Raw genomic sequence first — 57340 nt, forward strand, 5'->3', positions numbered from 1 at the left:
CGATGGCGTCGACGCGGTCCAGCGTCTGCTGTGCCTTCTGGCCGAAGGCATTGTAGGTGTCGGCGGTCTGCTTGAAGGCAGCCACGGTCGCCTTCAGATCGGTCGTCGCATCCGCCACGTTGGCGGTGATCTTGTTGGCGTTGTTGACGACCTCATTGATCTTGTTGGCGTCGACCGCACGCACCAGTTTCTCGACGGCTTCCAGCGTCGAGTCGATACGAGTCGAGACATTCTTGAAGGTGTCGGAAAGCTGCCCCATGCTGGCGAGGAACTTGTCGATATTGTCGGAATTGTCCGACAAGGCCTTGGAGAACGTCTGCGCGTTGCGCACCGTATCGGTCAGCGGCGCGCGGGAATCCGAGACGAATCCCTGGATATCGCCGATCGTGTCGTTTGCGCGGTTCAGGATCTTGTCGGCGGTATTGAGCAGGTTCGTGACGCTTGATTGATCGGCGAGCAGCACGGCGCGCTTGCCGGTATCGACTGAGCGCTTGAGGATGTTCTCGTCACCGTTGCGGCCGCCGGAAAGCTCGATATAGGCAGCGCCCGTCAGACCCTGGATCTCCAGAATCGCCTTGGTGGACGTATAGACCGGCGCGTCTGCCCGCACTTCGGTAAAGGCAAGCGAATAGTTCGGATCGTCGGCGTCAATCGAAAGCCCCTGCACGGAGCCGACCTGAATGCCGTTGAAGCGGACGGGCGAGCCGACGCTCAGGCCGTTTGCCGAGCCCGGAATGCGAACGACCAGTTCGACCATCGGGCCGCCCCGGCCATATTCGGCCATCCAATAGACGAAGCCGAACGCGGCCGCGATGACCAGCAATGTAAAGAACCCGACGATCGTATAGTTGGCTTTGGTTTCCATTGTTCCAATTACTTCTCGCGGCTGTGGGCGCCAGCGCCGTTGTCGTCGTTGCGGTCTCCAACCCTTCCCGTCGGCACGATCGAACGCGCGCGTTTACCACGGAAATAGGACTGCACCCAGGGGTCGTCGCAGGCGAGCATGTCCTCAACCGTTCCTTCCACCAATACCCGTTTCTGCCCGAGAACGGCAATACGATCGCAGACGGAAAACAGGCTGTCGAGGTCGTGAGTCACCATATAGACGGTCAGGCCGAGCGTGTCTCGCAGCTTGGCGATCAGCTCGTCGAATTCCGCGGCACCGATCGGGTCGAGGCCAGAGGTCGGCTCGTCCAGGAAAACAAGGTCGGGGTCGAGCGCCAGGGCTCGCGCCAGTGCCGCACGCTTGATCATGCCGCCGGAAAGCTCTGACGGGTATTTGTCGGCGGCATCGGCGGCAAGGCCGACCATGCGGATCTTCAGATGCGCGAGCTCGTCCATCAGGGCTTTCGGCAGGTCGAGATATTCCCGCATCGGCACCTGGATGTTCTCCTTCACCGTCAGCGAGGAGAATAGCGCACCCTGCTGGAAGAGCACGCCGAGGCGCATGTCGAGCCTGTTGCGCTCCGGCTCGGAGAGCTTGTCATAGTCTTCGCCAAGGATCTCGATCTTGCCCGAACGGCGCGGCAGCAACCGCAGCACCGTGCGCAGCAGCACCGACTTGCCAGCGCCGGAAGCACCGACGAAGCCCAGGATTTCGCCGCGATAGATATTGAGGTTCAATTTATCGAGCACGACTTTCGATCCGAAAGCAACGGTAACATCCCGTGCCGACAGCACGATGTCCCTGCCATGCTCATCTTTTTCCAGGGAGATTTCCGAGTGAAGCGCGCTCATCGTTGATATCCCTCAGAAATCGATCGCGGCATAGAACATGGCGAACAGCCCGTCCATCAGGATCACCACGAAAATCGACTTCACCACCGAGGCAGTCACATGCTGCCCGAGCGATTCGGCGCTGCCGCCGACCTTCAATCCCTCGACCGCCGCGACAATGCCGATCACCAGCGCCATGAACGGCGCCTTGATCATGCCCGAGATGACAGTTGAAAGGCTGATCGCCTCATGCAGGCGCGCAATGAAGGTAGCGAAAGTGATACCGGAATAGGCCCAGGTTACCGTCGCCGCGCCGAAGAGTGAGGCAAAATTGGCAAGGATCGTCAGCAGCGGCAGCGCCACGGTCAACGCCACCAGTCGCGGGAAGATCAGCACGCCGATCGGGTTCAGACCCATCACCTTCAGCGCATCGACCTCTTCGCGCATCTTCATCGAGCCGATTTCGGCGGTGATCGCGCTGCCCGAGCGCCCGGCGATCATGATGGCGGTCAGAAGCACACCGATCTCGCGCAATTGCAGGATGCCGACGAGATCGACAACGAAGACCTCGGCGCCGAAATAGCGCAGCTGAAATGCCCCCTGCTGCGCGATGATCGCGCCGATCAGATAGGACATCAATAGGATGATCGGGACGGCGCGCACGCCCATATGGTCGATCTGGTTGACGATCGAGGCCGGCGAAACGCCGCTGCCGCGCCCGAACTTCAGCTGCGCGCCGCGCACCGCCGAGCCGAGAATATACATGGCCGCAACAAGATTGCCCCAGACCTCGTAGACGGTTTCGCCGATCGGCGCAAAGATGCGCTCCGTCCAGGATTTATTTTGCCGGGGTTCCGGCTTCTCGGCATCCGGGTCTTCGGTAAAGGCCGTCAGCAGCTCGTCGATATGCGGATTGGAGCCCTCGATGCTGACGCTGGCGCCATGCGCTTCCTGGCTCTCCTTTAGGCGGCGGATCAGCAGCGCTCCGGCGGTGTCGACATCGGAGAGATCGGAAAGATCGATCACTACCCGGCCGCCAGCGCTCCGCGTCGTCAGCTCATCGATGCGCCGCAGCACGCCATGGACATTGGCGCTGCGCCAATTACCTTCCAGCCGATAGCGATGCCCGTTGCCATCGGGCTCGTCGTCGATCCTCGGTGCATCGGCTTTCTGTACGGCTGCTTTCAAACTCATACATCTTTCAAGTCTTGCGGCACACTCGCCGACTCGGGAATCCCCCGCGCGACGCTAATCGTTAATACACCGAGTTCATAGGCGATTTCTATGCCGCGCAAGCGCCAAAGATATGGCATGGCATTTTGATATCTAAATGAAACCACTTTGCACGACTTATGAAGCCTCGCTCGCTCTTCCCCCGACCGAGGAACTCCGAGGTTGAAGACTACGCGCGAAAACCACCATGGCAAGACCGAAGGCCGCAACACCGGACATGATGTAGTAGCTGGAAAGACCGAGCCAAGCATAGAGATAGCCGGACGCCAGGGTCATAAGCCCGAGAAACATGCCGTTATAGAAAAAATAGGTGCCTTGGGCCGAAGCTTCCTGCGTTTCCTGTACCGAAGCGACGATGCGCCGCTGGATGCCGGTATGCACGCAGGCAAAGGTGCAGGCATGGAAACATTGCAGCATGAAATAGCCGGCGAAACCGAGATTGATCGGGAATAGGATCCAGCGGACGACGCACACGGCCGAGCCGAAAAAGATCAGTGTCCAGGCGCTGAACCGCCGGCCGAGCATCCTCGACATGAAAAACACCATGACCTCCGCCGCCACCCCGATGCACCAGAGGACGGCGATCTGCGTGCCCGAAAAACCGAGCTCGCGCCAATAGATCGACGCGAACGTATACATCATGGCGTGGCTCGACTGCTGCACCGATACACCGATCATGGTGACCAGCAATTGCGGAGACCGCAGCGAGCTGCCTGTTGGCGCCTGCAAATCGATCGGTTGATGATGGCGCCGTCGCGTTGGCCCTATGCGCGGACAGAAGAAGGCCATCAGCGTTGTCAGGACGAAGCCCGCGACCATGGCGGGGAGAACCGTCGTACCGCCCCATTTGCCGATCATTTGACCGCCGATAAGGGTCGAGACGATGAAAGCGATCGATCCCCAGACGCGCATCGAGCCGTAATCGAAACCCCAACGCCGTACGCCGGAAACGGCAATCGATTCAACGATGGGCACGTAAGGCGCATATGTCGCCCCCTGGATACCGTAGACCAAAAGCACCGGCCAGAAATCGCTCGTCCAGTAAAGCGCAATCGCCGTCAACAACGACAACGCACCCGACCAGAACAGCACAGTGGCGCGTTCCTGCACACGATCGGCAAGCATGCCGACAATAGGCACGACAAGAACCCGCACCACCATCGGCACGGCGAGGATCAGACCAATCTCGCGATCGCTGAAATTCAACCCGGCGAGCCAGACCGGAAAAAACGGCAAGGCAATCCCATTGACGATCAACGGAGCACAATAGGACAAGGCTGTGCGCAACCGAAAATACGGTGGCGCGGCCTCGCCCTGCAAAGATTTTGTCGCGGGAATCATGACAGACCTGAAGGGAACTGATGTGTTCCTAGCACCCTATCGTGATTACGACTATGGCGAGAAATGGCCTTGCTGCAACGTTTCAGCCCAAAATGGCGAAAGCAGCGGGATCCCGGCGATCAATAATTGTGACGGGTCGTTATTGGGCCCGTGAGGCGACGAAATATTACGCCGCCTGCGCTCCAAGCGTTTCCGGCAATTCATCACCAGCAACGCCAACCGGTTGGGTTTCGGCAATCGACTGCCAAGTGATCAGCTCGAACGTGCCGTCGTCATGCTCGGCGATCGCCGTGCAGCTTTCGACCCAATCGCCGGTATTGATGTAGCGGATGCCATCGAAATCCTCGATGACGGCATGGTGGATGTGGCCGCAGATGACGCCATCGGCATCGCTGCGCTTCGCCTCTTCCACGACGACGCGCTGGAACTCGCCAATGAAGTTGACGGCGTGCTTGACCTGAAGCTTCGCCCAGGCCGAGAAAGACCAATAGGGCATGTTCAGGCGGCGGCGAACCGCGGCAAGGCCGATATTGATCAGGATCGCCATGTCATAGGCCCAATCGCCGAGATAGGCGAGCAGACGGGCATTGCGGACGACGACGTCGAATTCGTCGCCATGCAGAACGAGATACTTCTTGCCGTCGGCGGTCTCGTGGATCGCGCGCTGGGCCACCTCGATGCCGCCGAAATGCGTGCCGGGGAAGTCGCGGAGGAACTCGTCGTGATTGCCGGGGATATAGACGATGCGCGTGCCCTTGCGCGCCTTGCGCAACAGCTTCTGCACGACGTCGTTGCAATCCTGCGGCCAGTACCAATTGCGCTTCAGCCGCCAGCCATCGATGATGTCGCCGACCAGATAGATGGTGTCGGCGTCGTGAAGTCGCAGAAAATCGAGAAGGAAGTCCGCCTTGGCCGCTTTAGAGCCGAGGTGCACGTCAGAAATGAACAGCGTTCGATATCGCCGGGTGTCCATGTTTTCATTCACGAACATTTGTCCGTGCCCTATCCTACGTTGGCTAATCCAAAATCAGACTCGTGTTTCAGGAAGATGACAAATGCTGTGCGGAGCGCTCCCGGTGAGAAATTGCCCGCGTTTTGCAGCTATGGCGAGCTCCAGCCGATCGGTCATGAAACTCGCGGCCCTGAGCGGGACCATCGGTCCTTGCACCTCACAATGTCTGGTCCGCAATGCCGGGGTTTCCGCAAAAGAAAATTTATGCCTTTGCCGCGACAAAAAACCCTTCAGCAGCGTCAAATCCATACTGTGCACTCCCGGCGATTGATGTATGGAGGGGATTTGAGGCGCACGCGCGCAAGCAGGAATGGAGAAGCGGGATGGATACGCACGACACATCGAAGGCAGCCAAGAACATGGCGAGTGGCAATCTCGACGAACAGGCGCTCTTCTTTCATCGCTATCCCCGCCCCGGCAAGCTGGAAATCCAGGCGACCAAGCCGCTCGGCAACCAGCGCGACCTGGCGCTTGCCTATTCTCCCGGCGTCGCCGCACCCTGCCTTGCCATCCGCGACAATCCGGAAACGGCCTTCGACTACACCTCGCGTGGCAATCTCGTCGCAGTCATCTCCAACGGCACCGCGGTGCTTGGCCTTGGCAATATCGGCCCGCTGGCCTCCAAGCCGGTGATGGAAGGCAAGGCGGTCCTCTTCAAGAAATTCGCCGGTATCGATGTGTTCGATATCGAAATCGAAGCCCCAACTGTCGATGAGATGGTCGCTACGATTTCCGCACTCGAGCCCACATTCGGCGGCATCAACCTTGAAGACATCAAGGCGCCGGAATGCTTCGACGTCGAGCGTCGTCTGCGCGAGAAGATGGACATTCCGGTCTTCCACGACGACCAGCATGGCACCGCCATCATCGTCGCCGCCGCCATTCTCAACGGCTTGGAACTGGCCGGCAAGAAGATCGAGGACGTCAAGATCGTCGCCTCCGGCGCCGGTGCCGCGGCGCTTGCCTGCCTCAACCTTCTGGTCATTCTCGGTGCCAAGCGCGAAAACATCTGGGTCCACGACATCGAGGGCCTCGTCTATGAAGACCGCAACGTGCTGATGGACGAATGGAAATCGGTCTATGCCCAGAAGAGCGACAAGCGCGAGCTTGCCGAGTCGATCGGCGGCGCCGATGTCTTCCTTGGCCTGTCAGCCGCCGGCGTATTGAAGCCCGAGCTGCTGGAACAGATGGCGGAAAAGCCGTTGATCATGGCGCTGGCCAACCCGACGCCGGAAATCATGCCTGATCTCGCCCGCGCCGCCCGTCCCGACGCGATGATCTGCACCGGCCGCTCGGATTTCCCGAACCAGGTCAACAACGTTCTCTGCTTCCCCTATATCTTCCGCGGCGCGCTCGATTGCGGCGCCAAGACGATCAATGAGGAAATGAAGATGGCGGCGGTACGCGCCATCGCGTCGCTTGCCCGCGAAGAGCCTTCGGACGTGGCCGCCCGCGCCTATACGGGCGAGACGCCGGTCTTTGGACCGGACTATCTCATCCCCTCGCCCTTCGACCCGCGCCTGATCCTGCGCATCGCGCCGGCTGTGGCGAGAGCCGCTGCCGAAAGTGGCGTGGCACTGCGCCCGATCGCCGATTTCGACGCCTACATGGACGAACTCAACCGCTTCGTCTTCCGCTCCGGCTTCGTCATGAAGCCGATTTTCGCCGCCGCGAAGATCGCCGAGCGCAAGCGCGTGGTCTTCTCCGAAGGCGAAGACGAGCGCGTTCTGCGTGCCGCCCAGGTCCTCCTGGAAGAAGGCACCGCCGTGCCGATCCTGATCGGCCGCCCCAACGTCATTGAAACCCGCCTGAAGCGCTACGGCCTGAAGATCCGGCCGCATACCGATTTCGCCGTCATCAACCCGAATGACGATCCGCGCTTCCGGGAATATGTCGAGCTTTATTTCTCGCTCGTCGGCCGCAGCGGCGTCATTCCGGAAGCAGCCAGAACGATCGTTCGTACCAACACCACGGTCATTGGCGCCCTGGCGCTGAAGCGCGGCGATGCCGACGCATTGATCTGCGGTCTCGAAGGCCGTTACGAACGCCATCTGCGCATCGTCCGCCAGATCATCGGCAAGCGCCCGGATGTCGGCGACTTCTCCGCTCTCAGCCTGTTGATCTCACAGCGCGGCGCGACGTTCTACACCGACACCTATGTCACCTTTAACCCGAATGCAGCGGAGATCGCCCAGTCGGCGGTGCTGGCGGCCGAGGAAATCAAGCGCTTCGGCATCTCGCCGCGCGTCGCCCTCGTCTCGCATTCGAACTTCGGATCGCGGGAATCGGAAAGCGCCACCAAGATGCGCGATGCTCTGGCACTCGTGCGCGAAGCGGCGCCGGAGCTGGAAGTCGACGGCGAAATGCACGGCGACAGCGCCATTTCCGAAAGCCTGCGCCGCCACGTCATGCCGGACAGCACGCTTTCCGGCGAGGCGAACCTGCTCGTCTTCCCCAATCTGGATGCCGCCAACATCACCCTCGGCGTCGTCAAGACCATGACCGATGGCCTGCATGTAGGCCCGATCCTGCTCGGCACGGCGCTTCCGGCCCACATCCTGTCACCCTCCGTCACCTCGCGTGGCGTCGTCAACATGGCGGCTCTGGCCGTGGTTGAAGCATCACAGCCGAATTGATCTGAGATTCACCGCGGGCGGCCGTCTCCAAAGGCGGCCGTCACGACACAGACGGCGGGTTATTAGCCGGATACATCATCACATTTAATGCTCTTATTTTCGTCGGTTGTTCCCCGTTTTGTGGCCTCACGCCGCCGAGAAGGCGCAAGCCAAGTTTGTTTTCCGATCTAACCGCAAAAAATCTTTCACAATCAGCATGTTTTGATGGGTACGTTGTTAAGCAACACGGTATATTCTCCGTGGAGATCAAACCGCTTTTCGAAGAGCACAACGTGAACCGCGGCAAAAAATTCTACTCCTCTCTCTTGCTATCCCTGCTGGCGGCGACGCCGGCCCTTGCCCAGGCGAATGCCATCTGCGACGAATTACACGTCCGATATGCCGACACGACGGAGATTGTCGGCGCCAATGCGGAGACGCGTCAGCTTTCGCGATCCATCGTCCAGCAGAACATGGCAATACGGCGCCTGAAGAGCGACATGCGCAATCAAGGCTGTACGTCCGACAGCAGCTTGACCATCCTCGGCTCCGACAACGAGGCTGCCTGCGATGACATGCACGATGCGATGGAGCGGATGCGCGATGACCTTGCATCGCTGATGGACGAGCGTGAAACGAGCGTGTCCCGCATCGACGATGCAGGCTTGGAGAGGCGGCGATTGCTGGATGACATGCAGCGGAACGGTTGCAGCACTCCGATGTCGGCCACGCCGGACACCGTCATCGACACCCGCGTGAAACCCGAGGGTTATGCACCCCAGCAACAATCGCTGGCGCAGCCGGAAAGCTCGATCACGACGATAGAGACGCAAAAGCCCAAGACGGACGACGCCGCTCTGCCGCAGCAGAAGACTGCGGTGATAGCCCCTCCGGAAATTACTCCGGTTCAGCCGAAACAACTGCAACCTGATCGACCCTACGATCCCGCGACCAACAAGGTGCGCCAGGTCGGCCCACAATTTCTTGCGACCGACCAGGGCACGCTCGACCTCAAGCATCCGAAAGAGGTTGGCCCGCAGCCGTCGCAATAGGCTGCCGCAACAACGCGATGACGGCCTCGTCGCCCATCTCTCTCGCGAGATCGGGATAGGATCGGCCGGACGCATCTCTCACAGAACGATCGGCGCCACGTTCCAGCAGGAAGCGCACCGCATCAACGCGACGATTGAGAATGGCAAAGCCAAGCGGCGTCATCCAGTCACGGTCCACACTTGCCTCCCCATGCGGACGAAACTCACCGAAGCGAATGTTCATCAGCTCCGGATGGGCACCCAGATGCACGGCCAGTTGGTCGATCTGGCCATAGGCAGCGGCCGCAAAGATATCGAGCGGCTGCGTTTTCAGGAACTCCACCATCTCTGCTCTGCCATTATACTCCGCCCAGCCGATCGGCGGCGCATAGTAGTAGCGGTCGCGCACAGTGGTATCCGCACCATGCTCGATCAGCAGTTTCGCCATCGCGATATGGCCATGCAAAGCAGCTTCGTGCAGCGGTGTGCGGCTGGTCATGGCGCTGACGTCGAAGCCCAACGCCAGCATAAGGCGAACAGCCCGCAAATCATTATCGCCGGCGGCCTCATGCAACATGGCAGGGTGAGCCCGGCGCATCGCTTCGGGAATATCGAGGTCACCCGCTACTCTTCTCTTGATGTAATCGACAAGTATCGCCGGATCGGCCGTTGCATCCCGGGGCTTCTGCCGAATGAGAATATAGACCCAATCCTCTTGCTTTATACGAACAGCTATAGCTCCCTGCTGAACGAGATACAGCGCCAGATCCTTGTCATTTCCTAGCCGCGCCCATTCATAAGGCGTTCGGCCATTGACCACCTTATTGACATCGGCCCCATGCTCGATCAGCAGCCTGACACGCTCGCCCATGCGCTTCTCGCAAGCCCAGGCGAGCTGATAGTCGAACACCGTCTGTGCATTCGCCACCAGCATGCCATCCTCGCGCACCAGCCAGTTGTTGCTGTCTTTAGCGGAGAGCCCGTATTCCAGCAGCAGCTCAAGGCAGGAATTATCGGGCTCGAACATCCGGTTATAAAGTGCCTGGCTGTCGTTCGCCGCCGCACCCGCATCGAGCAGCAAACGCGCGAAAGCCTCGCATTCCGGATGTTGCGGCTGTCCGATCTTGCCAGCCTCGCCCTCGCCGAAAACGCCGGTCAGCGCCGTAAAGCGATATTGGCCATGGTCAAGAAAGAAGGCATTGGGATCGGCGCCGCGCTCAATCAGAACCCTTGCCGCCGGCAGGCTGGATCGGCCGGGCACGCGGGCATAGGCGGCATAGAGCAGCGGCGGCCAATCATAGGGACCGCCTTTGCGCTCGAGAAGCTGCGGTTGGCGATCGAGCCAACGCGCGACGCCGTCAGCGTCACCGAGAGCAGCGGCAATATGGATGCTATCCCCGGCAATGTCGGAATTGGCCTCCAGCAGTTGCAATGCCTCGTCGAAGCGCGCCGGATCGGCAGCAATATGGGAAAAATAGGACACCGTCGCCAGCGACAGGAATTGATTGGCAAGCTGATCCAGCGGAACCTGTCCGCGATTGGCGCTTTCCAGATGCGCCTTGAGTTTCGCCCAGCTCGAGAAGCCATGTTCGCGGGCAAGGACAAGCTGGATGTCCTGAAGCCCGATATCGGTGACATCGGCAAAGTAAGGCGTGACACGGCTTCGGGCCGATGCGTCACCCGACTGAGCGGCTTTCAGAAAAGCCTTGGCCTGCTTTTTGAGAGAATCGAGAGTGGCGTTACCCGCCAGAGAGCGCGTGGTCACAAAGACCTCCTTTCATTCACGTCCGGTATCCGCGCCCACAGACTGAAAAGAGGTGTGGCAGTCTTTAAGTTCTATGCATCAGGTGGGCCTTGCCCTTCCCGCGGATCGGATGCGCCCTGAGAACGTCCAAAGATTTATAACGGAGCGTACGCCCTGTCCAGAGCGATCACGCCGGCTCGTAGCGGACATAGGCGAACTCATCGCCATCGGGCGACCAGTTCGGCACATTGATACTTCCCTGCCCGCCGAAAAGCTCGAACAGCGTCGTGAGGTTACCACCATCCATGTCCATCAACCGCATACGAACATTCAGATCGCGCGGATGATCGAAGACATCGGGATCGTAGGAAATCAGCAGGACTTTGTCATTCCTGGGCGATGGATGAGCGAACCAGTTGCCGTAATTGTCGCTTGTCACCTGCTGGAGACCTGTGCCGTCAGGATGAATGCGCCAGATCTGCATCAGGCCGGTGCGGCTGGAGTTAAAATAGATCCATTGCCCGTCGGCGGAATAGTCCGGCCCGTCATTACGGCCTTCGCCATGCGTCAGCCGCGTCTCCTCGCCGCCATCGACCGAAATCGTGTAGATGTCGAAGACGTTGTTGCGGATACCGCAATAGGAAAAGTGTTTTCCATCAGGCGACCAGCCGTGCCAGTAGGACGGCAGATTGGTCGTCACCTGCCGTGGTGTCCCGCCTTCGGCCGGCAGGACATAGATGCAGGACTTGCCATGCTGGGTCTTGTCGGAGATAGCAATCAGCGAGCCATCCGGTGAAATGCCGTGGTCGTTGTTGCAGAGCGTTGCAAAGCCGGTATCGACCTGAACGGGCTCGGCTTTACCATCAAGGGCGAGCCGATAGAGCAGCCCATCGCCGTTCAATAGCAGATAGCGCCCGTCGGGCGAGAAATTCGGCGCTTCGATCAACGTCTCCGTCTGCCAGACGATTCGGTTTTCACCGGTGCGGATATTGTAGATTTCGACCGAACTGCGCATTGCTTCTCCACTCGCCGGATGGCGTCGCGATCAACGATCGCGGAATCGGTTGGTGATAGGATAGCGCCGATCGCGACCGAAATTCTTGGTGGTGATCCTCACGCCCGGCGCCGACTGGCGGCGCTTGTACTCGGCAAGATAAAGCAGATGCTCGATCCGATGGACCGTCGCGACATCATGCCCCCGCGCCACGATCTCGTCGACCGCCATTTCCTTTTCCACCAGGCACTCCAGAATGTCGTCCAGCGCCGGATAGGGCGGCAGCGAATCCTGGTCGGTCTGGTTCGGCCTGAGTTCGGCCGACGGCGCCTTGTCGATGATGTTGTAAGGGATCACCTCGCCCGATGGGCCAAGCGCCCCCGGCGGCACATGAAGATTGCGCCAGCGCGACAGCGCATAGACCTGCATCTTGTAGAGATCCTTGATCGGGTTAAAGCCGCCGTTCATGTCACCATAGAGCGTGGCATAGCCGACCGACATTTCCGACTTATTGCCGGTGGTGACAACCATCGAGCCGAACTTGTTGGAGATCGCCATCAGGATGGTCCCGCGCGCGCGGCTCTGCAGGTTTTCCTCGGTGATGCCGCTTTCGGTGCCTTCGAACAGATCCGCCAATGCCGAGGTAAAGCCCGTCACCGGCTCCTCAATCGGCACAATATCGTAGCGGCAGCCTAGCGCCTTGGCGCAATCGGCCGCATCCTTCAGCGAATCCTCCGACGTATAGCGGTAAGGCATCATGACGGTACGCACCCGCTCCTCGCCGAGCGCATCCACCGCAATCGCCGCACAGATGGCCGAATCGATGCCACCAGACAGGCCGAGCACGACCGATTTGAAGCCATTCTTGTTCACATAATCGCGGAAGCCCAACAGGCAGGCACGATAATCAGCCTCCTCGCCTTCCGGAATATGCGCCATCGGGCCTTCGCTGCAATGCCAGCCATCGCCGTTCTTCTTCCAGGTCGTCACCGCCAGTGCGGTTTCGAACTGACTCATCTGGAAAGCCAGTGTTTTGTCGGCGTTGAAAGCAAAGCTCGCACCGTCGAAAACATACTCGTCCTGGCCGCCGACCTGAGCTGCAAAGACGAGCGGCAAGCCCGACTCGATCACCTGACGGAGCACGACCTGATAACGAACATCGACCTTGCCGCGATAGTAAGGTGAACCGTTCGGAACCAGAAGAATTTCCGCGCCGCTTTCAGCCAGCGTTTCGCAGATGCCGAGATCGTTCCAGATCTCTTCGCAAATGGGAATGCCGATCCGCACGCCCCGAAAATTGACCGGCCCGGCAATCGTCCCTTCGTCAAAGACCCGCTTCTCATCAAACTCGCCATAATTCGGCAGATCGACCTTATCCCTGACGAAGATGATCTTACCGTCGTCAAGCACGGCAACAGAATTGTAGCGCCCCGTCTCGTCCTGGCGTGGAAAGCCGATGATGACGCCCGGTCCGCCATCGGCGGTATCGGCGGCAAGGCTTTCCACAGCCTTCTGGCAGGCGCGGATGAAGGCCGGTTTCAGCACCAGATCTTCCGGCGGATAGCCGGAAATAAACAGCTCCGTAAACAAGACAAGCTGCGCGCCCTCGCGCGCCGCCTCGGCCCGGGCTTCACGCGCCTTCGCAAGGTTGCCGGAGACATCGCCGACCGTCGGATTGAGTTGCGCGACAGCGATGCGGATGGTCTGGGTGATGGGGCTTTGCTGTGTCATGCCATATATTTAACGACGGCGCCCCCGTTCCGCAACAACCTTTGGCGGCCTTCGCGTGCGAAAGATGGCGGCGCTCGCATGAGCGGTATTTTGTCACCGGAAAATACTAAGTCAGCCTTGCGGTTCATCCGGCATTCATGACAAAGGAGTGACACTTCTGTGAAACCTTAGTAACATACGGAGAGATCGGTGATCGCCCCGGTATCCAGTCCCGCATTGGCAGGCAAGCCCGCCATTCTTCAAAAGCTTGGCACGGCGAGACAGCAATCGGCGGTTCTGCGCCAGCTTCTCAGCCTTTTGCTGACCTTCCTGTCCTCGCTGCTGATCGTCATCGCGGTCGAGTGGGTCGCGCGCGGCGAACTGACGGATGTCCCGGCCTATTTGTTTTCCGCCAATCAGCCTGCCTTCACCACCGTCGGCATCGTCATGCTGCTAATGCTCGTGCTCGACGCGCTATTCGGCCGCGCGCATCAGTCGATATTGGTGGTCGCACCCCTGGTCCTCATCCCGGCCTTCCTCTCCAACCAGAAACAGCATTATCTCTCCGATCCCCTCTATCCCTCGGATTTCCTGTTTGCGCGCCAGATCATGGAGCTCATGCCGGTGATGGTGCGCGAGCGGCCATGGACCGCCGTCGCGCTTGCTTTCGGCATCATCGCCCTGGTCGCCGCCCTCGCCCTTCTCTGGTGCTATGCCTGGCGGCATGCCGCGACGCTTTCGCGCAAGGCGAGGGTCATGCGGCTCTCCGTCTGCCTGCCTCTGGCAGCCCTCTTCGTCTCGCAGATGGACGCGACGCAATATTCGTTCATCCGCGAGAAATTGCGCATCATCCCCATCGTCTGGGATCAGAAGGAAAATTACAGCTACAACGGCTTCATCATCGCCTTCTCGCTGAACCTGCCGATGGCAGATGTCAAAGTGCCGGCGGGTTATGGGCCGGATGCGATGGACGCCATTCCCGCCCGCAATTACGGCTATCTCTCCGGTCCGCGCCGAAAGCCCGACGTCATCATGCTGATGAGCGAATCCTTCTGGGATCCGACCCGGCTTTCCAACCTGACCTTCACGCCGGACCCGATGCCGACGATCCGCGCGGCGCAATCCGGCCATGTCTTCTCGCCGGAATTCGGCGGCATGACCGCCAATGTCGAGTTCGAGGCCCTGACCGGCTTCTCCAACGCCTTCCTGCCCTATGGCAGCATTCCCTACCAGCAATATGTCCGCAAGCCGATGCCATCGCTTGCCACCTTCTTCCGGGGTCAAGGCTATGCAGCGCGCGCGCTCCATCCGTTCAGCGGCTGGTTCTGGAACCGCAACGAAGTCTACAAGGCCTTCGGCTTTGAGGAATTCCACACCGAAGACACCATGCCGCCGATGGAAAAGCGCGGCATTTTCGCCTCCGACGACTCACTGATGAAAGAAATCATGCACGAGGGCGACGAGATGGACCGGCCGTTCTTCTTCTTCGCCGTCACCCTGCAGGGCCATGGCCCCTACGAACCGAACCGCTATGCCGAAAACACCGTCGATATCAAGGGAGACCTGACGGATGCCGACCGCGATACGCTCGCGACCTATGCGCAAGGTGTTCACGAATCCGATCAAAGCCTGAAGATGCTGATGGACTGGGCCGCCAAGCGCGACCGCGAGACGATCATCGTTCTCTGGGGCGATCATCTGCCGCCGCTCGGCAGCGTCTATCCGAACACCGGCTACATGCCCGAACAGGTGGCATCTAGAAAAGCGCCGCTCGACATCATGAAGCGGGAGCACGAAACGCCGCTGGTCATCTGGTCGAGCAAGAAGGGCGTGCGCAAGGATGTCGGCACGATCAGCCCGTCGCAGCTACCCTATCATATCCTCAAGACCGCTGGCTACGAGCATCCGTTCTACACCGGCTTTCTCGGCCGGGTGCAGAAGAAGTACAGCATCGTCGATCGCTATCAGCTCGCGACGCGCGACAACCAGACCTTTCCGGATTGGTCCCGCAACGAGCAGAACCTCGACCCCATGATGCGCGACTACCGCTATTTGCAGCATGACATGATGTTCGGACGGGAATACGGCCTCGACCGCTTCTTCCCGTCGCATGCCTGGCTGGTCAACCAGGGCAGCTAGGCTGCGACCCTTTTCACGTTGCATTTCCATCGGGCAGTCGAATACTTGGCACTCAAAGGCGATCGAGTCCTTGGAGTGTTCCCATGTATAATCTGCCCAATTTCGTTCATCAGCATTTCGACAAGACAGCCGAGGAGTTGGGCGAGGTCGAAAAGCGCGTGCTGAAGAAGGCACATGAACGCAAGATCGTTTCCACCGACATCAATGCTGCCTTCTCCGCCAAAGCCTCTTATGGCGAACGCCTCGCGGACGGCATCGCCCGCGTCGGCGGTTCCTGGTCCTTCATCATCTGTTTCCTGCTGTTCCTGGTCGTCTGGTGCATCGTCAACACCATCGTTCTTCTCACCCGCGCCTTCGACCCCTACCCCTTCATCTTCCTCAACCTCGTCCTCTCCATGATCGCCGCCATCCAGGCCCCGATCATCATGATGTCACAGAACCGCCAGACCGAGCGTGACCGCTTCGAGGCCGCCAAGGATTACGAGGTCAATCTCAAGGCCGAACTCGAAGTCCTGTCGTTGCACCAGAAGATCGACCTGCAGGTACTGACAGAACTCGTGGCGGTGCGGGAAGAAGTCGCGAAGTTGAGCAAGCTTGTGGCGGAGAAGAATGGGAACTGACAAGGAAGCCGTTGCCTCGTCCTCAAAAATTGACTTTCAGCGCATCCCCTGTATTTTGTAATACAGAAGGAGATAAAGTTGATGAAAAATCAAAGTGGACTTTCGGATCCTATTACTCTCCGAGTTCCCGTTGACATCCTGGCCGAGATCGAAGAGATCGCCGATGTCTGCGAGCGGACGCGTAGCTGGGTCTTTGTGCGGGCGCTCAAATCCTATCTGGCGGCCGAGGGTCGCGAGGTACTGGAAATTGCAAAGGCTCGCCGCGATATGGTAAACGGCGAAGCATATGATCTTGACGATGTCATCAGCGAAGTAGCGAAGGTCGTCAAAGGGGTCGCCGCTTGAAAAGAGTTCGCCTTTCGGCTGGCGCCAGAGCCTATATCAAGTCGGAAGCGTAATACCTGAAAGATAGAAGTCCTGCCGCGGCTCTCCGCTTCCTCGACGATCTGAACAGACTCAAGACAAATTTGATTCTTTTTCCTCAGATGGGTTTTCGAAGCGACGAACTGCCAATCCCCGGGGTTTTGCGATTTACGATGGGAGATTATCTCATCGACTACGAAATTGCCGATGATCTGATAGAGATCAGAGCCATTCACCACGGTCACCAAAGACCTCCGGGTCTCCCGATCGATGATGATTTCGACTACGAAAATGGCGATTCAGAATAGCTCAAAAACTTGACGGCACCGTGCTTGATCAGTCAGACGGCCCCGCAGTCAGCAGCCCCGGTCGTCCTTGCCGATATTGCGGCAGCCCATCGTCGATCTCGTAGAAATCACCCTTGTCGGCGCAATAGATGTGGTAGGCGAGTTTCAGCTCGCTCGGCTGATCGAACAGCCCGGCCATGATCGAGATATTGTCGGAACTGTCCGCCAACCAGAAAAGCGCCGAACCGCAGACGCGGCAGAAACCTCGGCGCGCGAAGGAGCTGGCGCGATACCAGGTGATCGCCTCTTCTCCTTCAATGGTGATGTTGCCGCGAGGCACGTCGGTTGCGGCGTAATAGAGCCCGGTCTGCTTGCGGCATTGCGAGCAATGGCAGGCAACAACCTCCCGTAATGCGCCGTGTGTCTTGAAACGTACGGCTCCGCAAAGGCAGGCGCCGGTGTGTTCGTCATTCATGCTGATCCCCTTCGTTTCCCCGCAATCTTGACGAGGACGCCACCAGCGTCAAACGCAAAGAAATGAAACAATCTTCAGCCGGATTGATTGCGAAAGCACAAAAGCAAACGGGCCGGTTTTGAGCCGGCCCGTGACAGTAACGATCTGATTATCCAGGATCAGCCGTGCGCTGCCAGACGCTTCTCGTCGCGGCCGCCCTTCATGCGTTCGGCGAGCAGAAAAGCCAGTTCCAGTGCCTGATCGGCATTGAGACGTGGGTCGCAATGCGTGTGATAGCGATCCTGCAAATCCTCGGCACCAACGGCACGGGCGCCGCCCGTGCATTCGGTCACGTCCTTGCCGGTCATCTCGATGTGGATGCCGCCCGGATGCGTGCCCTCGGCACGATGGATCTGGAAGAAGCTTTCGACTTCCGACAGGATACGCTCGAACGGCCGGGTCTTGTAGTTGTTGAGCGTGATCGTGTTGCCGTGCATCGGATCGCAAGACCAGACGACCTTGCGGCCTTCCTTCTCGACAGCGCGAATGAGGCGCGGCAGGTTGTCGGCGACCTTGTCGTGGCCGAAACGGCAGATCAGCGTCAAGCGACCGGCTTCGTTGGCAGGGTTCAGGATGTCGATCAGATTGAGCAGATCGTCCGCCTGCAGCGAAGGGCCGCACTTCAAGCCGATCGGGTTCTTGATGCCGCGGAAATACTCGATATGCGCGTGATCGGCCTGGCGCGTACGGTCGCCGATCCAGAGCATATGACCCGAGGTCGCATACCAGTCGCCCGAGGTGGAATCGACGCGCGTGAAGGCCTCTTCGTAGCCGAGCAGCAGCGCTTCATGGCTGGTGAAGAAATCGGTCTCGCGCAGGCTCGGATTGTTCTCCGAGGAGATGCCGATCGCCTTCATAAAGTCCATGGTTTCGCTGATACGGTCGGCCAGCTTGCGGTAGCGCTCGCCCTGCGGGCTGTCCTTGACGAAACCGAGCATCCACTGGTGGACGTTTTCGAGGTTGGCATAGCCGCCCATCGCAAAGGCGCGCAGCAGATTGAGCGTCGCCGCCGACTGGCGGTAAGCCATCATCTGGCGTTCCGGATTGGGGATGCGCGCTTCTTCATTGAATTCGATGCCGTTGACGATATCGCCGCGATAGCTCGGCAGCGACACGCTGCCCTGGGTCTCGATGCCCGAGGAACGCGGCTTGGCGAACTGGCCGGCGATGCGGCCAACCTTAACCACCGGCAGCTGAGCACCAAACGTCAGAACGACGGCCATCTGCAGGAAAGCGCGGAAAAAGTCGCGGATCGTGTCGGCGCCATGCTCGGCAAAGCTTTCGGCGCAGTCGCCGCCCTGCAGCAGGAAGCCATTGCCTTCGGCAACATTGGCAAGGTGCGCTTTCAGACGGCGAGCCTCACCGGCAAAAACGAGCGGCGGATAGCTAGCAAGCTGCGCTTCCGTTGCCGCCAGCGCCGCCTGGTCCGGATATTCCGGCACCTGCTGGATCGGTTTTTGCCGCCAAGTGCTCGGTGTCCAATTCTGTGCCATCTCACTCACCTGTTTTCGCGCCTGGTCTCTTCGCCAAGTGCCCGTCGCCGTAAATTGTGCGCGCTTATAAACCTTTGCCGGCCACTTGCAAAGGCGAACCAACTATTCGGCAGGTCTTTTGTGCGCCGGGGAATTACTATCCCTATTGCTTACACGCGCTCGCCGTTGCGGATGCGGTAGCTTGGGGAATACATCGTCACCAATTCTTCGGCAGCCGTCGGATGAACGGCCATGGTGCGATCGAAATCTTCCTTGGTGCAGCCGGCCTTCAGGGGAATGCCAAGCAGCTGCGCCATCTCGCCGGCATCGTGGCCGAGAATATGCGCGCCGATGACCTTGCGATCGGCGGCGTTGACGATCAGCTTCATGATCATCTTCTCGCTGCGGCCGGACAAGGTCGCCTTCATCGGCCGGAACTGGGCGCGGTAAACCTCGAGTTCCGGATAACGCTTCGCGGCATCCTCCTCGGTCAGGCCGACCGTACCGATCTCCGGCTGCGAGAAGACGGCGGTTGCGATCAACTCATGATCCGGGCGGGTCGGATTGTTCTTGTAGACGGTCTCGATGAAGCACATGGCTTCATGGATCGCCACTGGCGTCAGCTGTACCCGATCAGTGACATCTCCAAGCGCATAGATGTTCGGCACCGATGTGCGTGAATATTCGTCGACGACGATGGCGCCTTGTTCATTCATCGCCACACCGGCCGCCTCGAGCCCGAGATCTCTCGTATTCGGCGTGCGGCCAAGTGCCAACATCACCGTGTCGACAGTCAATGCCTTGTCGTTCTTCGTCCGGACGCTGAGACCCGCTTCCGTCTTCGTCACGCTCTCGATGATGTCGTGGCAAAGGATGCGGATGCCCTTGGCCTCCATGGCCTCATGCAGGCCCTTGCGCAGGTCCTGATCGAAGCGCGACAGGATCTCCGCGCCGCGATAGATCAGCGTCGTCTCGACACCAAGCCCATGGAAGATGTTGGCGAATTCCACTGCGATATAGCCGCCGCCGGCGATCAGGATCGACTTCGGCAGTTCGTCCAGATGGAAAGCCTCGTTGGAGGAAATGCAGAATTCATGGCCGGGCAAGGCCGTGTGCAAGTTCGGCGTCCCGCCGGTCGCAACAACGATCGTTTCCGCGGTGACGGTCTTGCCGGTCTTCAGGAGACGGATCGTATGGGCATCGACCAGCTCGGCGCGCGTATCGAAGATCTCGGCCTTGGCGTTGTCGAGCCCCTTGCGATAAAGCCCCTCAAGCCGCTCGATTTCCTTGTCCTTCGCCTCGATCAGCTTCTTCCAGTCGAAACTGCTCTCCCCGACCGTCCAGCCGAAGCCGGCGGCATCCTCGAAATGCTCGCTATATTGCGAGGCATAGACGAAGAGCTTCTTCGGCACGCAGCCGCGGATAACGCATGTGCCGCCGTAACGATATTCCTCAGCTATGCCGACCTTCTTGCCGAGCGACGCGGCGACGCGCGCACTGCGCACGCCCCCGGAACCGCCACCAATGACGAAAAGATCGAAATCAAAGGAAGACATCGGATACTCCTGCGGAAATAAGGGCGGCGCACGAAGCGCTCATGGGGGTCGGCACTGATATAGGATCTCGACCTACAAAAAGAAAAGCCCGGAACGTTATCCGGGCTTTTAAATTCCGAGAGCTCGAATTGCGCGACCCCAAAAATTCGGATGGGATCACGACAAAAGTCGAGCTTACTTCTTGGTTGCAGGGGCCGGGGCCGGCTGGGCGCCGGTCGTAGCGTCGGTTGGCACGGGAGCGATCGGCGCCTTTACCACCTTCTGCAGAGCGTCGCTGCTCTGGTTGGCGAGATCACGCGAGATGCCCTGCCCCCAGATGTCGGCCGCCTTGTAGAGTTCGCGCAAAGCAACCGGGTTGTCCTGCAGGAATTTCTTGCCGGTTGGCGAGGTGAAGAATGCGGCGATAGAGTTGAGCTCTTCGGTCGTAAATGCCTTCGAGTATGTTACGGCGGCTTCACGCTCCAGATCAGCGCGACGCGGCGCAAGCGCAAGTGCGGTAGCGTCGACGGACGAGTTGATGGCATCGCCGAAGTTCGGATTCGCCTGAATCATCGTGCTCTTCAGCTGTTCGGCGAGGTTCGGCAGGATGTTGTCGAACTGGTTCGTGACGCCGAGCGCGTTGATCGCGGCACGAGCGGCCTTGATCTGCTCTTCCGAGACTTCCTGTGCACTGACGGAGCCGAGCGCGATACCAGAAAGAACGATGGTTGCAGCGGCAAAACGGCCAAGACCCGCAATTTTGATCATGAGTTCAGTGCTCCTATGTATTGTTCGCCTGCAACGTGCGTGCGCCGGAGGGACCGGCAATAATCGCAAGTGTCGCCATGTTGATAAAGAGCCCGTGTTCGACAACACCGGGAATCGAATTTAGCGCAATCGACAGCGCCTCTGCATCAGGAATACGGCCAAAAGATGCGTCGATGATGAAATGCCCGCCGTCGGTCACGAAGTTGCCGTCTTCCGATTGGCGCAGGTTGAGCGCGCCGGAAAGGCCAAGGCGGGCGGCCGTCTTCTCGATCTGGATACGCGTGGAAACGAGGCCGAACGGGTTCACCTCGATCGACAAAGGAAAGGCGCCAAGCGTCTGAACAACCTTGCTTTCGTCGGCAATAACGATCATCCGCTGCGACGAGGCCGCGACGATCTTTTCGCGCAACAGCGCACCGCCAGCCCCCTTGATCAGCCGTAGAGCGCCGTCTACTTCGTCAGCACCGTCGATGGTGAGATCGAGTTCGGGAAGTTCATCGAGCGACTTCAACGGCACGCCGAGCTCGACGCAGAGCCGGGCTGTCCGCTCGGAGGTCGGAACTCCCTCGATCACGAGGCCAGCCGCCACCTTCTCGGCGAGCAATCGCACGAATTCCTCGGCCGTGCTGCCCGTACCGATCCCGAGCCGCATACCGCTCTCGACATAGGCCAGAGCCGCCCTTGCGGCCTCAATCTTCATTTGGCGGGCGTCCATACGCCACCTGCTCCCGATTGTTACGTTGGGTGCTGTTTACACGGCTCTCCGGGCAAACGAAAGCCAAAATAACGGCCTCACATAGAAATCCCGGGCCATATTCGAAGCGGCTCGCGGCGCCATTAGTTGCAATTGCCGGCTCGATCTTCTAACTCCGAACGACTTGCTTTTCTCTTCTGTTCCAAAGGCTGATTCCTGGTGAAATCTCCCCTTGTCGTATTCGATCTCGACGGCACCCTGCTCGACACCCATGCCGATCTCGTCGCCAGTCTCAATCACACGATCGACGCGCTCCATCTCGCGCCCGTCAGTTACGACGACCTGACTCATCTTGTCGGCAATGGCGCGCAGGTGATGATCGAACGTGCTTGCAAGCTGCGGGATTATACGCTTGCTCCAGAGGAGTTGCCGGCACTTCTTCAGCGCTTCATCACGCATTATAGCGAGACGATGCCGGGCCTGACCGAACCCTATCCCGGCCTGTTGGCTGCCATGGATGCATTGAAGGGCCAAGGCTACAAGCTGGCGGTCTGCACCAACAAGATGGAATCTCTCGCCCGCACGCTGCTCGAGAGGCTCAATCTCACCCATTATTTCGAAGCCATCACCGGAGGGGATACCTTCCCCGTTCGCAAGCCGAATGCCGATCATCTGATCGGCACCGTGGAGCGCGCCGGCGGCGACCTCAGCCGCACCGTCATGATCGGCGACAGCATCAATGACATCCTCGTCGCCCGCAATGCCGGCGTCCCCTCGATCGCCGTGCCTTTCGGCTATTCCGACGTCAGCGTGGAGAGCCTCGGCCCAAGCCGCATCATCAGCCATTATGACGAACTGACGCCGGCGCTGGTGCAGGGGTTGCTTGCCGCCTGATCCAAAGCGGATTTTTTGAGCGGATAAGAAAAAGGCGGCCCAACGGACCGCCTTTTCTGTGTTCAAATATCAAACTGCAATCAGATCTGCGCCGTGCGGGACTTGGTGGTCGCGTCGAGCGCCTTTTGCGTTGCCGCGTCGCGATCGTAGACATCGTTGAAATACTGCACGACGCCGTCCTTGTTCGGCCAGGCGGTGAAGTAGGCGATATAGATCGGCACCTTCTGCGGCACGGCCACGGCCTTGTTCTGGCCGCCAGCAATCTGCTTTGCAACATCCGCAACTGTGGTGTTCAGCACGGCAGCAGCCATGGCGCGCGGATCGGCAAGGCGGACACAGCCATGGCTGAGGGCGCGCATATCCTTCTTGAAGAAGCTCTTCTGCGGTGTGTCATGCATGTAGATCGCATGCGAGTTGGGGAAGAGGATCTTCAGCTCGCCCAATGCATTGTCGCTGCTCGGCGGCTGGCGCACCGCGACGCTTTTGGTCGAGCCGTACCAGTCAACGCTGGACGAAGCGACAGCGCGGCCACCGACCTCGACCTGATAGCCCATGCGGTCGAGATAGTTCGGGTCGGCGCGCAGCTTCGGCAGCATCTCGTTGATGATGATCGACTGCGGAACGCCCCAGAACGGATTGAACTCGACCGTCTGGATCTGATCCTCGAAGAAGAAGGTCTGATGCTGCTTGCCGCCGACGACAACGCGCATCGACAGCTGTTCCTGATTGTTGTTGTGGTAGTAGACCATGAAGGCCGGCTGGTTGATCAGGACGTAGCGTGAGCCGAGTTCGTTCGGCAGCCAGCGCAACTGCTCCATGGCGATAACCAGCTTCTGGATCTTCGCGTCACTGTTTTCACCGACCATGGCGCGGACCGAAGACTGGCCGATGACGCCATCGGACGTCAGACCCTTCTCCTTCTGGAAGTCCTCGACCAGCGCCACGAGATCCGGGGTATAATCCGGCGTCCCCTGATAGGAGGCGAGCGTGGCGGCGTGAGCCGTCTTCAGCACATCGGAGCCGCGATGCTGGATCGCCTTGACGATGTTGGTCATTTCCGGCGAGCTGCCGCCCGGCTTCAGAATACCGGTCAGCGAAATGGAGATATTGCTGCCATTGGCGCTGCTTACGCCCTTGAGCTTGGCAAGCTCAGCCTTCAGCTCCGTGAACTGCTGGTTCGAAGGGCTGCGGCTATTGAGATAGGCGGCGGCATCCGGGCTTGCGCGCAAGATGCCAAGCACCGGCATCAGATTGACGTCCTTGCGCTTGAAGTCGTGATAACCGGAGATCTTGTTCGGGTCGAGACGGCCGCGCACCGTGTCCTGAACGAACATCAGCACCTTGCTGGAGAGCGTCAACTCGAACTGCATCAGGGCGCGGTCGCGCATTTCCTGATCGACGCTCGACTGTTCGAAATTCGGCGGCGTCACTGCGTAATCGGCAGGATCGAGGCCAACGGAGGCAGCATCGGCAAGAACCGCCAGAGCAGCCTTTGCCTTGTCGTTGATGGCATTATCGGCAACCCAGACCAGCGGCTTGCTCTGGTCGGCATAATAGGACTCAACTGCCTTGGCGACGTCATTCGTGGCCATGACGCGAACTTCGGTCAGATGATGGCGCTGCGACGCGCTCGAATCCACGGCAACCGGAGCGGCCGAAGCATCTGCGACGGCGCCGGTCACCACCGGGTCCGCGAAACGATTGGACGCAATCAGCCGCAAGGCTTCGGGTTTGTAGGTATAATATTGCGGGGCATCAACCTTGGGCAACGGCCCTTTCGGCTGCGCCGACTTGGGAGCAACAATGCTCTCCTGCGCTGGATTGGCTGTGACCGGAGCGGAGACTTGCGTGCTCTGCTGACGTCCCTGGCCTCCACGAATGAAGTCCATAAGGGTCATCGCGTTCGCGGATGTCGCGCCGACGGCGGAGATGCAGCAGGAAAGCGCCAGGACGGATGCTGCGGCTTTGGTGACAAGTTTCATTCTCTAATCAGTCCCCGTGTCATGCTCTAGCCTCAAGACAGACGGTGCTGTTTTCAAATCGGCCACGATGTTCCTAACATCGTTTAACCATCAAAATGAAAACGACCAGCCCCGCCTTTTGTTCAACGCCTCAACTTCGTGTGAGAAAGCAAAGGCGCGCTTCGCGATTTAATTCACACAAAATTATGAAATTATTGGTTAATTTTTTATTGAATTTTCCTGCGGTTTTCACGCGTCTATAAGCACATCGCAAAGAATATCCGCCGAGCGTGTCAAAAAGAACACGCCCTACCCTGTGGGTTAAAAACATGATGAATTTCGTCATGAAATACGCGCACCAGCTGTTTTCTTGGGCGCCATTCGGACCTATATGGCAACTATCTTTTTCAACGGAAAAGCAGGATCTGAGATCATGACCTCCACCCGCACCGAAACCGACACGTTTGGCCCGATCGAAGTGGCAAGCGACCGCTATTGGGGCGCACAGGCACAGCGCTCGCTCGGCAACTTCAAGATCGGCTGGGAGAAGCAGCCATTGTCGATCGTCCGCGCGCTGGGCATCGTCAAGCAGGCAGCCGCCCGCGCCAATGTGGAGCTCGGCCAACTGGATCCCGCTCTCGGTAAAGTGATCGCCGAAGCGGCACAGGAAGTCATCGACGGCAAGCTCAACGAGCATTTTCCGCTGGTCGTCTGGCAAACGGGCTCCGGCACGCAATCGAACATGAATGCCAATGAAGTGATCTCCAACCGCGCGATCGAAATGCTTGGCGGCGTCATGGGCTCCAAGAAGCCGGTGCATCCGAACGACCACGTCAATATGAGCCAGTCGTCGAACGACACCTATCCGACGGCAATGCATATCGCCTGCGCCGAGCAGATCGTCCATCACCTGCTGCCAAGCCTGCGACATCTACATGCTGCTTTGGAAAAGAAGGTCGCCGACTTCGCTCATATCATCAAGATCGGCCGCACTCACACGCAGGACGCCACGCCGCTGACGCTGGGCCAGGAGTTTTCCGGCTATGCGGCCCAGGTCGCCTCGGCCATCAAGCGTATCGAACTGACGCTGCCGGGTCTCAGCGAACTCGCCCAGGGCGGCACGGCGGTCGGAACCGGCCTCAATGCGCCGATCGGCTTTGCCGAAAAGGTGGCCGACGAGATCGCCAAGATTACCGGCCTGCCCTTCGTCACCGCGCCGAACAAGTTCGAGGCGCTCGCTGCACATGACTCGATGGTCTTCAGCCATGGCGCCATCAACGCGGCGGCGGCCGCCCTCTTCAAGATCGCCAACGACATCCGCCTGCTCGGCTCCGGCCCGCGCGCCGGGCTCGGCGAGTTGTCGCTGCCGGAAAACGAGCCTGGTTCCTCGATCATGCCGGGTAAGGTCAACCCGACTCAGTGCGAAGCCCTGACGCAGGTCTGCATCCACATCTTCGGCAACAACGCCGCCCTCACCTTCGCCGACAGCCAGGGTCATTTCGAGCTCAACGTCTACAACCCGATGATGGCCTATAATTTCCTGCAATCGGTGCAACTGCTCGGCGACGCCGCCGTCTCCTTCACCGACAATTGCGTCGTCGGCATCGAGGCACGCGAGGACAATATCAAGGCGGGCCTGGAACGCTCGCTGATGCTGGTCACCGCGCTCGCTCCGAAGATCGGCTACGACAACGCCGCCAAGATCGCCAAGACGGCGCACAAGAACGGCACGACCTTGAAGGAAGAGGCTCTGGCGAGCGGGCTTGTTTCCGCCGAAGACTACGATGCGATCGTTCGGCCGGAGACGATGATCGGGCCGAAGTAAGTTCTGGAACCAAGATCGAGCTTCCGGCAGGCAGTCGGAAGCTCACATCGCTTGAAGATTGATTGTCCATCAACACAGCAATCTCCTGTTTTGAAATTCCAGCGTAGTAACCAATCAATTGCATTTGAACCTTGCCGGATTTAGACCGTTTCCAAACGTCTCTTCCGCCACTTCAAGGCATTGAAAGGTCCACGCATGGCTGACGATCTCTTTCCCCTCGGTGCAGACGCCACTCCCTATCGCAAGATTTCCGGCGATTACGTCTCTGTCGATACGTTCAAGGGCCAGGATATCCTGACCGTCGATCCCGAGGGCATCCGGCTGCTTGCCGAGACCGCTTTCGCCGATATCAACCATCTTCTGCGACCCGGCCACCTCAAGCAGCTCGCCTCTATTCTCGAAGACCCGGAGGCGACCGACAACGACCGCTTCGTTGCCTACGATCTGCTGAAGAACGCCAATATTGCCGCCGGCGGCGTGCTGCCAATGTGCCAGGACACCGGCACGGCGATCATCATGGGCAAGAAGGGCCGGCGCGTCTGGACCGAAGGCGGCGACAGCGCAGCCTTAGCCAAGGGCGTGCTTGATGCCTACGAGAAGAAGAACCTGCGCTATTCGCAGCTCGCGCCGATCAAGATGTTCGAAGAACAGAACACCAAGAACAACCTTCCGGCCCAGATCGATATCTACGAGGAGGGCACCGACGCCTACGAATTCCTCTTCGTCGCCAAGGGCGGCGGCTCGGCCAACAAGACCTTCCTCTATCAGGGCACGCCGTCGCTGCTCACCCATGACCGCATGTTGGATTTTCTGAAAGAGAAGATCCTGACGCTCGGCACGGCTGCTTGTCCCCCCTATCATCTGGCGATCGTCATCGGCGGCACGTCGGCCGAGATGAACCTCAAGACGGTCAAGCTCGCCTCGACGCGATACCTGGACTGTCTTCCCACGGAGGGCTCCGAAAGCGGGCATGCCTTCCGGGATATCGAGATGGAAAAGGAAATCCACAAGCTGACGCAGAGCCTCGGCGTCGGTGCGCAGTTCGGTGGCAAATATTTCTGCCATGACGTCCGCGTCATCCGCCTGCCCCGCCACGGCGCCTCCCTGCCGATCGGCCTTGGCGTCTCCTGTTCCGCCGACCGCCAAGCCAAGGGTAAGATCACCCGCGACGGCATCTTCATCGAGCAGCTCGAAACCGATCCGTCGAAATACATGCCCGAAATCGATGAGGCAAAGCTGTCCGAATCGATGGTCCGAATCGACCTCAACCGGCCGATGGCCGATATCCTCGCGGAACTCTCGCGCCATCCAGTGAAGACCCGGCTGTCGCTGACCGGCACCATCATCGTCGCCCGCGACCTGGCGCATGCGAAAATCCGCGAGCGCCTGGAAAAGGGCGAAGGCATGCCCGAATATCTGAAGAATCACCCGGTCTATTATGCCGGCCCGGCCAAGACCCCGGCGGGCTATGCTTCCGGCTCCTTCGGCCCGACGACGGCCGGGCGCATGGACAGCTATGTCGACCAGTTCCAGTCCTTCGGCGGCTCGATGGTCATGCTCGCCAAGGGCAACCGTTCACGCGCTGTGCGCGAGGCCTGCAAGACGCACAAGGGCTTCTATCTCGGCTCCATCGGCGGTCCGGCAGCGCGCCTCGCTCAGGACTGCATCAAAAAAGTCGAGGTACTGGAATATCCGGAACTCGGCATGGAAGCAGTGTGGAAAATCGAAGTGGAAGACTTTCCCGCCTTCATCGTCATCGACGACAAGGGCAACGATTTCTTCCAGGAGCTCAATCTGGGCTGACCACTTTTACCGGAATAGAGCGAAGGAAGGCGCCATTTGGCGCCTTCTTGCTAAGTATATATCTATATGAAAGCAATTAATTCTGAATCTTAGATTGCAAATAAAATTTGATAATAATTGCCTTATTTCTTTTCAAAGATTCTTAGGCTAAGTAAAGTTAGTGCTTTCATGAATTGATATTATGGAGTTCGCCGATGAATACGGTGATTGCGCCCAAGGCGCAAGTTCCCGACGTGGCAGGACAGATTACCTATGCCATGCGGTCCATGGGTGTCGCCCCCATCCCGCGGAATTATGAACTGTTCTATGAAGCCTATATCGGCTCCAATCCTGTCCTGACCCGCGAACTCGCCGCCCTCGGCAGCAACGCCACGCAAGAAGAGCTGGACGCAATCAGCGCGCGGCATTTCGCCCGCCATTCCGGTCGTATTTTCGATGAGGCTCATACCCGCATCATTACCGAATTGGATGGCGTGTTGCGCGCGCTTCAGCAAGAGCAGACCTCTCTGGAAAGCTACAACCGGCTGCTTGGCGAAACCTGCCAGCGCATCATGTCCAAGAATCACAACAGCGTTGACCTGTTGCGCGGCGCCATCGACATCCTGACCGAAGCGACCGGCGACACCATGGCGCACGGTGAGCGGACCGTCGAGAACGTCAACCAGCGCAGCCAGGAAATGGACCAGGTCCGCAAGGAGCTGGACGAATACAAGCGCATCGCCAATACCGATGCGCTGACACGCCTCTCCAATCGCCGTGCCTTCGACGACCGCCTGGCGGCCGTTTTCGACAACCAGATGGCCAGGCCCGTGACGGCGCTGGTGCTGGCGGACATCGATCATTTCAAGAAAATCAACGACAACTACGGTCATCCGGTCGGCGACAAGATCCTGGCAACCGTCGCCTCCGTCATCCGCGCCAACGTCCGCCGAGATGCCTTCGTCGCGCGTACCGGCGGCGAGGAGTTTGCTCTGATCCTCGAAGGCTATACGCCTGATGACGCGCTGGCGACCTGCGAACGCATCCGTCGCGCACTAGAGGCAACGCCGTTCAAGAATTCACGCACCAGGGTGAATTATGGCCCGATCACCATCTCACTGGGTGTCTGCATGGCCTCCGACGCCACGGATCCTGGCGAACTCTACGGCAAGGCGGATATCGCGCTCTATTCCGCCAAGAATGCCGGTCGCAATTGCAGCTACGTCTATCAGAACGGCATGCAGAAAGACTTCGCGAAAAGTTGGCTTATCTACAAGACATAAAATCGAGGCCAACGGCCGCCGGCACCATTCCTCTGGAGACGCCGGCGGCTTTCATTACCACATGCTCTTGGCGGCGCGCACCGGCCATTCGCGGTCATAGGTTTCCTGGTCGAAATCGCCCTTCGCCGCCTTCAGCAACATGCCGGGCGTCGGCAGGTTCGCAGGATCGATGAACCTCTCAGTATTCCAGAGCTCCGCACGCATCACCGCCCGCGCGCACTGAAAGTAGACCTCATCGATGGTGATCACCACGACGCTGCGCGGATGCTTGCCATCCATCTCGAAGCTGGCCAGCAGGTTTTCCTCGATGGAAACGACCGCGCGGCCATTAAGTCGCATCGTCGTGTTCGAGCCCGGGATCAGGAACATCAGCGCAATACGGGGATCGCGGACGATATTGGCCAGCGAATCGACGCGGTTGTTGCCGCGCCAGTCGGGAAGCAACAGCGTCTTGTCGTCCTCTACCCGCACGATGCCGCCGAGATCGCCGCGCGGCGAGCAATCCAGCCCTTCCGGACCGACCGTTGCCAGCGCCATGAACGGTGAGGCCTCGATCATCAAGCGATAAAGCGGCGTCAGAGCATTCGTCACCTTGGCGGTCGCGGCCTCGCCGGCACCGCCATAGAGTTCATTCAATTCTTCAACGGAAGTAATGATCTTCATGTTGCCTCACGTCTTTTCGAACCGGATCCGGTGGATTAGGCACAAGGCATGACGTGGCTATGACACGCGCCGCGCTCGATTCCGGGAAAACGATATCACCGTTTCACCGTCGGTTTCGAGCGCATTTTCGTCTCCGTTTGCAGTTTGCGCCTCCGCCAGGAATTCGCCGATCGCCTCCAGCACCGGAGCGGCGCCGACGATGCGGCGGTGGCCGAAACCGTTAGCCCAGAGCATGCGAACATCGCCGCCCACCTTCTCATAGGCGCGGGCATGGTCTGCACTGACCTCCTTGTCGTCCTCGGCATGAACGACCAGCATCGGCCTGCCGAGATCACGAACGCCACGCCCTGCATCATAGTCCTTCAATGGTCTGCCGGTGACCCGGCCAACCTCCGCCTCAAGCGCCATCTGGGTCTTCGGGTTGAGTTCCATCAGCCCGCCAAAATCGGTGAACAGCCAGCCCATCGCGCTCGGAGCACCGATCAGCACCAGCCGCTCCGGCAGAACCGGCTCAACACCCGGTAAGAAGCCTGCCGCCGCCAGCGCGACGGAAGCTCCGCCGAAGGAGTGACCGATGGTCGCATCAAAGGCGCCAAACCGCTCCGCCGCCGCGGCGATGGCGGAAACGGCAAGGCGCAGATTAAGGAACCGCCCCGGCGAACGACCATGGCCCGGCAAATCGAGCGCGATCACCTCGGCGCCTGTATCAGCGAGGAAAGCAGCCAGTTCCGACATGTATTCGCTGCTGGAACCCCACCCATGGACGACCAGATAACGCTCACGTCGGCCCTTGGCACCGCCGTTGAAGCGATAGGCCATTGCCCGCCCTCCGGGGAAGGACAACATGATCGCCTCGGCGGAAGCAAGCCGTGCCCTGCCCTCGGCATGAGCGGCCTTGGCCTTGGCGCCTTGGGGCAGACGCGACGGCGTCAGGCAAAAGAGCTTGAAGGCAGCCCGACCGGCAAGCCTTGGCGAAACACGACTGAGGCTGGATAATCCCAGCCGGGTGACCTTGAGCGCAAAGGATGGCATAGTGGGAATCTCAAAATATGTTCAACTATGAACAATAAAGTACAATGATGAACAAAAATCAATCCCTCCCTTGGGATCATCCGCGTTTTCATAGCTGGATTGCCGTTGCCCGTGCCTGCCAGCTGATGCAGCAGTCGCTCAGCCGGGCGCTCGGTCATCTCAACATCAAGACGCCGCATCTCGATATCCTCATCAATCTCTTTCGTTTCGAGGGCATTTCTCAGCAGGAACTGGCACGCAAGCTGCTGGTCGGGCGCTCGAACATGAGCATGCTTTTGCCGCAGATGGAAAAGCGCGGCCTGATTGAGCGGCGCGGCGATAAAAACGATAAACGTGTCCTACGGCTTTATCTCACCAAAGAAGGTCGGCGGGTGACGGAAGAGGCCATCATCATCCAGAACGATCTTATAAGCCGCATGCTGTCAGACGCGCCCGTCGAGGAATGCGAACTGATGACAAGGCATATGGAACGCATTATCGGTCTGCTGCTGCAGGACGAGCACGAGCCGCTGGAAGCCGTCGACGATCAGTGATGGCCCGGTGGCCGGGCAAGCGGTACGGCGCGCGACAGCGAAGCATACTCCCAGATCGCCACGACAATCAGCACGGCCGTCGCAAGAATGCCGAGCTGATAGACCACGACCATCGGCAGCGTCAAAAGCAGCAATGCCAATCCGGCCAGGCCGCCGAGATGCGATAGCGGCGGCCGACCGGTCGTCGCGCCCTTGAACCAGAGATTGCCGATGAGGAACACCGCCGGGCCGCCGAGAATGGCGGCTGCGGTGTGTAGGTCGGCCTGATCGCGGGCATGCGAGAACAGGAATTCGTCGCCGACTACGCTGAGGATGATGCCGGCAAGAATGAGAATATGAGCATAGGTGAAGGCTTGCCGCGCCAGGCCGCCGGGCATGTCGTCGTGCTCGATGCGATGGGCGGCGCGCTCATGGCCGAATTGGAAATAGATCCACCACATGACCACGGTACCGACGAAGGCAATGATGAACACGGCGATCATCAGCAGCGAAAGCGGCTCCTCCGCAAAGGTCTTGCCCGCAAGCAGCACTGCCTCACCCAGGCAGATGATGATGAACAGCGCGCAGCGCTCGGCGAGATGCGCGCCGGAGACATCCCAATCCTCGATGGTCGATTTGCCGAGACCGGGCACGCGGAAGCCCAAAGCGGGAGACGCATATTCGATCACGAGCGCCACAAGCCACAGCACCACCTGCGCCTCGCCTCCCAGGATCGCTCCGGCAATCCAGAAGATGCCCGACAGGATCAGCCAGCTCGAGATGCGCAGGAAATTGCGATAATTGCCGGGATTGACGCCCCTCAAGACATAGGCGGCAAACAGCGAACGACCCACCTGCATGAAGACATAGGCGCCGGCGAAAAAGATGGCCTTTTCGCCGAAGGCGTCCGGGATCGAGGCCGAGAGTACCAGGCCGGCAAACATCAACACCAGCAGCATGATGCGTACCGGCATGCGCTCGGGATCGAGCCAGTTCGTCACCCAGGCCGTAAACACCCATACCCACCAGACCGCAAAGACCAGCATGATGGCCTCAAGAGCGCCAAGCGGTGTGAAATGGCCGGCCAAGGCATGGGATAGCTGGGAAATCGAAAAGACGAAGACGAGATCGAAAAACAATTCGATGAAAGAGACCTTGCTTTCGCTCTTGCCGCCCTTGGCGCGCAGCCAGCTTTCCCTGCCCCGACCGACCATGCCTGCCCCCGTTTTTTTTAAAAGAAAGCCTATGTTAGCGAGGCTTGCCGGCCGCATCGCGACTCAAGCCCTTTTCCTTCAATTCGGCCTCATAGGCCGCGAAAAGCTCCGGACCCTTCTCACCGAGTTCGCGAAGATAGGTCCAGGTGAAAATTCCGGTATCGTGCATGTCGTCGAAGCCGATGCGTACGGCGTAGTTTCCAGTCGGCGTCATCGACATGATCCCGACATTGCGCTTGCCCGGCACCGTGACCTTCTGCCCCGGCCCATGCCCCTGCACCTCGGCCGATGGCGACAGCACACGCAACATTTCCGCCGACAGATCGAAGCTTGCACCGTCGTTGAAGCTCACCACCAGATGATGACGGTCCTTCGATACTCTCAATTCGGTTGGCCAGACGTCGCCCATCGATTTTCCCATGCGTTTCAATGTCTGTTTGGAGAAGTAGGCCGACGCTTCTTCACGCGCAAGTGCATTCGAAATGCATTTCCCTTGACGCAACAATCGCCTATGCACACATTAGCATGGTAACGGAGGTTTTCGTGAACAGCATTGTCGGTACGATAGGCAACGGATCGCCCCTGGTGGCGGATGCGTCACCGATGGTTGACCCCTTCGGTCGGGCCGTCACCTATCTGCGTGTCTCCGTGACCGACCGCTGCGACTTCCGCTGCACCTATTGCATGTCGGAAAATATGACCTTCCTGCCAAAGAAGGACCTGCTGACGCTGGAAGAGCTGAACCGGCTCTGTTCCGCCTTCATCGCCAAGGGCGTGCGCAAGATCAGGCTGACCGGCGGCGAGCCGCTGGTACGCAAGAACATCATGTTTCTGGTACGCGAACTCGGCAAGCGCGTTCATACCGGCGAGCTCGAAGAATTGACGCTGACCACCAACGGGTCGCAGCTCTCTCGCCATGCCGACGAGCTTTACGATTGCGGCGTGCGCCGCATCAATGTCTCGCTCGACACGCTCGACCACGACAAGTTTCGCGCCATTACCCGCTGGGGCGATTTCGCCAAGGTGATGGAAGGCATCGACGCCGCGCAGAAGGCTGGTTTGAAAATCAAGCTCAATGCCGTGGCACTCAAGGGCTTCAACGAGGCCGAGATCCCCGAAATGCTGCGCTTCGCCCATGGTCGAGGCATGGATCTGACCGTGATCGAGACGATGCCGATGGGCGAGATCGAGGAAGACCGCACCGACCGGTATCTTCCACTCTCCAAGTTGCGCGCCGACCTCGAGCAACAATTCACATTCGCCGATATCCCCTACAAGACCGGCGGCCCGGCCCGCTATGTCGAAGTCGCGGAAACCGGTGGACGGCTCGGCTTCATCACGCCGATGACCCATAATTTCTGCGAGAGCTGCAACCGCGTGCGTCTCACCTGCACCGGCACGCTCTATATGTGCCTCGGCCAGAACGATGCCGCCGACCTGCGAACCGCCCTGCGGGCCACCGAAGACGACGGCCTCCTCTACGCCGCCATCGACGAAGCCATCACCCGCAAGCCGAAGGGCCACGATTTCATCATCGACCGCACCCACAACAGACCCGCGGTCGCGCGCCATATGAGCGTCACGGGCGGCTGATTTGCAGCCGCAAGACTAAGGAATTCGCGGCAATTCAGGCCGCTTTCCGGCTGATGAACAGGCCGGTTTCCTTCTCGGTTTCCAGCGCACCGCCGCCTGCCCGAAAAGCCTCGGCAATCGCATCCCGAAATGCGGCAAGCTGCACCTCGTCGGCCCCTTCACCCGGCGGATAGGACGTGAGCGCCAAAAATACGTCTTCCGGCTCGGTTACCCGCAGGCGGGCCGGGTGCTGCGTCATGGCGACATTCCCGAACTGGGCTTGCATGAGCCGTTCTGCGGTATCGTAACCGAAAGCAGCCCCGGCCGGATCATAGGGAGGACTGCCGAACACGGTCGTCAGTTCATACATCTTGCGCATGTTGCCGGCCCCGTTGGTTGTCACCGCAAGGAAACCGCCCGGCTTGAGCACACGATACATCTCCGCGATGGCCAGCGACTGATCCCGTATATGGTAGAGCATATGCATCGCGATGACCGCATCGAAAGAACCGTCCTCGAAGGGCAATGCAGTCGCGTCGGCTTGCTGATCTGTAACGCGGCCGAACGCCAACGGCCGGCACCGTTCAACCGCCTCCTGCACCATGCCGGGGGAAAGATCGGAAAGAGTGAGGTCAAGGCTTTCCGGCAGATTGTCGACCGTAGCCGCCCAGAACCAGCCAGGACCGCAACCGACATCAAGAATGCGATCTCCCGCTTTAAGAGGAAACTGTCCCGCTACCCATGGAAACCAGCCGGTCTCGGCAATCGTATATTCGCGGTTGAGGCGGCCTCGCGCGGCAAGCTTTCGGCTGTCGCCATACTGCTTTTCGTTACCGGTGGTTATGGAGGACATGCGATGCCTCTGAACTCAGTTTGACGAAAGTTCCGATCAGTTACCCGTTTTGCAACAACGGAACGTGCAGAATGCTTGAGGTCGATCTTCCAAGCAAGGAAAAGTGCGGCAACGGCCATGGTGCAAACGGGCTTGGCACCCACACCCTCCTTTTCGCTAGCTGGGGAAATCCCAACCACTCTCGCCATTTATGACGACATTCTAAAGTAAATTATCAGGCGGCGCGATGCCGCTGAACGCCATTGTCATAGCTCTCGTGGGTCTCATCACCATCGCCCGTGCGGAAGCGATCGATCTTCTCGGAGAGCGTGTCGACGCGCTGGCGCAGGCCGTGAATTTCGGCATTGTTCTCCTCGACCATCGCCGCATTCCTCTGCGTGATCAGTTCGACTTCGCCAACCGCCCGCGTGACTTCTTCGATCCCGGTCGATTGTTCGGCGGTCGCGGAGGAAATATCGGACACGAGCTTCTGGACACCGGTAACGTGCCTGATGATTTCCGACAGCGCCGAGCCGGTCTGCTCGACCAGATGCACGCCGCTGCGCACCTGTGCAGAGCTCGCGGAAATCAGCCCCTTGATCTCCTTTGCCGCGTTGGCGCAGCGCTGCGCCAATTCACGCACTTCCTGGGCGACGACGGCAAAGCCACGGCCGGCATCACCAGCGCGAGCCGCTTCGACGCCGGCGTTCAGCGCCAGCAGATTGGTCTGGAACGCGATCTCGTCGATGACGCCGATGATGGTGGCGATCTTTTCCGACGAGCGATTGATCTCACTCATCGCGCCAACAGCCTTGGCGACGACTTCGCCGGACTGGCTGGCATAGGCCTGTGTCTCGTTCACCGAAAGCGCCGTCTGCTTGGCGCGTTCGGCAGTGGAGCGCACGACGTCGCTGAGGCGATGCAGCGCCCGCGAGCTTTGCTCCAACGCCGCCGCCTGCTGTTCCGTGCGGCGCGCCAGGTCGTCGGCCGACATGGCGAGATTGCCGGTGCCGCCCTTGATCTCCTCGGCGGTGTAGCGAACATCCGTCAAGGTCTCGCGTAGAGCTTCTATCGCATGATTGTAGGTAAAGGCCATTTCGACGAAATCAGCGGAGAGGTCTTCGCGCATGCTTTCCTCGAGATTGCCGTCGGCAAGCTTGGCAAGAACGTCGGCGAGCGCATTCAGCGCCTGCTTCTGCTCGGCCTCGATGCGGGCGCGGTCTGCGGCTCGGCGCTCAGCCTCTTCCGCCGACAGAGCGCGAGCACTCTCCGCTTCCCGCTCCAGCCGGACGTTTTCGACAGCAGCATCGCGGAAGACGGTGACCGAGCGCACCATGTCGCCGATCTCGTCACCGCGATTGCGGCCGTCGATCGCCACTTCCAGATCGCCGCTTGCAAGCCGCGTCATAATCTCGGTCACCCGCTTCAGCGGTCCGCGCAGCGTCTCCACCAGCATCAGGCCACCGACGATCGCCAGCAGCGTGCCGAGGATCATGGCGATAACCGAGACATTGGCCGAACGCTCGCTGTCTTCCTTGCCGATCTCCTGGGCTTGGGCGACGAAGCCACGCAGCGAGGTCATCGCATCAGCCAATATGCCGTTGGAGTCGACCCGCGTCGTCTTCCAATCGGCGGAAGTCTGCAGCAGATCGGCCGATCCTTTGGTCACGCCGTCGATCAGCGGCTGAATACGAGAGGCAAAGTCGCGCATGGTGGCGTTAGTCGGACCGAGTGCCGAAATCTTTGCGGCAACCTCCTGCAGATCCTTCAGATCGGTGACGACGGCATCGCGCGAGGCAGCGTCGCGGACATTCTCCATGCGTGACGCATGCAATGTCAGGCGATCGATGATGCCGAGCGCCGCGTCGACGCGATCCAGAAGCTCCTTCTGGCCGTCGATGATCTTGTCGAGACTGACGAAGCGATCGGCGGCGGTGTCGCTGTTCTTGGCCGATTGCAGGGTCATGTCGCCCTCGATCTTCACGAAGCTCTGCAGGATCGGCCCCATGGCCTCGACCTTCTGGTCGGACGTGCCGCTCCCCTTCAGCAGGGCGTCGAGCTTGTTGGCTGCGTCGGCTGCGTTATTCACCAGTCCGGCACCGCGCTTGGAGACGAGGGCTTGCGAGATGGTCAGCTGCTTCAGAATAGCATCGGCATAGGTGCGCGCATCGGTGATTTCCTCATCGGCGTCGGCAGCCATCTGCACCTGGATGCGCAGGTTGCTCATCTTTTCGGACAGGCCCTTGTAGGCGGCCGCATCGTAGAGCAGCTCCTTGGCAAAGGTTTCCTTGTCGCTGAATTCCTTGCGGATGATGTCGATCTGCTTGGCGGCGGCCTTGCCGCCGGCTTCGATGCCCTGCACCGCCTTGCGGATCGCATCGACATCGCTGTCCTGCTTCTGCCTGATAGTCCAAAGCTTAGTCGTCTGGGCACGCATCTTGTCCGCCAAGGCGCCAACGGTGGAAATCTTGGCACGCTGGTCGTCACTGAGCAGGCCGCTCAGACGCTGAACACCGGCCTCCTGCGCATCGATCTTGCCGGTGAGAGCCTGGCGCGTCTCATCGGACGGCGAGGTGGTGAATTCCTGCAGCGCCGCCTGCAAATTCTCGAAATCGCTGATGTTTTCGATCGTCGCCCGCGTCACGGTCATATGCCCGTTGAGAATATTGGCCGTGTGATAACCGACCATGCCGACACCGGCGATCAACACCACCAGCGGCACAACGAAAATCAGAACCTTGGTCACGATCCTGCGACTTTGCAGAAGACGATCAATGAAGAACATGCCACGCCCCAATCAAATTGGTTGGTATCCGGCGAAGGCGGGATCATCATTCCTGCTGCGCTGCGGTAGATGCTTCTGCGTCATGCAAAACCGAGTAGGAGCCTCGGGAAATAAGATTGAATAAGAATTAAGCGCACACGTAAAAGGTGGTGCAATCTACGAAAAATCCGAAATTCTGTCTCGTTTTGCGATTTCATCGAAGCCAGGCACGCGATCAACTGGAAGTTTCGCTGCGGCGCACAATCGAATTCCACCACCAACAGACTATGAGCGATTCCAATTTGACGAAAAGCACAGTAGGTCAAACTGATATATCCAGGGAATCGTTTCATGCCGCGGACCAAGAATACGCAGGGTGCCCTTTACATGGCCGCATCAATGGCAGGCTTTGCCTGTAGCGATGCCCTGTCCAAATCGGTCATCTCGGTGATGAATGCCGGCGAGATCATTTTTATCCGTGGGCTCTTCACCAGCATCATCGTCTATCTGCTCGCCCGGCACATGGGTGCCCTGCGCTCATGGAAAGTCATCCTGCAGCCGATGATCGCCCTGCGCATCGCCTGCGAGGCGATCGCGGCGGGAACCTACATCACCGCGCTTGGAATGATGCCCATCGCCAATGCCTCGGCCATTCAGCAGGCGGTGCCGCTTGCCGTCACGCTCGGCGCGGCGCTGTTTCTCAAAGAACCTATCGGCTGGCGGCGCTGCGCGGCAATCATCGTCGGTTTCGCCGGCGTACTGATCATCGTCCGCCCCGACCCCCAAGGATTTACAACGGCCGCCCTGCTCTCCATTGCCTGCATGTTTGTCACCGTCGCGCGCGATCTGGCCACGCGCTGCATCAATAAGGACGTACCGTCGCTGATGGTGACGGTGTGTACCGCAGTTTCGATTTCGATCTTCGGCGCTCTGTTGACAGCACCGCTCGGCGGCTGGCAGCCGGTCAGCCTCACCTCGTTCTCGCATATCCTGCTGGCATCGGTCCTGGTGCTGATCGGCTATCAGGCAACCATCCTGGCGATGCGAACCGGCGAGATCTCCTTTGTCGCGCCGTTTCGTTATGTCAGCCTGATCTGGTCGGCGTTGCTCGGCCTGCTCTTCTTCGGCGAGGTGCCGGATGTCTGGACCTTCATCGGCGCCGCCATTGTCATCGCGTCCGGCATCTATACATTCTATCGGGAGAGAAAGCGGCAAGCGGCCCAGCCTATCGCCCAGGAATCAGAGCCGCGTGTGCCCGCCTGAGGTCGCCAGCATGCCCGGCTTCATCGCAGATCCCGCCGAAATCCCGCCCTTCCTGCTTGCCGGCGGTCGTTCCAGCCGCATGGGTATGAACAAGGCATTCGTTTCGCTCGGCGGCGAAAAGCTTCTGACGTGGATCGCGACGCGGATCGGGCAGCGACAGACAATACCGGTCGCGCTTAACGCCGATGCCGACTGGCCGGATACGGAAGGACTGCCGCTGGTCCCCGATATTATTCCTGGCAAGCTTGGCCCCCTCGCCGGCGTGCTGACCGCCATGCGCCATGCGGCGGTATATCATCCCCGCACCTCTCACATCGTCACCGTGCCCATCGACAGCCCGTTTTTCCCGATCAATCTGGTTGCTCGGCTCGCAGCCCCTATCGAAGGCCGGGATGACATCGCAATCGCCGCATCGCTCGGCCGCGATCATCCCGTCTTCGGTCTCTGGCCCGTCTCCGTCGCCGACGATCTCGAATCCTGGCTTCTCGCGGATGAGAAACGGCGCGTCCGGGATTTCCTGGCGCGTCACCTCGTCCGGACGGTGGATTTTCCGACCATCGAAACGGCGATCGGCCCGCTCGACCCCTTCTTCAACATCAATAGGCCTGACGACCTGATCGACGCGGAAAAATGGCTCGCGGCACTGGAGAGGACCCCATGACAACCCCGCGCCCGAAAATCTTCGGCATCGCCGGCTGGAAAAATTCCGGCAAGACCGGCCTTGCGGTGCGCCTGGTCACCGAATTCACCCTTCGCGGCTACAAGATTTCGACCATCAAGCATGCCCATCATGATTTCGACATCGACAAGGTCGGCGCCGACAGCTTTCGCCATCGCGAGGCCGGAGCGCATGAAGTCACCATCGTTTCCGGCACGCGCTACGCCATCATGCACGAACTGCGCGGCGCTCCGGAGCCGAGCTTCGAAGAAATCCTCGCTCGGATCGCGCCCTGCGACCTCGTCCTGATCGAAGGCTACAAGCGCGAGCCGATCCCGAAGATCGAGGCACGCCGGCTGGAGGCCGCGAAGAACGAACCTCTCGCACCGCAAGACCCGCATATCGTCGCCATCGCCGCTGATCATCCAGTCGAGAATGCCGGCGCACTGACCGTCTTTAATCTCGACGACACTCAGGCGATCGCCGATTTCATCGCCGCGACGGTCGGGCTCGGCCAACCCTCCAAATGACAAAGGCCGCCGGTTTCCCGACGGCCTTTGCATCATGAGACAAGAAGATTTTACCGGTTGGAAGCGACCGGACGCACCAGCGCCGTGATACGGCGGATGGTGACGCGGCGGTTTTCCTGCTCTGGCCCCTGCGTGTTCACCTTCAGATATTGCTCGCCATATCCCTGGGTCACCAGGTTTTCCGGCGGAACGCCATAGACATCGCTCAGCACCTTGGCGACCGATTCCGCCCGCTGGTCGGAGAGGATCAGGTTGCTCTCCGCCGATCCGACGGCATCCGTATGACCTTCGATCAGGAAGGTCTCGGTCGGATCCTTCTTGATGATCTGGCCGATAGCATCGGCGACGCCGCGCAATGTGCTCGCCTGCGACATCGGGATTTCCGCGCTGCCGGTTGCGAAGGTGATCGTATCGAGATCGATACGGCGCACCTTGTCGCGGATACGAGCGGAATAGCGCACTTCATTGACCGAATAGATGCGCTCGACAGGCTCGACCGGCGGCTCACGCAGGAAGTCGTAATAGTCCGAATCGCGCTCGGTTCCGGTGTCGATGATGTACTGGCTCAGCGGAATGAGCAGACGCATCGGCGGCAGGCTGTCGCCCGGATCGCGGAAATAGTCGTCGTGATCCGGCTGCTGCTCCAGCTCCGGCGAGTAGAACAGCACATATTCGCGGCCGTCCGCATCGACACGCGACCGCTGGATGATGTCTCCGTATCGGTTGCGCACGGTGATGATGCGATCGCCGTCCGGCTGATCGATGGTCTCGCGATAGCGGTCCCGCGGAAGCTGCTCGTAGGTCGGACGCTCACCGCCGCGGACAAAGCGTTCGGTATCGTCATGGCGAACGACATAGTTGTTGTCGACATTCACGATGGTGCGGTTGTCCTGATTGATGATGGTCTGGACCGTCGTTCCGCCCGGCGCCGTAAAATTCGGCCGACCATCCATCCGGCGGCCCTGCTCGCTGGTCACGGCTTCCATCTTCACAGGTGGCTGTTGCTGACCGCCCGCCGCGCGCTGTGCCTCGGCATCGGAGGTCGGCGGCTTCGTGTAGGCGGCCGGCGGCGGCGTCTGGGCATTTTGGCCCTGACCCTGGACCGCTTGACCTTGAGCCGGCTGGCCCTGACCTACGGGAGCTTGACCTGCCTGGCCCGGCTGCCCGGCTTGACCGCCGGGGTTCTGGCCACCCTGGCGATGTCCGCGACGGGCGGCATCCTTGTCGCTATCCAGCACGGCGGCACCGTTCTGGACCGGTAGGATGACAGGCCCTTTGCTCTCGGCGGGATTTTCCGCAATCTTCTTACGACGCTCGAGCTCCTGCGGCGACACCGGTGTGCTGGCGGGAACCGTCGTCTGGATACCCGGCTGGGCAGCGCCGTTGGGCTGCGCTGTACCGTTCGCAGGCGCCGGCGTGGCCGTGCCTTGCGCGGGAGCGCCGGTTTCATTGGCGGGCTGCGGCTGCTTGCCGGTTTGCGGAGCCGCTTGATTTGGCTGCTGGCTCTGCTGACCTTGCGGCTCGCCCTTCTGCGCCGGCTGCTGGGCATTGCCTGCAGGCTGTTGCTCGCCGCCCTGCTGGCCTTGCTGTGGCTTACCGTGCGCCTTGTCACCGCCGGGCTTCTGTCCCTGCTGGTTACCGGGTGCTGCCTCCGTTGCCGGCTGAGCTTGGGTCTCAGGCTGGGTCTTGTGACCCTGCGGTTGTTGCCCGGCCGGCGCCGGTTGCTGGGCAGGTGCCGTCTGCTGTTCGGCCGGCTGCTGCGCCGGCGCCTTCTGTTGTGGCGCTGTCTCGGCCGGCTGAGCCTGCTGGGCCTGAGGCTGTTGCGCGGCCGGTGCCGGCTGCTTGGCGGGTGCTGTCTGCTGTGCCGGCTCGGCTGGCTGGCCTTGCGGCTTCTGGTGCTGCTTTTGCTCGGGCTGGCCTTGCTGCTGCGTCTCAGGTGCGGCCTTCGGCTGCGGCTTTGCTTCCGGTTGAGCCGTTGGCTGCTGCTCAGCAGGTTGCTTATGCGGCTTCGGCGCCGGCTCTTGCGCCTGCGGCTCTATGGCCTTTGGCTGCGGCTTGGCTTCAGGCTGAGCCTGCGGCTTCTGTGCCGGTGGCTTCTCTGCGGGCTGCTCCTGTTGCTGTTTCGGAGCCGCCTGCGGCTCGGCGGCCTTCGGCGGCGTCGCTTCCGGCTGATGCTTCTGCGGTTGCGGCGCCGCCTCGGGCTGCGCTTCCTTCGCCTTATGCTGAGGCTCGGCTCCGCCCTGCTGCGCGGGCGCTGCCTCGTGCTTCTGGCCCTGCGGCTCGCCCTGTTCGGCTTCACCCGGCTTCTTGTGCTTGCGCAGCTCTTCCTCGGACTGGCCGCCCTGAGGCTGCTCCTGGGCAACTTCGAAACTTGCCCCACCGTTGACGGCGACCGATCCGCCGGCGTCATTGCTCAGCGGCATAATGGCCTGGTCTCGCAGCGCGGCGGCCGCCACCGGCTCAAATGCAAGCGACAGCGAAAGCAGCGGGAATGCAGCGCTGGCAAATAGTCTGGATCGCTTTCCCATAGATGGGGTCTCCTCTTATCTTATCGTCATTATCCGCCGGGTTGCGGATGCAAGCCCGCAGAGGCGATGTCTCATGATCCCGGCCGATTTTCGTTCTTCGTAGGGTTGAATCGCGGCAAGGGGGCGTATTGTTCCGGCACTATTAGGAGGGCTGAATTAACCCTAGCTGAATACGCCAGACGGCTTTCATTCAGTTTGTGAAGCCATGCAAAGCACTTGGAAGACAGTGTGCGGTGCGAAAGCTCTTCGTAATTCCAGTTGCAATTTGCGGAAAAAAAGTACGATTATCTTACCAAGGCGGGTCCCTGGCCCGCTCCATTCTGGCCGGCCGCCAATGAAGAAAAAGAGCTGCCGGTCGCCAACAGAGAGGATCAAAATGCGCATCTCCATCCGTCTTTTCGCTGCTGCATCGCTTGCAGCGATGTCGCTTTTCGCAGGCGCCGCGCTCGCGGACGGCGATTCGATCGTCATCGGCACGGACGCCACCTACCCGCCGTACGAATCGCTCGATGCCTCGGGCAAGATCGTCGGCTTCGACATCGATATAGCCAATGCGCTTTGCGATCAGATGAAAATCAAGTGCACTTTCGTAAACCAGGATTTCGACGGCATCATCCCGGCGCTCCAGGCCAAGAAGTTCGACGCCATCGTCTCGTCCATGTCGATCACGCCGGAGCGTGAAAAGGCCATCGACTTCACCAACAAGTACTACAACACGCCGCCGGCCATTGCCGTGCCGAAGGATTCGACCATCGCCGACACGACCGATGAAGCCCTGAAGGGCAAGAGCATCGGCGCGCAGTCCTCGACCACGCACGCCAACTACGCCACGGCGCACCTGAAGGATGCCGAACTCAAGCTCTATCCGTCGCCGGACGAATACAAGCTCGACCTCTCGAACGGCCGTATCGATGCGGTCATCGACGATGTCGTCGTCCTCTCGGAATGGGTCAAGTCCGACGCCGGCAGCTGCTGCAAGCTCCTCGGCACGCTGAAGATCGATCCGGAAATCAACGGTATCGGCGCGGGCATCGGCCTTCGCAAGGGTGACACCGCGCTCAAGGACAAGTTCAACGCGGCCATTACCGCGATCCGCGCTGACGGCACCTACAAGAAAATCCAGGACAAGTATTTCGACTTCGACGTCTACGGCGACTGATCGCCTGTCGATTCCTTGGGAAAAGATGACGGCGGAAGCTTGCCCTTCCGCCGTTTTTGTTTGACAACGACTAAAGAAGAGTAACACGGCACAAGCCGTGAGGGGAATTATGGTATGGGCGGATTGTTTTCCGCGCTCGGCTCTCTATGGGCTTGGCTGAGTAATATTTTCGATCCGCTGTGCGGCCCGGTCGGGCTTTTCACCCTGTTCGGCCAGAACACCGTAATTGCATGCGGTGATACCGGTTGGGGCGACGAGATCGCCGGCGGCCTCAGGGTCACCATAACGGTGGCAGTCCTGACACTGCCCCTCGGCCTGATCGTCGGCTTCCTGGTCGCATTGGCGCAGCAATCCGAAGAAAGGTCGCTGCGGCTAGCTGCCGGGGTGTTCACCACCATTTTCCGCGGCCTGCCGGAGCTTCTGACCCTCTTCATCATCTACTACGGCATGCAGATCCTGCTGCAAACGGCGCTCGCATATGTCGGCTACGAGGGACCGGTCGAGATCAATGCCTTCGTTGCGGGTATGATCGCCCTTTCGATCGTCTTTTCAGCCTATTGCTCGGAAGTGCTGCTATCGGCCTTCAGGGCTATCCCCAAGGGTCAGTATGAGGCGGGCGACGCGCTCGGTTTCCATCGCGTCCGCACGATGCGTCTCATCATCCTGCCGCAGCTGATCCGCATTTCACTCCCCAATCTCGGGAACCTCTGGATGAACCTGCTGAAGGACACATCCTATGTTTCGATCATCGGGCTCGCCGATATCGTTCGCCAGACGGGCCTAGCCGTGCGCTCGACGAAGGAGCCGTTCTTCTTCTATGCCGTTGCCTGCTCCCTCTATCTGGTACTCGCCATCATCTCCTCAGCTGGTTTGTCCTACCTCGATCGCTGGGCCAAGCGTGCGGAGTTTCGCCGATGAGCTATGCTGAAGCTTTGATCCCGGCGCAGCCGGCACCGCCGGAGACGATGAAGCGCATCTCCAAATCCCGCATTGTCGGCTATTTATTCCTGTTCATCTGGGCGCTGCTCGGCATCGCCTTGATCACGATGATGATCACCAACTGGGATAACGCAAAGTTCTTCAAGTTCGGCCCGCGTTTCCTGCACGGTCTCTGGATCACCGTCACCCTGGTGGGATATTCCTTCATTCTCGGCGCGATACTCTCGATTCCGCTCGCTCTCGCCCGAATGTCGAAGAGCAAGATCCTCAACAGCCTGACCTATGGCTACGTCTATCTCTTTCGCGGCACGCCTTTGCTGGCGCAGATTTTCATCGTCTATTACGGCTTTCCGCAGGCCCGCGGCTTCCTCGACTATATCGGTCTCTGGTGGTTCTTCCGCGATCCTTTCAATTGCGGTCTGTTTGCCATCACGCTGAACACCGCAGCCTATCAGGCGGAAATCGTGCGCGGCGCCATCCAGAGCGTCCATCGCGGCCAGAGCGAAGCGGCCGCATCGCTCGGCCTGCACAAGCTTGTGACCTTCTACAAGGTCATCATGCCGCAAGCCTTGATCGTGGCGCTGCGCCCTTACGGCAACGAGATCATCCTGCTGATCAAGAGCTCGGCAACCGTCTCCATCATCACCGTCTATGATCTGATGGGAGAGACGCGCTACGCCTTCTCGCAGACCTACGACTACCAGGCCTATCTGTGGGCGGCGATTTTCTATCTTTCGATCGTCGAAGTCATGCGCAATGGCTGGGCTCGCATGGAAGGCTATCTGACACGGCATCTGAAGCGCTGATCCGATTGCGGTGGCATCTTCCGGTGCCACCCGCCCTTTTGGCAGCACTCATCCTGATGGGCTGCTATCACATTGATTTCTGTGAATAAATTTTCTTTCGTGACACTTTTATAAAGCATAGGTTTACCTTGAAGTGCTTCCATTTATCCGTGACCATCTGTCACGGAAGGTAGTGGAAACAGAAAGAGAGACCTCATGCACGACGACATGCAAAAGCAGTTGCAAGGCTACGGGTTGACCACGGCGCAGATCCTTTATCGCCTGCCCGATCATCCTCAATTTCTACAGACCTATATTTGGCAGGACTACGATCTCGCTCCCAACTTTCCTGAGATGCGCGGCTTCCTGAAGTTCTGGCAGGAAAAGCTGGACGGACCGCTGCACTCGGTGCGCTATGTCCATCGCAAGCTGATCTCGGCGACGGAATGGCGCGCGCTGAAGGGAGAGTTCATCCTGCACTAACGCTGGCTGCCAAACCATTTGCAAAAGCCCCAAACTATTTGCAAAAGCCATTGAAGCGCCTTAAGGCCTGCCTGACAAACGGAAAGGCTGGTGTCCCATGGCTAAGAAGAAGATCGACGAAGACGCGCTGGCGGAAGCCTATAACCGCGCGCTCGTGCTGGAAAAGGCCGGCGACATCGATGCCGCCGTCAAGGCCTATCAGCAAGTGCTGACGATCGATCCCGACGACCATGGCGGCGCGGCTGTACGCATCGCCTCGATGGGCCGCGGCGAAACGCCGGTGAAGGCGCCCGACGCCTATGTCGAAACCCTGTTCAACCAGCATGCAGAAGTCTTCGAGGACGTACTTGTCGAGCAGCTCGGCTATCACGTTCCGGTTCTCGTGCGCCAGCGCCTGCAGGCCCTCGGTCTCGGCCCATTCAAGCGCATGCTCGATCTCGGCTGCGGCACAGGGCTGACCGGCGGCACGCTGCGCGATATCGTCGAGGACATCACCGGCATCGACATCTCCGAGAACATGGTCGAAGTCGCCCACGAAAAAGACCTCTACGAGACGCTGTTCGTCGCCGAAGTCGAGGACTTCCTTGACGATAACGACGAGGAACCTTTCGACCTGATCACCGCCACCGACGTCCTGCCCTATCTTGGTGCGCTGGAACCGCTGTTCTTCGGCGCCGCCGACAACATGACGCCGGGTGGTCTCTTCATCTTCTCCTCCGAGACCTTGTCGGACAGCGCGCTTGCTGGTCGCCCTTATATGGTCGGCCCGCATCAACGCTTCGCCCATGCCGAAAGCTACGTGCAGGAACGTCTCAAGGCGACCGGCTTCGAGCTGGTCGAGATCACCGATATCAATGTCCGCATGGAAGACGGCCAGCCGACGCCGGGCCATCTGATCATCGCGCGCCTCGTCGCGGAATAAGACGCTCCTCTCAGGACATCCGGAATAGTTATCCAATTGGATAACTATTTCTTGCCCGATCAGCGCCGATCTGTTACTTAGCCATTCGGTTAAGTTTTAGTACGACGCCACGATGTGGGAAAGGTCTCCGCATGTCCCTTATTCTCTATCAGCATCCCCTTGCCTCCTTCTGTCACAAGGTCCTGATGGCACTCTACGAGAACGGTACGCCGTTCGAGAGCCGCATTATCGATCTCGGCAACGTGGATTCGCGCGCCTCCCTGCTCCGGTTGTGGCCGATCGGGAAATTCCCAGTCCTGCGCGACGAGGCACTCGACAGCACCGTTCCGGAAACCAGCATCATCATCGAATATCTCGACCGACACTATCCCGGCCCAACGCCCCTGCTGCCGCCCGATCCGACGGACGCGCTCTGCGTCCGCCTCTGGGATCGCTTCTTCGATCTCTATGTCCAGGAGCCGATGCAGGCGATCGTTGCCGCCAAGCGTCGTCCCGAAGGCGCACACGATCCTCAAAGCGTCGAGCAGGCGCAAACACTGTTGCGCACCGCCTATGGCATGATCGAGCAGCAACTGGGCGAAAAAACCTGGATCGCCGGAGAGGCATTGACGATGGCCGATTGCGCCGCAGCCCCGGCGCTGTTCTACGCCGAAACGCTGGTGCCCTTCGGCGAACAGCATGTCCGGCTCAAACAATATTACCAGCGCCTGCTCGGGCGTCCGTCCTTCGCCCGCGTGCTCGAGGAGGCGAGGCCCTATTTCCATTTCTATCCCTATCATGAAAAGCTGCCCCCGCAGTTCCGGCCGGAACACCCGCATGCTTGAGGAACCCCTGGCACTCGACCGGATGTTCCAGGCCCTGTCGGATCAGAGCCGACGCGGCATGATCGACCGTCTCGGCAACGGTCCCGCCTCGGTGACGGAGCTGGCACAGCCATTCGCCATGGCGCTGCCGACCGTGATGAAACACCTGCAGGTACTGGAAAGCAGCGGTCTGGTGCTGTCGGAAAAATCCGGACGGGTGCGGACCTACCATCTGCGTAAGGAGGCGCTTGCATCGGTCGAGCACTGGATCACAGAGCGCAAGGCGGGATGGAACAGAAGCTTCGACCGGCTGGATCAGTTTCTGGCCGATACGTCCACGGAGACGATAACAGAATGACCGGAAGATCGACGGAACATACGACGCTCACCATAGAGCGGCATTTCAAGGCACCCCTACCGCGCGTCTTCGGCGCCTGGGCAGTGGCCGAGAACAAGCGCCAATGGTTTTCCTGCCACGGGGAATGGACACCGCTGGAATATCAACTCGATTTCCGCCCCGGCGGCAGCGAGAGCAACCGCATTGCGTCGACGGACGGCGTGGTGCACGCCTATCAGGCCCGCTATATCGACATCGTGCCCAACGAGCGCATCATCTACGCTTTCGACATGATGCTCGACGACAAGCGCATCTCCGTGTCGCTCGCCACCGTCGCCTTCGCACCGGAATCAGCCGGTACGCGAATGCTCTTCACCGAACAGGTGGTTTTTCTCGACGGCTATGGCGACAACGGTTCGCGGCTGATGGGCACGGAAATGGGCTTCGACAATCTGCGCCTCTATGTCGAAGGCGACGAAACCCGGCCAAATTAGCCTGCCTTGGCATCCCCGAGGATAGCAGCCAGCAACTGTCCCTCGAGTTCGGCAAGCGCCGGATTGCCATGGCGGCGGGGGTGCGGATGGGGAACGGCGATATCGAGCACGATCCGCCCCTCGTCCAGCACGACGACGCGATCGGCCAGATGCACGGCCTCGCTGACGTCATGCGTCACGAGCACGGCGGTAAAGCCGAGCTCGCGCCAGACCCGGTTCAGCAGTTCCTGCATGCTGATGCGGGTGAGCGCGTCCAACGCGCCCAGAGGCTCATCCAGCGCCAGGACGCCGGGTTTGCTCACCAATGCGCGGGCAAGCGCCACGCGCTGCCGCTGACCGCCGGAAAGCCGCGACGGCCATTCGCCGGCCTTTTCCGCCAGCTGCACTTCGGAAAGCACAGCCGCGGTTTCGGACCGTACCACCTGCTGCGGCAGCCCCTCGCCGAGACCAACGGCGACATTGTCGGCAACGGAGAGCCAAGGCAGCAATCGCGGCTCCTGAAAGACGATGCGGGCATTCGGTGCCGCGTCATTCGCGTCAGTGGTCTCGAAACGCAGATGGCCCGAAGTCGGCTCATCCAGCCCCATCAGGATGCGCAGCAGCGTGCTCTTGCCGCAACCGCTCTTGCCGATGACGGCGACGAACTGGCCGGCGGGAATATCGAGATCGATGCCACGCAGCACGCGATTATTGTCAAAGCTCTTTTCCAGGCCCTTGATGTGGATGGCGGCAGCACCCGTCTGCAACGGAGCACTTCCGGAGGAGCCCTGCTGAACACGTTCCAATGCGGTTGATGTCATGGATGCATCCTCAATTCTGATAGGCCGGGTTCCAGCGCAAAGCCCTGCGCTCCAGCGCCCGGGCGACGACATCGGCAAGCTTGCCGAGCACGGCGTAGATCACCAGCGTCAACACCACGACATCGGTCATGCCGAACTCGCGGGCATTGTTGGCCATGTAGCCGATGCCCGAGGATGCGGCGATCGATTCCGCCACGATCAGCGTCAACCACATGATACCGAGCGCGAAACGCAGGCCGACGAGGATTGACGGCAGGGCGCCGGGGAAAATTACCTTCTTGAACAGCGTCCAGTTGCTCATGCCATAGACCCGGCCCATCTCGATGAGGCCACGATCGACATTGCGAACGCCGTGATAGGTGTTGAGATAGATCGGGAAGAGCACGCCAAGGGCCGTCAGGAACAGTTTCGATTCCTCGCCGATCCCGAACCAGAGAATGACCAGCGGCACCATCGCCAGATGCGGAATGGTGCGCAGCATCTGTAGCGTCGTATCGGTGAGCTTCTCCGACAGTCGCGACACGCCGTTGGCGATGCCGAGCAGGAAGCCGATCGAGCCGCCAACCAGCAGGCCGGCAAAGGCGCGGCCGGCGCTGACAAGGATATTATGCGGCAATTGCCCGGAGATCGTCGTCTGCCAGAAGGCAAGCACGACAGCGGCCGGCGACGGCATGATGCGCGTGGAGATCCAGCCAACCGACGAGCCAAGCTGCCAAGCCGCTATGACGACGGCCGGCAGCAGGAAAGGCAAAAACCGCTCCAGGGAGATGACCGGCCGCGCCTGCTTTGCCGGGCGAGCCCGGCTTTGCGCGGCGACGCGGACGAAGGACGTGTCGAATGTCGACATGAGAATCTCCCTGAATTGTTCGCGTTAAGAGCCGGAAACGACTTTCAGATTGCCGCCATGGCTACCGCCGGCGAAGATCTGCTTTGCACCGAATTCGTTGCGGAAGCCGGCACGTTGCTCTTCGCGGGAGAGTCCGATTTCGGGGAACAGCAGTTCCGCGACACGATAGGCCTCTTCCAAATGCGGATAGCCGGAGCCGATCACCGTTTCGATGCCGATATCCTGATATTCGCGGAGCCTTGCGGCCACCGTCTGCGGCGAACCGACGAGCGCCGTGCCGGCACCGGCGCGCACGAGACCAACGCCAGCCCAGAGGTTCGGCGAAACTTCGAGCTTGTCGCGACGACCGCCGTGAAGGGCTGCCATGCGCTTCTGGCCGACAGAGTCGGACTGGTTGACGAACTGCTCCTGTGCTTCGCGGATCGTCTCGTCATCAAGCTTCGAGATCAGCCGGTCGGCGGCGGCCCATGCTTCTTCATCCGTCTCGCGGACGATGAAATGCAGGCGGATGCCGAAGCTGACTTCGCGACCCTTCTTGGCGGCGGCAGCGCGCACCTTCTCGACCTTCTCGGCCACCTGTGCCGGCGGCTCGCCCCAGGTCAGATACTTGTCGACGCGGCCAACCGAGAAGTCGATGCCGGCGTCCGACGAGCCGCCGAAATAAAGCGGCGGGCGCGGCGACTGCACCGGCGGCAGGCCAAGCCTTGCGTTGGTCGCCGTGATATACTTGCCCTTAAATGTCGAGGAGCCCTTCTCCATAAGCTCTTCCCAGACAGTGAAGAACTCGTCGGCATGGGCATAGCGCTCGTCATGTTCGAGATGAATGCCGTCACCCGCCAGTTCGGCCGGGCTACCGCCGACAACGATATTGAGCAGCACGCGACCATTCGAAACGCGATCGAGCGTCGAGGCGAGACGGGCATAATAGGCGGGCGATGCCGTGCCGGGGCGGATGGCCACCAGGAACTTCAGCTTCTGAGTGTGCGCCGACAAAGCGGCAGCCGTGATGAACGACTCCTCACAGGAGACGCCCGTCGGCAGCAGCACGCCGGAAAAACCGAGCCTGTCGACCGCCTGGGCGATCTGCGTGAGATAGCCGATTTCCGGCCCGCGGTTGAGATCGGTCGAGCCCAGATAGGTGCCGTCGCCGGAGGTCGGAATGAACCACAGGAAGTCGATGGGTTTGGCAGTCTTGGTCATAGTGTTTCCCTGTCTTCTGGGCGCGTGTCATCGGGAGCATGTCCCTCGGAGCTTCCAAGGGATAGTGGCATAGACTACCGATTATATCGACAATGCAGATTTTCTATTACTGGCCATCTCGCGGAATATTTTTCCGCGATACGAGCCGCGCCCGTCATCTTTCGAGCGCGGTCATATCAGTTGGGACGAGTAAGCCTTCGTCGCTCAGCTCGCTTTCGGCCGCCAGACGATATCGGTGATGGTGAGCTTCTTCGGAACGATCCCGAGGTCGTAAAACGCATCCGCCAGCCCCTGCTGATAGGCAATGGCTGCGTCGTTGATGGTCGAGACGGCACCAAGATTGAAATCAGGCCGCGTCAGTGTCACCCGCGTAATATTGGCCGGCACGCCGGTGATCTCCGAAAGGGCTGCAACAGTATCGTCAAGATTGGTCTGCGCCGCAGTGCCGACCTTGGCGAGCTCCTCGAGCACATCCACGATGACCTGCGGATTGTCCTTGGTGAAATCTGCATTTCCCAGGAAATAACTGTAGGAATCGAGCAGGCCTCGCGCCGTCGTCAGGATACGGGTGTCCGGATCGGCCTCTGCGATAGCGAGATAGGGATCCCAGATCGACCAGGCGTCGATCGCGCCGGTCTTGAAAGCAGCGGAAGCATCCGGCGGCGCGAGATCAAGCGCCTGGACGTCGTCGACAGTCAGGCCACCCTTGCGCAGCGCCTTTACGGCGACATTGTGAGCGCTCGACCCGCGTTTGAAGGCCAGCTTCTTGCCCTTGAGGTCCGCAAGCGTCTGGATCGGCGAATCCTTGCGCACCAGGATGGCCGAACCTTCCGGGCTTCCCGAGTACTGACCCACATAGAGCAGATTGCCGTTGGCGGCCTGCGCGAACAGCGGAGGCACATCGCCTGTCGCGCCGAAATCGAGCGCACCGGCGCCCAGCGCTTCCAACAGCGGCGGACCGGATGTGAATTCGGACCATTCGACAGAAATGCCGCGACCGGCAAGCAGCTTTTCCAGCGAGCCCTTGCGTTTGGCCAGCGCCAGCACACCGTTCTTCTGCCAGCCTATGCGAAAGGTGGTTGCAGCGGCAGCACGCGCCGACCGTATGGAAGGCAGCGCCAGGGCGGCGGCCGTGGCGCCGAGAAGGCTGAGTGTCTGTCTGCGCGAGATCATGAAAAGTCCCTTTCCCACCGGACCGGGACGCGTCCCGTTGCCACCGGCATTGCTATTGATGCCCTAAGAATTGCAAATCCATGGATTATATCGACATCTGATATTGTGAATTTCCGTGAATGTAGCGAAATTCGATTTCGAGAAATGACGAATATGAGGAATTATCTTCCAATGCGAATGAGACCGAGACAAGTTCGCCGACAAATCGGTCTTCCGTCCCCCTCGCCTTTCCGCTAAGCCTTTTGTCAAAATTCGTAAGGGAGTTTCGCGAATGGCAAAGGTCGCTTTCATCGGCATGGGCGTCATGGGCTATCCCATGGCAGGGCATCTAAAGACCAAGGGTGGCCACGACGTCACCGTCTACAACCGCACCGTCGCCAAGGCGGAAGCCTGGGCCAAGCAGTATGACGGCAAGTATGCCTCCACCCCCGCCGCGGCTGCCGAAGGCGCCGATTTCGTCTTCACCTGCGTCGGCAATGACGACGACCTGCGCTCGGTAACGATCGGCAAGGACGGCGTGCTCTCGGGCATGAAGGCCGGTGCGATCCTGATCGACAACACGACGGCAAGCGCCGAAGTCGCCCGCGAACTCCATGCGGCAGCCAAGGAAAAAGGCGTTGAGTTCATCGATGCCCCCGTCTCCGGCGGCCAAGCCGGCGCAGAGAATGGCGTGCTGACCGTCATGTGCGGTGGTGACGAGGCCGTATTCGAAAAGGCAAGGCCCGTTATCGACGCCTATGCCCGCATGGTCGGCCTGATGGGCGCGGTCGGCGCGGGCCAGCTCACCAAGATGATCAACCAGATCTGCATCGCCGGCATCGTCCAGGGGCTTGCGGAAGGCATCCATTTCGGCAAGCAGGCCGGCCTCGACATTGAAAAGGTCGTGGACGTCATCTCCAAGGGCGCGGCCGGCTCCTGGCAGATGGAAAACCGCCACAAGACCATGAATGCCGACAAATACGACTTCGGCTTCGCCGTCGACTGGATGCGTAAGGATCTCGGCATCGTGCTGGCGGAAGCCCGCCGCAATGAGGCCAAGCTTCCGCTAACCGCACTCGTCGATCAATTCTACGGCGACGTCCAGGCCATGGGCGGCAATCGCTGGGATACTTCGTCGCTGCTGGCGCGGCTGGACAGGAAGTAATTTAGTCCGCCGTTCTTTACTAAGCGCCATTGCAAATGTGGCGCTTAGTCCTCCTGCGACTTCGCGGTATCCAGCAGCATGTAGTCCAGCGGCAGTTCCGTCGAATACTTGATCCGCTCCATCGCGAAGGCCGAGGAGACGTCACGGATTTCGATCTTGGCGATCATGCGCTTGTAGAAAGCGTCATAGGCGGCGATATCCGGAACGACGACGCGCAGCAGATAGTCGACATCGCCGCTCATGCGATAGAATTCGACCACTTCCGGGAAGTCGGCGATCACTTCGGAAAAACGTTTCAGCCATTCGATCGAGTGGCTGTTGGTGCGGATCGAGACGAAAACGGTAACCTTGGTGTTGACCTTTTCCGGATCGAGCAGCGCGACGCGACGGCGAATGACGCCATCCTCTTCCATCTTCTGAATACGGCGCCAGCATGGTGTCGTCGACAGCCCGACCTTCTTGGCAAGATCAGCCACGGCCAGAGTGGAATCTTCCTGCAGCAGGCGCAGGATTTTGCGGTCGAGACGATCCATTTCGGCTATCCTTTCGAATTATATTCTCTCTATAGCGCGTTTTTGGCGAAAGAAAAGAAACTTGTTTCAAGAAACGAGGATTTTCACACGTTCTTGTAACACCGGCAGCAACTCCGCCTCGAACCAGGGATTGCGCTTCAGCCAACCGCTATTGCGCCAACTTGGATGCGGCAGCGGCAGAATGGCCGGCGACCGATTGGTCAGAAGGTAGCGCCGCCATTCCGAAACGGTTTCGGTCATCGACGCCATCCGCGCCGCGCCGAGGTGCCAGGCTTGTGCATATTGCCCGATGGCGAGAACGAGTTCGATCTGAGGCATCGCCTCCAGCGTCCTCTGCCGCCAGAGCGGCGCGCATTCCTTGCGCGGCGGCAAATCGCTGCCGGCTGTGTCATAGCCCGGAAAACAGAAGCCCATCGGGACAATGGCGAAACGATCGGGATTGTAGAAGCTGTCGCGGCCGACGCCCAGCCATTGCCGCAACCGGTCGCCGGATGCGTCATTGAACGGCAGGCCGCTTTCATGGACGCGCAGCCCCGGCGCCTGCCCGGCGATCAGGATGCGCGCCGTCGCCGACAACACCGCCACCGGCCTCGGCTCATGCGGCAACCGATATGCCTCGCCGCGCATCGGCGTGTCGCGACAGATACGACAGAGGGCGATTGCATCGCGCAACGCCTGCAACTCATCGCCCGGCATCGTCATTGACCCCATCCCACCAGCTTTCGCAGATAATCGGCCAGTCCGCCAAGCGGGTCACCGTCGGAAACATGTTCCATCTGCTCCTCGCGCCGATAGTCGCGCGGCCGTTCGAAATCGCCGGCCCAAAGCCCGGCTTTCGCCTGCCGCGCCTGAGCCTCCTCTGCTGCATAGCCGCCATAGGATACAGCCATGCCGCTGCGGACCATCGCGGCATTGATATCGACATCGCCGGCTCTGCAGGTGACCAGCAGCCGGCCGTAACGGTCCTTTTCGCTACCCCGGCACTCGGGCAAACCCGCCTTCATAAGCCGATCAAGGGCTCTGCGCGCCTCTTCACCACAGGCCCAGCCTGCATTGTTGCTCTGACATTGCTGCCGATACTCCGGTGCATCGATGCCACGCAGTCGAAAACGCTCGCCGCCTTGAGCGAGTGTGTCACCATCGACGACGTAAAATCGTCCGGTTTGAACCAGTTCCGGACGATTGTTCAACTTCAGCGCCAGCAAACCGAGCAACACCAGCAGGGCGAACGTCGTTACGCCGTCACGAAACAGGCGCCCAGATCGCGTCACGCTTTTGCCTCCTTCACGAACAAACCCTTGGTAAAGATGGCAAACAAAACATTTCAGGCAGCATCTTCTTAAGATTTGACCGCTAGTCTGTAGCCTTCCGCAAGCCAAGTTTCAACGCAACCATGAGTACCGGCGTCAGCACATCGACAGATAAAATCATCGTCGACCGATCGCGCAGTCACCGTAACCGGGCTGTGTCGAAGGCCGTGCGGCAGACGCGCGAGCGCCTGCAATCCGGCCATAGCCGGAGTTTCGACCGCGAACTGATGATGATGCATGTCGACACCCTGTTGCAGGGCGCCTCGGTCATGCCGATCTTCGTCATCATCGTCGCGGCCCTCGGCGCCTACCTTACCCGCGACGCGCAAATCTTCATCTGGGCCATTCCGACCCTGACGATGCATGCCGTCAACATGCTGCTTGGCCGCCGTGCGAAGAAGTACGAGATGACCGTCGGGCGCGCCAGGAAATGGCGCCAGATCCTGCTGTTGGGCCAACTCTTCATCGGCTTTTGCTGGGCGTTCTTCGCCATGCAGGACTGCTCCGCCTGCGGTGGCGACAGCTTCGTGCTCTATAAGGGCGCGGCGCTGTTGGTGGCGATCTGTATTACCACCATGGCGAATTTCATGCTGCCGCGTGCGGTGCCCTTCGCCTTCGCCCCGGCAATCGTCGCCCTTGCCGTCAAGGCGACACTGACCCGTGACCCTCTCGATATCACGCTTGCCGCCGCAGTCACCGTCGCCGCTATCTTCTTCACCTTCATCACCAACCGGATGTTTCAGTCCAACCTGAAGATCCTCTCCTTCCAATCGGAGAAGGATGACCTGATCGCCGAGCTCGAGGTCGCCAAATCGATGTCGGATGAGGCCCGCCGCCGCGCCGAAGAGGCCAATCTCGCCAAATCACGCTTCCTGGCCTCGATGTCGCATGAACTCAGGACCCCGTTGAACGCTATCCTCGGCTTCTCCGAGGTCATGTCAGCTGAGGTCATGGGGCCGCTCAACAACGCCACCTATCGCGAATACACCACCGATATCCATCGCTCCGGACAGCACCTGCTCAATCTCATCAACGAGATCCTCGATCTTTCGCGCATCGAGGCCGGCAAATACGAGCTGAACGAAGAGGCGATCTCGCTGCTGGATGTCGCGGAGGATTGCATCGGCATGGTGCAGCTGCGCGCTCGCGGCAAGAATATCTCCATCTCGCCACAGTTTGAGCTACAGCTACCCTCCGTCTGGGCCGATGAGAAATCCATCCGGCAGGTAATCCTCAATCTCCTGTCCAATGCCGTAAAATTCACGCCCCAGGGCGGTGAGATCACCGTCAAGGTCGGCTGGACTTCCGGC

At 59.8% G+C, this 57340-nt stretch carries 53 protein-coding genes (2 of these 53 running past the window's edge); 25 read left to right on the plus strand and 28 right to left on the minus strand.

Annotated elements, in window-relative coordinates; all coding sequences use genetic code 11:
- The 5 genes from PMI03_RS19185 to PMI03_RS19205 form a co-directional block, all read right to left on the minus strand.
- Positions 1–865, minus strand: partial view of an MlaD family protein gene (locus tag PMI03_RS19185; RefSeq protein WP_007696449.1) — the 5' portion only. The gene continues 506 nt to the left of window position 1, outside the view; only the first 865 of its 1371 coding nucleotides appear in the window; it begins with the start codon at positions 863–865; its stop codon lies beyond the left edge, outside the window.
- A gap of 8 nt (positions 866–873) precedes the next feature.
- Positions 874–1737, minus strand: a complete 864-nt coding sequence (locus tag PMI03_RS19190; RefSeq protein WP_007696450.1) for an ABC transporter ATP-binding protein — start codon at positions 1735–1737, stop codon at positions 874–876.
- 12 nt (positions 1738–1749) lie between these two features.
- Positions 1750–2910 (minus strand): ABC transporter permease, encoded by a 1161-nt coding sequence (locus PMI03_RS19195; RefSeq protein WP_007696451.1) that lies wholly within the window; start codon positions 2908–2910, stop codon positions 1750–1752.
- Between the two features lie 156 nt (positions 2911–3066).
- Positions 3067–4290, minus strand: a complete 1224-nt coding sequence (locus tag PMI03_RS19200; protein ID WP_007696452.1) for an MFS transporter — start codon at positions 4288–4290, stop codon at positions 3067–3069.
- 166 nt (positions 4291–4456) lie between these two features.
- Complete coding sequence (locus PMI03_RS19205) at positions 4457–5281, minus strand: UDP-2,3-diacylglucosamine diphosphatase (protein ID WP_007696453.1); 825 nt, start codon at positions 5279–5281, stop codon at positions 4457–4459.
- A 344-nt stretch (positions 5282–5625) separates the two neighbouring features.
- Here PMI03_RS19205 and PMI03_RS19210 point away from each other — a divergent pair, with 344 nt between their 5' ends.
- On the plus strand, positions 5626–7938 hold the full coding sequence (locus tag PMI03_RS19210; RefSeq protein ID WP_007696454.1) for an NADP-dependent malic enzyme: 2313 nt from the start codon (positions 5626–5628) through the stop codon (positions 7936–7938).
- Between the two features lie 155 nt (positions 7939–8093).
- Positions 8094–8969 carry a hypothetical protein gene (locus PMI03_RS19215; RefSeq protein WP_309574421.1) on the plus strand — a complete coding sequence of 292 codons (876 nt, stop codon included), beginning with the start codon at positions 8094–8096 and terminating at the stop codon, positions 8967–8969.
- On the opposite strand, the gene PMI03_RS19220 is transcribed toward PMI03_RS19215, so the two are convergent.
- The 3 genes from PMI03_RS19220 to PMI03_RS19230 all read right to left on the minus strand — a co-directional run bounded on the left by PMI03_RS19220 (position 8929) and on the right by PMI03_RS19230 (position 13417).
- Positions 8929–10713 carry an ankyrin repeat domain-containing protein gene (locus PMI03_RS19220; protein WP_007696457.1) on the minus strand — a complete coding sequence of 595 codons (1785 nt, stop codon included), beginning with the start codon at positions 10711–10713 and terminating at the stop codon, positions 8929–8931. The genes PMI03_RS19215 and PMI03_RS19220 overlap by 41 nt on opposite strands.
- Positions 10714–10879: 166 nt before the next feature.
- The gene (locus PMI03_RS19225) at positions 10880–11707 is read right to left on the minus strand and encodes a TolB family protein (RefSeq protein ID WP_007696459.1); all 828 of its coding nucleotides are present in this window, start codon (positions 11705–11707) and stop codon (positions 10880–10882) included.
- 30 nt (positions 11708–11737) lie between these two features.
- Entirely contained in the window at positions 11738–13417 is a 1680-nt protein-coding gene (locus PMI03_RS19230) for an NAD+ synthase (RefSeq protein WP_007696461.1), read from the minus strand.
- Positions 13418–13606: 189 nt separating this feature from the next.
- Between PMI03_RS19230 and PMI03_RS19235 the strand changes: the two genes are divergently transcribed.
- The 4 genes from PMI03_RS19235 (at position 13607) to PMI03_RS19250 (ending at position 16826) form a co-directional block, all read left to right on the plus strand.
- Entirely contained in the window at positions 13607–15535 is a 1929-nt protein-coding gene (locus tag PMI03_RS19235; protein ID WP_007696464.1) for an LTA synthase family protein, read from the plus strand.
- Positions 15536–15618: 83 nt separating this feature from the next.
- On the plus strand, positions 15619–16155 hold the full coding sequence (locus PMI03_RS19240; RefSeq protein WP_007696466.1) for a DUF1003 domain-containing protein: 537 nt from the start codon (positions 15619–15621) through the stop codon (positions 16153–16155).
- Between the two features lie 81 nt (positions 16156–16236).
- Positions 16237–16500, plus strand: coding sequence for a CopG family ribbon-helix-helix protein (locus PMI03_RS19245; protein WP_007696469.1), 264 nt, complete (start codon positions 16237–16239; stop codon positions 16498–16500).
- 56 nt (positions 16501–16556) lie between these two features.
- Positions 16557–16826 carry a type II toxin-antitoxin system RelE/ParE family toxin gene (locus PMI03_RS19250; RefSeq protein WP_309574433.1) on the plus strand — a complete coding sequence of 90 codons (270 nt, stop codon included), beginning with the start codon at positions 16557–16559 and terminating at the stop codon, positions 16824–16826.
- Between the two features lie 28 nt (positions 16827–16854).
- Here PMI03_RS19250 and PMI03_RS19255 read toward each other — a convergent pair whose 3' ends face one another.
- The 5 genes from PMI03_RS19255 to rpiA all read right to left on the minus strand — a co-directional run bounded on the left by PMI03_RS19255 (position 16855) and on the right by rpiA (position 21809).
- Positions 16855–17280, minus strand: coding sequence for a GFA family protein (locus PMI03_RS19255; protein WP_007696471.1), 426 nt, complete (start codon positions 17278–17280; stop codon positions 16855–16857).
- 158 nt (positions 17281–17438) lie between these two features.
- Complete coding sequence (locus PMI03_RS19260) at positions 17439–18812, minus strand: class II 3-deoxy-7-phosphoheptulonate synthase (RefSeq protein ID WP_007696473.1); 1374 nt, start codon at positions 18810–18812, stop codon at positions 17439–17441.
- 149 nt (positions 18813–18961) lie between these two features.
- Positions 18962–20347 (minus strand): glutathione-disulfide reductase, encoded by a 1386-nt coding sequence (gene gor, locus PMI03_RS19265; protein WP_007696474.1) that lies wholly within the window; start codon positions 20345–20347, stop codon positions 18962–18964.
- A gap of 174 nt (positions 20348–20521) precedes the next feature.
- On the minus strand, positions 20522–21094 hold the full coding sequence (locus PMI03_RS19270) for a DUF2059 domain-containing protein (RefSeq protein WP_007696476.1): 573 nt from the start codon (positions 21092–21094) through the stop codon (positions 20522–20524).
- A gap of 13 nt (positions 21095–21107) precedes the next feature.
- Positions 21108–21809 carry a ribose-5-phosphate isomerase RpiA gene (gene rpiA / locus PMI03_RS19275; RefSeq protein ID WP_007696477.1) on the minus strand — a complete coding sequence of 234 codons (702 nt, stop codon included), beginning with the start codon at positions 21807–21809 and terminating at the stop codon, positions 21108–21110.
- Positions 21810–22007: 198 nt separating this feature from the next.
- On the opposite strand from rpiA, the gene PMI03_RS19280 reads away from it, so the two are divergent.
- Complete coding sequence (locus tag PMI03_RS19280) at positions 22008–22682, plus strand: HAD family hydrolase (RefSeq protein WP_007696478.1); 675 nt, start codon at positions 22008–22010, stop codon at positions 22680–22682.
- 80 nt (positions 22683–22762) lie between these two features.
- On the opposite strand, the gene PMI03_RS19285 is transcribed toward PMI03_RS19280, so the two are convergent.
- A complete protein-coding gene (locus PMI03_RS19285) occupies positions 22763–24664 on the minus strand; it encodes a murein L,D-transpeptidase (RefSeq protein WP_007696479.1) in 1902 nt (633 codons plus the stop codon).
- Between the two features lie 412 nt (positions 24665–25076).
- Between PMI03_RS19285 and fumC the strand changes: the two genes are divergently transcribed.
- The 3 genes from fumC (at position 25077) to PMI03_RS19300 (ending at position 29533) form a co-directional block, all read left to right on the plus strand.
- Complete coding sequence (fumC, locus tag PMI03_RS19290) at positions 25077–26468, plus strand: class II fumarate hydratase (protein WP_007696480.1); 1392 nt, start codon at positions 25077–25079, stop codon at positions 26466–26468.
- Positions 26469–26663: 195 nt separating this feature from the next.
- A complete protein-coding gene (locus tag PMI03_RS19295; RefSeq protein WP_007696481.1) occupies positions 26664–28271 on the plus strand; it encodes a fumarate hydratase in 1608 nt (535 codons plus the stop codon).
- A 194-nt stretch (positions 28272–28465) separates the two neighbouring features.
- Positions 28466–29533: a GGDEF domain-containing protein gene (locus PMI03_RS19300; protein WP_007696484.1), complete on the plus strand. Its 1068-nt coding sequence runs from the start codon at positions 28466–28468 to the stop codon at positions 29531–29533.
- Between the two features lie 54 nt (positions 29534–29587).
- On the opposite strand, the gene PMI03_RS19305 is transcribed toward PMI03_RS19300, so the two are convergent.
- Complete coding sequence (locus PMI03_RS19305; RefSeq protein ID WP_007696485.1) at positions 29588–30196, minus strand: pyridoxamine 5'-phosphate oxidase family protein; 609 nt, start codon at positions 30194–30196, stop codon at positions 29588–29590.
- A 57-nt stretch (positions 30197–30253) separates the two neighbouring features.
- Positions 30254–31228 carry an alpha/beta hydrolase gene (locus tag PMI03_RS19310; protein ID WP_007696487.1) on the minus strand — a complete coding sequence of 325 codons (975 nt, stop codon included), beginning with the start codon at positions 31226–31228 and terminating at the stop codon, positions 30254–30256.
- Positions 31229–31275: 47 nt separating this feature from the next.
- Here PMI03_RS19310 and PMI03_RS19315 point away from each other — a divergent pair, with 47 nt between their 5' ends.
- The gene (locus PMI03_RS19315) at positions 31276–31761 is read left to right on the plus strand and encodes a MarR family winged helix-turn-helix transcriptional regulator (RefSeq protein ID WP_039974404.1); all 486 of its coding nucleotides are present in this window, start codon (positions 31276–31278) and stop codon (positions 31759–31761) included.
- Here PMI03_RS19315 and PMI03_RS19320 read toward each other — a convergent pair.
- Together PMI03_RS19320 and PMI03_RS19325 are read right to left on the minus strand one after the other, a co-directional pair.
- Positions 31755–32954: a low temperature requirement protein A gene (locus PMI03_RS19320; protein ID WP_039974350.1), complete on the minus strand. Its 1200-nt coding sequence runs from the start codon at positions 32952–32954 to the stop codon at positions 31755–31757. The two genes, PMI03_RS19315 and PMI03_RS19320, sit on opposite strands and share 7 nt — an antisense overlap.
- Before the next feature lie 34 nt (positions 32955–32988).
- On the minus strand, positions 32989–33363 hold the full coding sequence (locus tag PMI03_RS19325; protein ID WP_007696494.1) for a gamma-butyrobetaine hydroxylase-like domain-containing protein: 375 nt from the start codon (positions 33361–33363) through the stop codon (positions 32989–32991).
- A 134-nt stretch (positions 33364–33497) separates the two neighbouring features.
- Between PMI03_RS19325 and moaA the strand changes: the two genes are divergently transcribed.
- The gene (gene moaA, locus PMI03_RS19330) at positions 33498–34547 is read left to right on the plus strand and encodes a GTP 3',8-cyclase MoaA (protein ID WP_007696496.1); all 1050 of its coding nucleotides are present in this window, start codon (positions 33498–33500) and stop codon (positions 34545–34547) included.
- A gap of 34 nt (positions 34548–34581) precedes the next feature.
- Here the strand turns inward: moaA and PMI03_RS19335 are convergent, their stop codons facing one another.
- Positions 34582–35379: a class I SAM-dependent methyltransferase gene (locus PMI03_RS19335; protein ID WP_007696498.1), complete on the minus strand. Its 798-nt coding sequence runs from the start codon at positions 35377–35379 to the stop codon at positions 34582–34584.
- A gap of 214 nt (positions 35380–35593) precedes the next feature.
- Positions 35594–38143: a methyl-accepting chemotaxis protein gene (locus tag PMI03_RS19340; RefSeq protein ID WP_007696500.1), complete on the minus strand. Its 2550-nt coding sequence runs from the start codon at positions 38141–38143 to the stop codon at positions 35594–35596.
- A gap of 330 nt (positions 38144–38473) precedes the next feature.
- Between PMI03_RS19340 and PMI03_RS19345 the strand changes: the two genes are divergently transcribed.
- The 3 genes from PMI03_RS19345 to mobB are packed head-to-tail and all read left to right on the plus strand — an operon-like array spanning position 38474 to position 40573.
- On the plus strand, positions 38474–39385 hold the full coding sequence (locus PMI03_RS19345; protein ID WP_007696502.1) for a DMT family transporter: 912 nt from the start codon (positions 38474–38476) through the stop codon (positions 39383–39385).
- A gap of 10 nt (positions 39386–39395) precedes the next feature.
- Complete coding sequence (gene mobA / locus PMI03_RS19350; RefSeq protein WP_007696504.1) at positions 39396–40046, plus strand: molybdenum cofactor guanylyltransferase MobA; 651 nt, start codon at positions 39396–39398, stop codon at positions 40044–40046.
- Positions 40043–40573: a molybdopterin-guanine dinucleotide biosynthesis protein B gene (mobB, locus tag PMI03_RS19355; RefSeq protein ID WP_007696506.1), complete on the plus strand. Its 531-nt coding sequence runs from the start codon at positions 40043–40045 to the stop codon at positions 40571–40573. Before mobA ends, mobB begins: the two co-directional genes overlap by 4 nt.
- Before the next feature lie 50 nt (positions 40574–40623).
- On the opposite strand, the gene PMI03_RS19360 is transcribed toward mobB, so the two are convergent.
- Positions 40624–43101, minus strand: a complete 2478-nt coding sequence (locus tag PMI03_RS19360; protein ID WP_007696508.1) for an OmpA family protein — start codon at positions 43099–43101, stop codon at positions 40624–40626.
- A gap of 376 nt (positions 43102–43477) precedes the next feature.
- Between PMI03_RS19360 and PMI03_RS19370 the strand changes: the two genes are divergently transcribed.
- The 8 genes from PMI03_RS19370 to PMI03_RS19405 all read left to right on the plus strand — a co-directional run bounded on the left by PMI03_RS19370 (position 43478) and on the right by PMI03_RS19405 (position 49023).
- Positions 43478–44260 carry an ABC transporter substrate-binding protein gene (locus tag PMI03_RS19370; protein ID WP_007696510.1) on the plus strand — a complete coding sequence of 261 codons (783 nt, stop codon included), beginning with the start codon at positions 43478–43480 and terminating at the stop codon, positions 44258–44260.
- A gap of 114 nt (positions 44261–44374) precedes the next feature.
- A complete protein-coding gene (locus PMI03_RS19375) occupies positions 44375–45178 on the plus strand; it encodes an ABC transporter permease (RefSeq protein WP_007696512.1) in 804 nt (267 codons plus the stop codon).
- Positions 45175–46005, plus strand: a complete 831-nt coding sequence (locus PMI03_RS19380) for an ABC transporter permease (protein ID WP_007696513.1) — start codon at positions 45175–45177, stop codon at positions 46003–46005. Before PMI03_RS19375 ends, PMI03_RS19380 begins: the two co-directional genes overlap by 4 nt.
- Before the next feature lie 195 nt (positions 46006–46200).
- Positions 46201–46467: an usg protein gene (locus PMI03_RS19385; RefSeq protein ID WP_007696515.1), complete on the plus strand. Its 267-nt coding sequence runs from the start codon at positions 46201–46203 to the stop codon at positions 46465–46467.
- A gap of 97 nt (positions 46468–46564) precedes the next feature.
- Positions 46565–47389, plus strand: a complete 825-nt coding sequence (locus tag PMI03_RS19390) for a methyltransferase domain-containing protein (protein ID WP_007696518.1) — start codon at positions 46565–46567, stop codon at positions 47387–47389.
- 131 nt (positions 47390–47520) lie between these two features.
- The gene (locus PMI03_RS19395; RefSeq protein WP_007696521.1) at positions 47521–48213 is read left to right on the plus strand and encodes a glutathione S-transferase family protein; all 693 of its coding nucleotides are present in this window, start codon (positions 47521–47523) and stop codon (positions 48211–48213) included.
- The gene (locus PMI03_RS19400) at positions 48206–48550 is read left to right on the plus strand and encodes a helix-turn-helix transcriptional regulator (protein WP_007696524.1); all 345 of its coding nucleotides are present in this window, start codon (positions 48206–48208) and stop codon (positions 48548–48550) included. The genes PMI03_RS19395 and PMI03_RS19400 overlap by 8 nt, the downstream gene beginning before the upstream one ends.
- Entirely contained in the window at positions 48547–49023 is a 477-nt protein-coding gene (locus tag PMI03_RS19405) for an SRPBCC family protein (RefSeq protein WP_007696526.1), read from the plus strand. Before PMI03_RS19400 ends, PMI03_RS19405 begins: the two co-directional genes overlap by 4 nt.
- Here PMI03_RS19405 and PMI03_RS19410 read toward each other — a convergent pair.
- The 4 genes from PMI03_RS19410 to PMI03_RS19425 form a co-directional block, all read right to left on the minus strand.
- Positions 49020–49823, minus strand: coding sequence for an ABC transporter ATP-binding protein (locus PMI03_RS19410; RefSeq protein ID WP_007696528.1), 804 nt, complete (start codon positions 49821–49823; stop codon positions 49020–49022). The genes PMI03_RS19405 and PMI03_RS19410 overlap by 4 nt on opposite strands.
- Before the next feature lie 10 nt (positions 49824–49833).
- Positions 49834–50670 carry an aliphatic sulfonate ABC transporter permease SsuC gene (gene ssuC, locus PMI03_RS19415; RefSeq protein WP_007696529.1) on the minus strand — a complete coding sequence of 279 codons (837 nt, stop codon included), beginning with the start codon at positions 50668–50670 and terminating at the stop codon, positions 49834–49836.
- A 24-nt stretch (positions 50671–50694) separates the two neighbouring features.
- Positions 50695–51870 (minus strand): FMNH2-dependent alkanesulfonate monooxygenase, encoded by a 1176-nt coding sequence (gene ssuD / locus PMI03_RS19420; RefSeq protein ID WP_007696532.1) that lies wholly within the window; start codon positions 51868–51870, stop codon positions 50695–50697.
- A 204-nt stretch (positions 51871–52074) separates the two neighbouring features.
- Positions 52075–53043: an aliphatic sulfonate ABC transporter substrate-binding protein gene (locus PMI03_RS19425; RefSeq protein WP_007696534.1), complete on the minus strand. Its 969-nt coding sequence runs from the start codon at positions 53041–53043 to the stop codon at positions 52075–52077.
- A gap of 271 nt (positions 53044–53314) precedes the next feature.
- Between PMI03_RS19425 and PMI03_RS19430 the strand changes: the two genes are divergently transcribed.
- Positions 53315–54187: an NAD(P)-dependent oxidoreductase gene (locus tag PMI03_RS19430; protein ID WP_007696538.1), complete on the plus strand. Its 873-nt coding sequence runs from the start codon at positions 53315–53317 to the stop codon at positions 54185–54187.
- A gap of 44 nt (positions 54188–54231) precedes the next feature.
- Here PMI03_RS19430 and PMI03_RS19435 read toward each other — a convergent pair whose 3' ends face one another.
- From PMI03_RS19435 to PMI03_RS19445, 3 genes are all read right to left on the minus strand, one after another.
- Entirely contained in the window at positions 54232–54720 is a 489-nt protein-coding gene (locus tag PMI03_RS19435; RefSeq protein ID WP_007696539.1) for an Lrp/AsnC family transcriptional regulator, read from the minus strand.
- A 66-nt stretch (positions 54721–54786) separates the two neighbouring features.
- Positions 54787–55416, minus strand: coding sequence for a uracil-DNA glycosylase family protein (locus PMI03_RS19440; RefSeq protein ID WP_309574434.1), 630 nt, complete (start codon positions 55414–55416; stop codon positions 54787–54789).
- A 2-nt stretch (positions 55417–55418) separates the two neighbouring features.
- Complete coding sequence (locus PMI03_RS19445) at positions 55419–55991, minus strand: thermonuclease family protein (protein WP_007696545.1); 573 nt, start codon at positions 55989–55991, stop codon at positions 55419–55421.
- Positions 55992–56113: 122 nt separating this feature from the next.
- Here PMI03_RS19445 and PMI03_RS19450 point away from each other — a divergent pair, with 122 nt between their 5' ends.
- A protein-coding gene (locus PMI03_RS19450; protein WP_007696548.1) for a sensor histidine kinase KdpD crosses the window boundary here: on the plus strand, positions 56114–57340 show its 5' portion. Its footprint extends 303 nt past the window's final position; the window shows 1227 of its 1530 coding nt (coding positions 1–1227); the start codon lies at positions 56114–56116; its stop codon lies off the right edge, out of view.

The sequence above is a fragment of the Rhizobium sp. AP16 genome (assembly GCF_000281735.1).
Taxonomy (GTDB): Bacteria; Pseudomonadota; Alphaproteobacteria; order Rhizobiales; family Rhizobiaceae; genus Rhizobium; species Rhizobium rhizogenes.

Bases quoted from the DNA above. Each gene is read 5' to 3' on its own strand.
- PMI03_RS19190 (WP_007696450.1), bottom strand. From the start codon at position 1,737: ATGAGCGCGCTTCACTCGGAAATCTCCCTGGAAAAAGATGAGCATGGC.
- PMI03_RS19195 (WP_007696451.1), bottom strand. From the start codon at position 2,910: ATGAGTTTGAAAGCAGCCGTACAGAAAGCCGATGCACCGAGGATCGAC.
- PMI03_RS19200 (WP_007696452.1), bottom strand. From the start codon at position 4,290: ATGATTCCCGCGACAAAATCTTTGCAGGGCGAGGCCGCGCCACCGTAT.
- PMI03_RS19205 (WP_007696453.1), bottom strand. From the start codon at position 5,281: ATGTTCGTGAATGAAAACATGGACACCCGGCGATATCGAACGCTGTTC.
- PMI03_RS19210 (WP_007696454.1), top strand. From the start codon at position 5,626: ATGGATACGCACGACACATCGAAGGCAGCCAAGAACATGGCGAGTGGC.
- PMI03_RS19225 (WP_007696459.1), bottom strand. From the start codon at position 11,707: ATGCGCAGTTCGGTCGAAATCTACAATATCCGCACCGGTGAAAACCGA.
- PMI03_RS19230 (WP_007696461.1), bottom strand. From the start codon at position 13,417: ATGACACAGCAAAGCCCCATCACCCAGACCATCCGCATCGCTGTCGCG.
- PMI03_RS19240 (WP_007696466.1), top strand. From the start codon at position 15,619: ATGTATAATCTGCCCAATTTCGTTCATCAGCATTTCGACAAGACAGCC.
- PMI03_RS19245 (WP_007696469.1), top strand. From the start codon at position 16,237: ATGAAAAATCAAAGTGGACTTTCGGATCCTATTACTCTCCGAGTTCCC.
- PMI03_RS19255 (WP_007696471.1), bottom strand. From the start codon at position 17,280: ATGAATGACGAACACACCGGCGCCTGCCTTTGCGGAGCCGTACGTTTC.
- PMI03_RS19260 (WP_007696473.1), bottom strand. From the start codon at position 18,812: ATGGCACAGAATTGGACACCGAGCACTTGGCGGCAAAAACCGATCCAG.
- gor (WP_007696474.1), bottom strand. From the start codon at position 20,347: ATGTCTTCCTTTGATTTCGATCTTTTCGTCATTGGTGGCGGTTCCGGG.
- PMI03_RS19270 (WP_007696476.1), bottom strand. From the start codon at position 21,094: ATGATCAAAATTGCGGGTCTTGGCCGTTTTGCCGCTGCAACCATCGTT.
- rpiA (WP_007696477.1), bottom strand. From the start codon at position 21,809: ATGGACGCCCGCCAAATGAAGATTGAGGCCGCAAGGGCGGCTCTGGCC.
- PMI03_RS19285 (WP_007696479.1), bottom strand. From the start codon at position 24,664: ATGAAACTTGTCACCAAAGCCGCAGCATCCGTCCTGGCGCTTTCCTGC.
- fumC (WP_007696480.1), top strand. From the start codon at position 25,077: ATGACCTCCACCCGCACCGAAACCGACACGTTTGGCCCGATCGAAGTG.
- PMI03_RS19295 (WP_007696481.1), top strand. From the start codon at position 26,664: ATGGCTGACGATCTCTTTCCCCTCGGTGCAGACGCCACTCCCTATCGC.
- PMI03_RS19300 (WP_007696484.1), top strand. From the start codon at position 28,466: ATGAATACGGTGATTGCGCCCAAGGCGCAAGTTCCCGACGTGGCAGGA.
- PMI03_RS19305 (WP_007696485.1), bottom strand. From the start codon at position 30,196: ATGAAGATCATTACTTCCGTTGAAGAATTGAATGAACTCTATGGCGGT.
- PMI03_RS19310 (WP_007696487.1), bottom strand. From the start codon at position 31,228: ATGCCATCCTTTGCGCTCAAGGTCACCCGGCTGGGATTATCCAGCCTC.
- PMI03_RS19315 (WP_039974404.1), top strand. From the start codon at position 31,276: ATGAACAAAAATCAATCCCTCCCTTGGGATCATCCGCGTTTTCATAGC.
- PMI03_RS19320 (WP_039974350.1), bottom strand. From the start codon at position 32,954: ATGGTCGGTCGGGGCAGGGAAAGCTGGCTGCGCGCCAAGGGCGGCAAG.
- PMI03_RS19325 (WP_007696494.1), bottom strand. From the start codon at position 33,363: ATGGGCGACGTCTGGCCAACCGAATTGAGAGTATCGAAGGACCGTCAT.
- PMI03_RS19335 (WP_007696498.1), bottom strand. From the start codon at position 35,379: ATGTCCTCCATAACCACCGGTAACGAAAAGCAGTATGGCGACAGCCGA.
- PMI03_RS19340 (WP_007696500.1), bottom strand. From the start codon at position 38,143: ATGTTCTTCATTGATCGTCTTCTGCAAAGTCGCAGGATCGTGACCAAG.
- PMI03_RS19345 (WP_007696502.1), top strand. From the start codon at position 38,474: ATGCCGCGGACCAAGAATACGCAGGGTGCCCTTTACATGGCCGCATCA.
- mobA (WP_007696504.1), top strand. From the start codon at position 39,396: ATGCCCGGCTTCATCGCAGATCCCGCCGAAATCCCGCCCTTCCTGCTT.
- mobB (WP_007696506.1), top strand. From the start codon at position 40,043: ATGACAACCCCGCGCCCGAAAATCTTCGGCATCGCCGGCTGGAAAAAT.
- PMI03_RS19360 (WP_007696508.1), bottom strand. From the start codon at position 43,101: ATGGGAAAGCGATCCAGACTATTTGCCAGCGCTGCATTCCCGCTGCTT.
- PMI03_RS19370 (WP_007696510.1), top strand. From the start codon at position 43,478: ATGCGCATCTCCATCCGTCTTTTCGCTGCTGCATCGCTTGCAGCGATG.
- PMI03_RS19375 (WP_007696512.1), top strand. From the start codon at position 44,375: ATGGGCGGATTGTTTTCCGCGCTCGGCTCTCTATGGGCTTGGCTGAGT.
- PMI03_RS19380 (WP_007696513.1), top strand. From the start codon at position 45,175: ATGAGCTATGCTGAAGCTTTGATCCCGGCGCAGCCGGCACCGCCGGAG.
- PMI03_RS19385 (WP_007696515.1), top strand. From the start codon at position 46,201: ATGCACGACGACATGCAAAAGCAGTTGCAAGGCTACGGGTTGACCACG.
- PMI03_RS19390 (WP_007696518.1), top strand. From the start codon at position 46,565: ATGGCTAAGAAGAAGATCGACGAAGACGCGCTGGCGGAAGCCTATAAC.
- PMI03_RS19395 (WP_007696521.1), top strand. From the start codon at position 47,521: ATGTCCCTTATTCTCTATCAGCATCCCCTTGCCTCCTTCTGTCACAAG.
- PMI03_RS19400 (WP_007696524.1), top strand. From the start codon at position 48,206: ATGCTTGAGGAACCCCTGGCACTCGACCGGATGTTCCAGGCCCTGTCG.
- PMI03_RS19405 (WP_007696526.1), top strand. From the start codon at position 48,547: ATGACCGGAAGATCGACGGAACATACGACGCTCACCATAGAGCGGCAT.
- PMI03_RS19410 (WP_007696528.1), bottom strand. From the start codon at position 49,823: ATGACATCAACCGCATTGGAACGTGTTCAGCAGGGCTCCTCCGGAAGT.
- ssuC (WP_007696529.1), bottom strand. From the start codon at position 50,670: ATGTCGACATTCGACACGTCCTTCGTCCGCGTCGCCGCGCAAAGCCGG.
- ssuD (WP_007696532.1), bottom strand. From the start codon at position 51,870: ATGACCAAGACTGCCAAACCCATCGACTTCCTGTGGTTCATTCCGACC.
- PMI03_RS19425 (WP_007696534.1), bottom strand. From the start codon at position 53,043: ATGATCTCGCGCAGACAGACACTCAGCCTTCTCGGCGCCACGGCCGCC.
- PMI03_RS19430 (WP_007696538.1), top strand. From the start codon at position 53,315: ATGGCAAAGGTCGCTTTCATCGGCATGGGCGTCATGGGCTATCCCATG.
- PMI03_RS19435 (WP_007696539.1), bottom strand. From the start codon at position 54,720: ATGGATCGTCTCGACCGCAAAATCCTGCGCCTGCTGCAGGAAGATTCC.
- PMI03_RS19440 (WP_309574434.1), bottom strand. From the start codon at position 55,416: ATGCCGGGCGATGAGTTGCAGGCGTTGCGCGATGCAATCGCCCTCTGT.